A 54,539-nucleotide genomic window follows, 5' to 3' on the forward strand; every position below is an offset into this window, starting at 1 on the left:
TGACTTCGGAGAGAACCAAGACCCCGGCGGACAACAAATCCAACGCCCTTGACAATACCGCGATCAGAGAACCGCTTTCGGCGTTCAATAAAACTACCAAGGTATGTTCGCTTGTGTTGGCGGTAAAACACACTTTACGTACGTGGGCCTGTCTCCAACCATGGCTCGAAAGGGTATATCTTAAAACCGCCATCCCGCATCCGTTAAGGCTGAAATCACCTCTTCTGATAAATCTGGACTGGAATAAAACACAGCTAGTACAAGATCTGGCCTGAACTCTGGCCAGGACTGTTTAAGTTGTTTTAGTGTTGCCTTTGCTTCTTCGAATTCACCCAAACTCTGATGGGCAGCCGCCAAATAAACCAAAGAGAGCGCGCTGACCGGGTCCCCATTGTCACTCGCAAATTTCAAAGACGCGATTGCTTCCCTAAACTCACCGATGTGAAAACTGGCAACCGCGTGAATGTTCCTGTGGGCAAACCGATGACTTCCTATCTCTCTGGGGTGGCTTGGGTCGCTGACGTCATACGCTTCTTCAAAGCGACCCATAACCAGTAGTATCACGCCGCGAAAGTCCAGAACGTTTCCGTCATTGGGTCGAAGCGACTGGGCGAGTGCTGAATACTCCAATGCTCTGTCATAGTCGCGAGAAACGTAAGATACCCATGCCATTGCCGATTGGCTCCAGCCGTTTGAGGGCGCAATGTCCACAGCTTTCTGTGCCATTTGTCCTGAATTCAGTATCAGCGCGTCACGCTCTTCCTCGCTTCGCGTTAGTAGAGCCTGGGTTCCCAGACTATGGGCCAATCCGGCATATCCACAGTAAAAATCGGGAGCCTCATTTATTGCCATTCTAAATATGTCGCTGGCCAGGATCTGGTTATCGATAGTTGCGATTGGAAAGAGCAGGCCCCGAGCTTGATCGCAGTAGTTTGACGCCTGTACTGCAGCGGGTGATTTAGCGGATAGAGCCTGTCGCTCAAGTGAGCGCGCGGATGTCTTTGGGTTTAGATCAACAATCTGTTCCATGCGCCCGCCCAAGATGTAAGCAAGAGCAATGATACCTATGGTGACAGCAGGGATGCCAATCAGCCAGGGTAATCCTGACCCGAATGGCGTGTGATCGACATTGCTCTGAATTGTACCAGAGCGGTCCTCGAACCAAGGCGCGTAGCCGCCGCTATCAATGTGAATGCGCAGATCGTCTCCAGCACCTGCCGTTTCATAGTACTGCTGAAGTTTCCGCCGTAACCGCCCCGCATCCACACGAACAACGTTGATGTGGCCGTCATCACTGGCAAAACTCTTGAAGTAAACATCCTGAGCGATTGTTTTGCCAAGAATAGCCTCGGATCTACCCGCAATGGCCTCTTCGACAACGTAGCTCAGAAAATTCCGAAGGCGTTCCGCCTTGCCAAATATGTCACTCGCCAATACCTGGTCCAGCGCGTACTTCACACGGGTCGCGTGACGTTCCGGATCAATGGTCAATTCTCTGTCGGGCATCTGAAACTTCAAGTTTCTCTGTATTTTCAACTCCATACTGTCAAATGAATATTTGAATGTCACCCTAATTTCACGGTGTAACCCTTCCGCGTTGCGCGATGTGCCCTCAGCCTGGTGCCTAGAGATGGACTAGGCGCCAGGGCAATGACGGACATCAACTTACTAGAGCTCGCTTTTCCGGACCAAATCAGCCGCATCCGCGTCATGCGAAAGAACCATCGTGGATTCGAGGCACTTTGCGATGACTTCGAGTTGCTCTCAACCGAGTTGGAGAGGGTCCGGAAGGTCAATGAGCAGACGTCACCATGTCTGATCGATCCTGTCACCGAAAGCCTAGACGGGCTGGCCGAGGAAATCGCCGAGCATCTCTCTCGATTCACCAATTCAGAGATTGTCCCGAAAGCCATTTCAGAAGTGGTTCCCATATTCACCCAGGCTCGAACAAAGGACTGAAAATATGCTGCAAGACAGACAGAGGAAGTCAATTAAGTCACTCAGCGCACTCGCCGTCGCAGCGACATTGTTCGCCACAAATGCGTTCGGTCAGGCTCCTCCGGTACAGGAGCCCTCATCCCAAGAAGATATTGAGGCCGCACTGACTGGCGGCGTCCCAATGGGACGTTGGAAAGAGGGTCTGACCTTTGAGGGCATCTCTCCTCAACCGTGGTTGAAAAGTGCGGCGAACTGGTTCCCACGCACAGAAGATGTACAGCCCAACGAGATGAGAATTATCTTCATGGGATCTGCCCCGTTCATTCGCCCTGGGCAAATGAACACAGCAATTCTTGTTGAGCTGGGTAACGGTAAGATTTTCATGTTTGACATTGGTGAAGGCTCACCAGCGAACATCATTGCCAGTGGATATGCACTGAATGAAATTACCGATGTTTTCATCACGCACCTGCACGTGGACCACTTTGGTGGGCTGCCGTACCTGTGGATGTTCGGAACCTGGGCAGGTGGATGGCACGAGCAGTTGACGGTCCACGGCCCATCCGGCCGCACCAAGGAGTACGGCACCGCAACGATGGTAGAAGGCATGAAAATGATGACCGGCTGGCACCGGGATGCGTTCAGCGTCTTTCCCGTTGGCAAAGGTTGGGACATCGAAGTCAACGAATTTGATTTCCGTGACAATGGTGGCGTGATCTATGATGAAGACGGGGTCAAAGTCACACACTGGCAAAGAAGCCATGCCAAGGACGGTGCGTCCGGATACCGGATGGATTGGAATGGCATGTGCTTCATCTGGACGGGTGACGGTCGACCCAACATGATCGATGTTCCTTTTGCCAAAGGCTGTGATGTCTTCGTCACGGAACAGCAGCAGGAAATCATCGAAATCTCATCCGGAGTTCAAGGCGTGCCGCCATTCCTCGGGCGGTATACCGTCGATACCCATCACACGCCCAGCTATGCGGCCGGCTACATTGCCAACCTGGTGCAACCCAGGCTTTTGATGAACACTCACATGAGCTATGACCCCTATCAGATCGAGGAAACCGTAGCGGAAATCCGAGAGCATTGGAAAGGCCCCTATCACTTTGGAGCGCCTGACGGGATCGTTGTGAACGTCACCAAAGATCAGATATGGGTTCGCGAAGGCATATTGCCCGAGTTTCCAAACTCACGTGCGCCGCAGTTTGACTTTAGCAATGGTCAATTGATCGTGCCGAAGCCACCCCATCGGCGCGAAGACATTCAAGAACCCTACGTGCGCGATATGGAGATCGATCCTAAGCTGTACTATCCCGAGGGATATCATCCTGAGCTGCTGACAGAGTGGCCAGTTGATGACGACCTTGTTGTTCCTCTGGAAGCGCTTCCCGAAAATCTGAAAGAGAGTATGGGCGCGGCGTGGCGCCATCGTGAAGCCAACCGCAAAGTGTTGGAAGAGCAAGGTGACAACTAAGTCATCATGACAAACAGGGCGATCACTCGTAAGTTTGGGTGGTCGTTCGAATTTTCCGGAAACATCACGAAGGAATGAAGTCTTGTTAATCGTACTCGGCCTCTACTTTGGAATAGTCTGGCTGGTCTTTTCCAAGTTTCACCTTCTCCCCTGGAATGGATTCTGGAAAACTCTGGTTTACGGTGTAGCCGCTGTTATCGCTCTGGTGGTCATCGGTGCGCTGAACCACTCAACTCCGACTGGCCCGGTATCCATTCAGGGTGTTTCAACGAATATTGCTCCGAACGTGGCGGGCACGGTTACAGAAGTCGTTGTGGAGCCAAACCAGGAAGTCGCAAAGGACGAGACCCTATTCCGGATAGATAATGAGGTTTTCAAAGCCGAGGTTTCCCGGCTCGAAGCTGTCTTGGAAACTGCAAAGTCATCTGCCGATCAACTGGTATCAGATTTATCAGCTGCCGAGGCCGAGATTGAATCCCTGACTGCTCAGCTGACTTTCGGAATTCAGCGTCGTGATGACATCATCCGTTTGGAAGAACGCGGGGCATCAACCACGTTCCAACTGCAAGAAGCTGTCTCAACCATCGACCAGTTGACCGCGAATATCCGCGCAGCAGAAGCCCGGAAGACAAGCCTTGAGCGACGTATCGCCGCGAAGATCGACGGGCGTGACGCAGGTGTTGTGGAGGCCGAGCAGACACTTGCGCAAGCTCTTTGGGATTTAGAGCAAACAGTTGTAAAAGCGCCGGGAAACGGCGTTGTCACGGCTGTATCACTCCGACCAGGCAACCGCGCCACTCCGCTACAAGGGGCAATAACTTTTGTCAAACCTGGGGACTATGCAGTAATTGCAACTCTGCCCCAATCCAGTCGCGCTAATGTTTCGGTCGGTGATGAAATCCGGCTGGCATTTAGAACGGAACCCGGTGGAGAAATTACCGGCCGTATTTCCGATTTTCCGGTCGGAACTGTCGAAGGTACTGTTGATCTTAGATCAGGCCTTCCCTCATTGCGCGAACTAGCCGGGATATCCAGCTACATCGTATTGGTTGAACTACCTGCAGATGCAGACAGTAATTCCTTGCAATTTGGAACGTCAGGAACAGCTTTGGTCAAGACAGACAAAGCCGGAGCCATTGGTGTTTTGGCAGAGATCCTTTTCTGGATCACTAAAAAGCTCAATTATCTTTGAAAAACTAAGCCAAAGCATCTGTGTCATCAATGAAAACTGTTGAACTCAAATCCTTGGTGTTTCGGTGGCCCGGTCAACCTGACCCGGTTCTCTCAGTCGATAGCTTCGATCTTGAGGTCGGGGAAAGCGTGTTTATGAGAGGCCCCAGTGGCAGCGGAAAGACCACGTTGCTCTCGGCAATTGCTGGCGTGATCGATGTACCGCAAAGCGCGGTTCGCGTTGCAGGCACGGATGTCGGCGCTTTGGCCGGAGGTGATCGTGACCGTTTTCGCGTGGATCATTTGGGGATTGTTTTCCAGGTCTTTAATCTCTTGCCTTGGCTCAGTGCGCTTGAAAACACGTTGCTGCCCTGCCGGTTTTCAGCGCAACGGCGCAATCGGTCGGGGCCAGACCCCAAAGCTACCGCAACACGGTTGCTAAGTGATCTGGGTCTTGAGGATGCTGCGCTGATCAATCGACCTGCCAGCGCACTGAGTGTTGGGCAGCAACAACGCGTTGCGGCGGCGCGTGCTCTGATAGGGGCGCCTGAAGTAGTTTTGGCGGATGAACCCACCTCGGCTTTGGATGAGGACGCAAAAGGCTCGTTTGTCCAGTTGTTGTTGAAGGAATGCAAAGCATCAGGGGCGAGTTTGTTATTTGTCAGCCACGATCGCAGCCTGGAAAAACACTTCGATCGGAGCGTTGACTTGCCGATGCTGAACGCGGGCAAAACGTGATGTTCAATCTTTGTTATAAAAGCCTTCTCAATCGCCGCTTTATCGCTGCGTTAACTGTTCTTAGCATTGCCTTGAGCGTGGCTTTGATTGTTGGGGTTGAACGACTGCGAACGGAGGCACGAGCGGGTTTTGCCAATTCTGCATCAGGGATCGACCTGATCATTGCGGCACGCGGAAACGATGTGCAGATCCTGATGGCAACGGTTTTTGGTGTCGGCACAACTGGCGCTGGTATCAGCTGGGACAGCTACGAGATGATCGAAGATCTGCCCCAGATAAGCTGGACAGTGCCAATCATGATGGGTGACAACCATCGTGGATATCCCGTGATCGGAACGTCCGAGCAATATTTTGACCACTTTCGTCATAGTGGCGGCCGGCAACTGATATTTGCTGAAGGTGTTCCGTTTAAATCTCCAGATGGCGCAGTGATTGGAGCAAAAGTTGCTCAGGCTTTCGGGTACACGTCAGGTACTGAAATCGTGAATGCCCATGGCTCAGGGGAAGTCGCCTTTGATGTGCACGACGAAGCGCCATTCACAGTGACCGGCGTGCTGGGGCATACCGAGACGGCCGTCGACAGAATGGTTTTTGTCTCACTCGAGGGTTTTGACGCCTTGCACGAAGAACCTGCATCAGAGGTTGCGGACCCATTCGTTTTGATCGAAGCACCTGAGGTCGTCGGAGAACACGAAGACCATAACACCGCGCATTCCCAGAGCGAAGATCACGCAGACAGCGAATTTGCTGACGGGCATGTGAATCATGGCGAAAGCCATGGACAAGACGATCACCATGCGGAGCACAGCGACCCTGACGAGCACGAAGAAGGGCATCGGGATCATGACGACCGTCATGCTCACGGAAGCGGCCATGAAGACGAGGGGCAAACTGTCACGACCTCTGACGGGCACGATCACGATGGCCATGATCATGAACCGGGGACCATCAACGCGATTTTTGCCGGGCTGAAGGAGAAAACGGCGGTGCTTTCAGTTCAACGGCAACTGGCAGACCATCGCGACGAGGCACTGACCGCTGTTCTTCCTAATGTTGCGCTGCTGCAGCTTTGGTCGATTACCAGTACGGCCGAGACTGCGCTGCGTCTGATGGCAGGCGCTGTGGCAGTGGCTGGAATGATTGGCATGGTGGTCATGTTGTCTGCTTCACTCGACAACCGGCGGCGTGAATTTGCGATCCTTCGATCCGTGGGCGCAACACCAGCCGGCGTCTTTTCCCTGATCTTGCTTGAAGCCGTTTTATTGTTGTCGGCCGGTATCGTGCTTGGAGTAATCGCGCTCAGCGCTCTCACGCTCGTGATAGATCCGCTTCTTGCCGCAAATTTTGGGCTTCGCATCGGTGTTGGCGTGCCGAGTTTTCGCGAGGTTCTTCTCATAGCCCTCGTTTTCTGCTCTGGTCTTCTTGCCAGTATTATACCTGCGTTAAGGGTGTACCGTATGACGCTATCAGACGGACTGTCGGTGCGGCTTTGAATAAAAGGATCCGCTGAAATGAAGACCATTGCGCATTTTCTGAATATCTTATTCGCCCTTGCGATTGCGGGGCCTCTTCTAGCAGCGGATCCGCGCAACATAAGTTGGCAGGATCTCCTTCCTGAAGAGCGGCCCTACTACGATCCTTTTACCACCCTAGAATATTCTCAGGTCAATGCGTTGGCCATGCTTTATCGGATTGAGGTTCTGCATGCGGACACTGCGGATGACGAGAAGCGCGCCGAAGCGTTTCAGATACGCGAAGACCTCGTATCTCAAGGCCTTGACCCAGATTGGTTGTTTGAACAACGCGAAATTGTGATGAACCAACGGTTGATTGCCGCGCGCGAACCGAACCTTGACCTTTTGGGAGAGAACGTGCGCCTTCCCGGCTATCTCCTTCCCCTGGATATTGTCGACCAGAAGGCGGTCGAATTCCTTCTGGTTCCGACAGTTGGAGCCTGCATTCACACACCACCACCTCCAGCCAATCAGATGGTTTATGTGCGATACGAACAAGGCTTCGAAATCGATGAGTTATATAAGCCAGTCTGGATAAGCGGAGAAATGCGGGCACTCCGTCGATCCCAATCGCTCAACTATGTAGATGGCCAAGCCAATATCGAAACTTCATATGCGATGGATGCGCTGGCAGTAGAAATCTATGACTGATCAGCCAGACTAGGGGCCCGTTCTTCGGCTTCGCCGGAATACATATTTGCCCCCTTGTAGCAGAATCGTTGGTTCGTGCAGATATGACGCTGCAAATCTCATCTGAAGCTCCTTAATGATCAAAACGGCGACTTTTTGACATGATCGGCCAATTTGTGATCACACCATTCTGCGCGTACGGGTTTCACAAGCACACCCGGCAACGCACGCTGGTTAATCAGCTTATCATAAGTAGCGAGAACTCCTTTTCATTGCTCTTGATCGATCATGTTGTCTTTTTGACTTATTGATCAGAGTTCTTAATTGACTCGCATACCGCGCTTGTAAGCCGCCATTCGTGCGTGTCGCAGCATCCGTTAGTTTGGGCTCAGCGCAGACATTCGCTGCAGTTAGCCCTAACGGCAGCTTCGCGCTTCATCGCAGACGTTCGAGGTCGAAGATTTGATATACAACCCCAGGTCGCTGGAAAGCGCCCTCGCGTGGTGTCAGAACCGCATGCGATCTTCCCTTCTTGGTCGTTCGGGTCGATAGTTGCCTTGGCGCCGGCCAGTGTAAGGATCTGTATCGAGATATGTCCCTTGGCTACGACGCATGTATTCGGCGAACTGGGTCAGCGCATCCACCTGATCATCTTTAAGTGCATCCGGAAACCCCAGCAGTTCCCTACGGAACTCATCAAACCAGGGCTTGTCCGTAGGGATGACTAACTTGCCAGATTTAATCCAGTCGGTCTGTGGGATGAAGCGGTCCAGTTTGCTCGTGACCACGTTGACGGGCATGTAAACACCTGCTGCGGTGCGTTTCGATTCATCCAGAAGGTGGATGCCCATGGCCGAGGACTCGATTAGGACCCGATCCGCGCGCCACTGTTTGCGCAATCGAAGAACAGCGTTCCGCACCTCAGTATAATTCGTTCGAGCACGAAAGACGTCGAGCAAATACCATCTCTCTTCATACGCATGCCAACCAAACGTCAGCCCCACCGTAAAGTCAGAACGCGGACCTTCCTTCGCCGCCGTATCCCAACTCTGAACGCGTCGTACAAACACGCTTTCATCCGGCAAGGTATCCACCAGATGCAAGTCGGACATTGAGAGAAATTCGTTTTCACCGTCTGTGGGGTTCTGTTGATACTGTGCTTGGAAGGCAAAATTGCCTATGTCGGCCTTGATCCGATCAAGAACCTCCTACGGTTCCCGCTCTGGGTTCAACAAGTCTCCTGGCCGACGCTTCAACACGCGATTGTTATAGAGCGAGATCTCTTCCGGGATCTCCGCGATCGACGGCAAACACAGATCGTCAAACGTGTCCTTTTCCAAAAGGTAGGCGGAGAAGTCATCCGGGTGCAATCGCTGCTGGATCGAGACAATACGGTCCGTGCGCTTGTCGTTCAGCCGTGAGAATAGGGTCTGGTCGAAGAAGTCACGCAACTCCTGCCGGTACGTATCGTGGCGCATTTCGGAGGGTTTACCCAGATCATCGATGATAATGAGGTTTGCACCGAAGCCAGTTATGCCGCCGCCAAGAGAGACCGATTTGCGCCCGCCTCCTTTAGTGGTTTTCATATGTTCGAACCGGTTGTGTTTGGGATCGACCTTCATCTTTGGAAAGCGGCGCTGATAAAACGGGCTGGTCACCAGCCGTCGAAACTGTTCGGCATGTTCGCGCGCCAGATCTTTGCCGTAACTGACAACAACCACTTTCTTTGTCGGATCGCGTCCAAGCTCAAAGGCTGGCAACAAAACAGATCCACAGATCGATTTCAGATGGCGAGGGGCTATCGAGATCATCAACCGTTGGCACTCACTGGAGGCCACACGCTGAAGGGCGTAACACATAGCCTCCAGGTAAGGCGCCCGGGCAAGCTTTTCGCCCGGACACAAGATACCAAAACTACCCGCAAGGAACGCGTAGAGGTTTTCGCGCATCGCAGCCTCTGCCAACCTTTTGCGATCATCAGAATTCAGGGCATTCATCGTCGATGCCTCCCTGGATGCTGGCAAAAAGCTGATCCGGATCGCTTCCAAACATATCCGCCAGCACTTCCAGGGCGGCCAGGTCTGAACCGGGGTCGGCCGCTGATGCACCTTCGCCACCCGCCAACTCTGCGGCGCGCGCCTCCTGAACCGCGGGCAACAGCTTCAGAACCCGGTCAATTGAACGCATCTCGCCTTTAACCGCCCCATTCACCAGCTGGCGCAGGATTGCCTCCAGCATCGTGACCTCGCGGCGTGATCCATTCTCGGTGATTGAGATTTTCCGAAAGAAGACCTCCTCAAGCATCGACCCGACATTTTTCGACGCTTTCGGCCGCCCTTTCGGATTGCCGGATTGGCCTTTCTTGAACTGGTTTGCTTTGGGCGGTTTGCCGTAGCCGACCTCATACTCTTTCGTATCGTCAGACATGACCCACCTCCTGTTCTGAAGTGGTGTCGTTGGCGGCAGAACGCGCATCGAACGTCTCGCCTGGCACCGCGTGCACGGCGCTCTCACCGGTCATCTTCTGCCAACGGCAGATAGCGACATCGACGTAAACAGAGTCGAGCTCAATGAGCCGCGCCCGGCGTCCGGTTTCTCAGCTGCCAGCAAGGTCGCGCCAGAACCGCCAAAAGTATCCAGCACAACTTCGCCGCGATGGCTCACATCCATGATGGCATCTGCCACCAGTGCAGTTGGCTTTACTGTGGGATGATCCGCGAGATCATCCTCGCGCCCTGCCCCAAAGCTGTTCACACCGGCGTAATCCCAGACGTTGGTCCGGTTACGCCCGTGTTTTCCCAGCTCCACATTGTTGATATGCGCCGCACCTGGTTTCTTGAAGATGCAAACCAGCTCGTGCTTGGAGCGATAAAGGCTGCCCATGCCTCCGTTCGTCTTATTCCAGACGCAAAGATTGATGAGATCGAAACCGCCTGCCTTGCCCGTTGCAATCAGTTCTTCAATGTGACGCCAATCCATAAAGATCATCGCAATGCCCCCGTTTCGCAGACGGCCAAACAACTGGGTGATCATGCCTGAAAGAAAGCCGCGGAACTCGCTATCCGACATTTCTCTCGACGCCATGGCAAACTCGCGGTGATCGCCACCGGTGCCACAGCGGACATGCCCATTGACCGGTACGTTGTAAGGCGGATCAGTGAAGATCATCTGTGGTGTCTCGCCATCCAGCAAGGTGTCGTAGCTCTGGGCTTGCAAGGCATCCCCGCAGAAGATGCGGTGATCTCCGAGAAGCCAGAGGTCGCCCGGCTGCGTGATGACAGGTGCCGCAGCGTCCGGGTTGTCTACAGTTTCAGCTTCGGTCTCCGCAGCCTCGCTCGCAGCGTCGATGATGAAGTCGATCTCCGGCGTTTCGAACCCGGTGATATCCAGATCAAAATCGAGCTCGCCATCAAGGCTGAGATCCATCAGCTTGGCAAACTCGATCTGCAGCGCCGCCTCGTTCCAGTCCGACAATTCCGCCAGCTTGTTATCCGCAATGCGCAGAGCACGCACTTCTGCGTCTGACAAGTGATCCGCGACAACAGTCGGCACGGACGTCAACCCCAGGGCCTTGGCGGCCTCATAGCGGCCATGCCCCGCGATGATTGTGCCCGAACCATCCAACAAGATCGGTGTGACAAAGCCAAACTGGGCCACCGACGCTTTCAGCTTGTCGATATTCTTGGCCGCGTGCACGCGGTTGTTGTTGGCGTAGGGCTTGATCTGGCTGATCTGAGATTGGATGACTTTGTCCGCCATCCAGATCGGCGAGTTGGACGCCTGAACGTCACTTTGTGTTTTCTTGGCAGGCATAACCGCCTCCTTTCGTTTGACGCTCTTTAGCGTCGACAAGAAGGGATCGTGTTGGGAATTTGGAGAGAGCACGAGTAGCAACTCTCCGGACCAATCGATCCGGTTCGTTGCCCCTTCGAATGCTCTCTGCGGAAACCTGTGTTTCCAATGAGTGCTGCCTGCGGGAGCAGTTTCCCGCCCTGATAGTCCGGGCGATTGAGCCAAATGTAGGTGTCATCAATACGAGACGCAACCCCCAAACCAAAAGTAACCAAATCGTAACCAATTAAGATTGTTGACGAATAATCGGGGGTACAGCAGCAGCGCCCTGCAAAACACACCCCTTCTGAGGCTGCTCAAGAAAGGGCTGGACTGTTGCTATAAACCACGCATCACTGGTTCTACGCCCGAGCCATTCGGGCGCTCCTCGGTACCGGGGTTCGGCATCTCGCTGACCCAAGATCAGAGGAGACAATACATGTCCAAATCCAAACAAACCAAAATTGACAAGGTACAAGCCTTGTTGCGCCGCCCGAGTAGCGCCAGCCTTGAGGCGTTCTGCAAAACAACAGGGTGGCAATCTCATTCGGTCCGAGCGGCTCTAAGCAGTCTGCGGAAGAAAGGCGTCACAATTGAACGGCGGACATCCGACAAACCACATGGGCCTTCCACATATCACCTGACGGTGGGAACAGGAGAAGAGTCATGACCACGACTAGCGATGTCGCCGATCTCGCCGCCATGGGTCGATCGGATCTGGTCACGATTTGGCAACAACTGTTTGATCAACCCACCCCGGCCATGCTCAGCCAACCCTTCCTGCGCCGTTTTATCGCCTTTGAGATGCAGTTCCGCCGTCATGGCGGGCTACCCCGGCAGGTCAAAGCCACGCTGGACAAGGGCGCTGAGAAGAAGCCCCGGCCTGCCTGTCCTACCCTAAAACCCGGTGGGCGCTTGCTGCGCGAGTGGAATGGCGTGACCCATATGGTCGATGTGACAGGGAACGGCTTCACTTGGAACGGTCGGTCCTATCGCTCGCTCTCCGCCATCGCCCGAGAGATTACCGGCGCGCATTGGTCAGGGCCGCGTTTCTTTAGGCTCAGCAGCAAGGGGGCCAAATGAGCCCGCGCCGCAAAATCCGATGCGCCATATACACGCGCAAGTCCTCAGAAGATGGTCTGGATCAGGACTTTAATTCCCTGGACGCGCAATATGAGGCCTGCGCAGCCTATATCGCCAGCCAGCGACATGAAGGCTGGACCTTATTGCCAGTCCGCTACGATGACGGTGGCCTGTCGGGCGGCACCCTAGAGCGCCCTGCCCTTCAGCGTCTTCTTGAAGAGATCGATGCCGGGCGTATCGACATGGTTGTGGTTTACACGATCGACCGGCTGACCCGATCGCTCGCCGATTTCTCCAAGCTGGTCGAACGGTTGGAGAAGGCGAACTGTTCTTTTGTCTCGGTTACACAGGCCTTCAACACCTCATCGTCCATGGGCCGGCTGACCCTCAATGTGTTGTTGTCCTTTGCCCAGTTCGAACGGGAAGTCACTGCGGAACGTATTCGTGACAAGATTGCCGCCTCCAAGAAAAAAGGGCTCTGGATGGGTGGTAACCTGCCCCTTGGTTATGACCGCCACCCCGATCCGAAGGCAAGAACGCTGGTGGTAGATGAAGAGGAGGCCAGAACGGTCCGGCTTCTCTTTGGTCTTTATGAGGAACTGGGTTGTCTGCGCAAAGTAGAAGAACGGGCAACAGCAGAAGGCCTCCGGTCAAAACGGGTCATTCGGACAGATGGCAGTGTGAAGGGGGATTTTCCGTTGTCACGCGGCCAGATTTATTACCTGCTGCGCAACCCGGTTTATCTCGGAAAAGTCCGCCACAAGGATAAGATCTGGAACGGACAACACCCGGCGATCATCGACCAGGGCGTTTGGGACCAGGTGCAGGAGAAAATGCGGCAGGCCTCCAATCGTTCCCGAGCACGCGACGGCTCCCATGCGTGTCAACACTCCACTGACCCCGGGGCCTGGCTCACCGGTCTGCTGCAGGACGAAACTGGTGATCGGTTGACGCCAACCCACACCACGCGCACAGGCCGACGGTTGCGCTACTACATCTCCAATCGACTGATCTCGGGCGGCAAGGATACCTCCGGCTGGCGACTGCCCGGCCCGGCGCTGGAGCACGCAGTCATTGATGTCATCGTTAGACATCTGCAAGACGCCGCCGCCGCGCATCAGGTACTGGCGCAGCCGGAGGCCGGGTCAGCGGAGGCGGTACAGACTTCAGTTGCGGATTTAGTAACCCGGCTTCAACGCCAAGCCGGTCAGGTCGGCGCTGCTCTTCTGGCCAAAGGCAAAATTGCACCAGGTCAGATCGACCTCGAATTGAACCCCAAAACTCTGGCAAGCGCAGTTGGCATTGCTGCGGACCATCTGCACCCGGATCTCACCCACGTCACCGCATCTTTCGGTCTGCGCCGCCGCGGCGTCGAGGCCAAGGTCATCGCCGGAGATATGGCACCCCAACCTGATGCCCACCTCCGGTCCATGCTGGTCCGCGCCCATGGCTGGGCGCGCGATCTAAAAGCCGGAGTTCAACTGATGGAGATCGCACGCCGCGAAAGCGTCCCCGGCGCCTTTATCCGTACCCGCGCTCAGCTCGCCTTTCTCTCACCGAAGATTCAGGCCGCGATTCTCGACGGCACCCAGCCGCCCGAACTCACACTCAAGCGTCTGGTCAGCAAGACCCACCCACTTGATTGGACCGAACAGGAGCGACAGCTCGGTTTCTGACACCTCCAGATCCGGCGTCCCTGATACAAGGTTCGCCCTCCCTGATCCGTCAGCACAATTCTCTGTTCCCACGAGAAAATTCCCTGTTCCACCTTTTAGGGAATTTGCAACATAAACCTCTGAAAAACATGCAGTTCCGATATGAGAAATGACGGAACTCAGACCTGTTCAACGAATATTCCGTGTAAATCGCCGCTTATCAGGGAAATCCCGCCCAAAGCGACCCCGCCGAAATGCGCCACTGAGACTGCCGCCGGAAGTGCGCTCTGAGTGTACGGTCTGCTCTGTCTCTGATTGAAAGCGCATGCTCCAACTCGCGGGAATTGCGGCACAATTCCGGGTCAGAAAACACAACTAAACTGAGACGGGTATGAGTGGCGGGGAGACAGGGATTCGAACCCTGGGAACGCTCTCACGTTCAACGGTTTTCAAGACCGCCGCATTCGACCACTCTGCCACCTCCCCGCGTGGGGCCGGGTCTAAGGCCATAGCGAACCGGTGGCAAGACCAAATAGGGAATTCTTGCCGAAGCGCCTGCTGCGGTCTTTCCATGACACTTTGGCCGCGTTATGATCCGCAGGAAAGACCGAAGCAGGCTGGCAATACAGAACCAGCAATCGGCAGCGGGTCTCGGGAAACGAGGCCCAATCAGGCAAGGGATGACAAGATGAAGCGAGCGACAGAGACACGCGCACATCCGCGAGCGTTAGCGGCTTTGGCCGTTATGTCCGTGGTTTTGGCTGGTTGCGATGAGGTGCTTTCCCCCGACAATGTCTCAGCAGATAGCCAAAGTTCTGATACCCAAGCAGACGGCCGGACCGACCTTTTCCCCATTCCTGACGGTAGCCCGAAAGATGATGTCGAAGCCCCTGAGGTGTTTCAGCTGTCTGAGCCAGGCTTATGGGACGGCCGCCCGTCATTGGGGGGCATTTGGGTTGCCCACCCGGATGTGACACAGCCCGAACGTGTGCGCGTCAAAAATCCCAAGAACAACAAAACGGTCACTGCCGCGCTGTTCCGCCGCGAGCGAAACCTGCCGGGACCCGAACTGCAGCTTTCCTCTGCTGCGGCCGAAAAGCTGGGTATTCTGGCTGGTGCACCTACAAATGTTGATGTCGTCGCCCTGCGTCGCAAGGCGCCCGAACCGAAGCCTGAGCCGGTCGAAGAAAAGCCCGCAGCCGAAGAGACCCCTGTCGAAGAAACCCAAACCGCAGCAGCGGATGAGTCCAAGACCGTCATCGCCGAAAATGAGGCCGCGGAAGCTGAACAGCCAGCCAAGCTCAAGTGGTGGCAACGCAAAAAACCTGCTGCAGCGGCCGGTGCCGCGACTGCGGCTGTTGTAGCCACAGATGCCGAGACCGACACGGCAACCGACACAGCGGCGGAAACAGCCACCGAGGCGGTCGAATCCGCTACAGAGACTGAAAAACCGGCCAAGCCCAAATGGTGGCAGCGCAAAAAACCTGCCGCGGCGGCCGGTACCGCGACTGCAGCGGCCGTGGCCGCTGATGCCGCAACCGATACGGCGACCGACACAGCGACTGAGGTGGTCGAAACGACGGCAGAAGCAGCATCGGCTTCACTGGTGGACCCTGAGGTTACCCCCCCGACTGAACAACCAGCCAAACGTAAATGGTGGCAAAAGAAGAAGCCCGATGAAATCACCGAAACGCCGCTGGACCCGATCGCGGGCGCGGCTGCGGCGATTGACGCAGCCGAACCCACACCGGTCAACACCCCCTCTGCCACAACCGCCGACGCATCGGTAGCCTCCGCGGCCACGGTGTCGTCTTTGTCAAAGCCGTTTGTTCAGGTCGGCACTTTCGGGGTTGAAACCAACGCCAAAAGCGCTGCCAACAAGATCCGCCGCAACGGAATGCCTGCCGAAGTGCGAGAACTGACCTCGGACGGCAAAACGGTCTGGAGGGTCCTGGTCGGCCCAGCAACGTCGCGTTCGGAACGCAATGCCATGCAACGCGATGTCAAAGACTTGGGCTTTAACGACGCGTTCACCGTCAAAAACTGAAACAAAGGAGGCCCCCATGCTGTCCTCACTGCGATCATCTGTTTTGACCCTCGGGCTGGCGCTGATTGCCCTGCCCGCACACGCTTTCGACACAACCGCCCGCGCGGCCTATGTGATCGATCAGACGACCGGAACGGTTCTGCTGTCAAAAGAAGCCGACCAGCCCCTGCCGCCTGCGTCGATGTCCAAACTGATGACGCTCTACGTCGCGTTTGAGGCGCTGCGCGATGGCCGCCTGACCCTGGGTGAAACTTTGCCCGTGTCGGAGCACGCCATGAGCTATGGTGGCTCGACCATGTTCCTGAACACGCAGGATCGTGTCAGCGTCGAGGATCTGCTGCGTGGCATCATCGTATTGTCTGGTAACGACGCATGCGTGGTGATTGCCGAGGCGCTAAGCCCTGATGGGACCGAGGCCGGGTTTGCCCGCTACATGACACAGCGCGCCAAGCAGATGGGCATGGACAACTCGAACTTCGCCAACTCGAACGGATGGCCGGCGGCAGGCCACATGATGTCGGTCCATGACCTTGCCGTATTGGCCAACCGGCTGATCAGCGACTTCCCCGAATACTACCCTCTGTTCGCTGAAGAAGAGTTTGAATTTGATGGCCGTGCGCCGTCGAACAAACGCAACCGCAACCCTCTGCTGAAACTGGGGATCGGGGCCGACGGCCTGAAAACCGGACACACGCAAGAGGCAGGCTATGGCCTTGTCGGTTCGGCCAAGCAGGGCGACCGTCGTGTGGTCTTTGTTCTGACTGGTCTCGACAGCACCGCCCGCCGCGCAGAGGAGGCTGAGGCCGTGGTTAACTGGTCGTTTCGCAATTTTGTCGAGAGGACCATTGCCGACGCCGAAACGCCAATAGCCGAAGCCCAGATTTGGATGGGCGCCGAAAAAACTGTTGGGCTGGTGCCCGAAGGGGATCTGACCCTGTTGTTCCCTGTTCTCAATGACAAGAATGTTGAGGCCGAAGTCGTCTATGAAGGTCCGATCAACGCGCCTGTGGAAGAAGGGCAAAAACTGGCTGAGCTGGTGATCACACCAGAAGGCTTGCCGGAAATCCGCCGCCCACTGTTCGCGGCCAAAGACGTGCCTGTTGGCGGGTTTGTCGTGCGCATGAAAACCGTAGGCGGTATTGTTCTGGAAGACGTGATCGGCAATCCGCTGGAGGCAATGTGACGAAGGTTGGGTTGTTTCTGACCTTCGAAGGCATTGACGGGTCTGGGAAATCATCACAAGCGCGCATGCTTGCAGATCATTTGCGCGGCCTCGGTCACGATGTGGTTCTGACCCGCGAACCCGGAGGGTCCGCAGGCGCTGAAGAAATCCGAAGCCTCGTTCTGGAAGGCGACCCGGATCGCTGGTCAGCGGAAACGGAAATTTTGCTGTTCACTGCTGCGCGCCGTGATCATCTGGAACGCACGATCAGGCCCGCGCTGGCCGAAGGCAAAGTTGTGATCTGTGACCGTTTCGCTGACAGTACCCGCATGTATCAGGGCCTGTCGCGCGGCGATCTACGCGGTTTGGTCGATCAGCTGCACGACCTGATGATCGGACGCGAACCCGATCTAACCGTCTTGATCGACATGGACCCCGAAACCGGCCTGTCCCGCGCAAAGGGGCGTCAGGGAACAGAAGAACGGTTCGAAGATTTTGGTCTGGATCTGCAGCAGCAGATGCGTGCGGGGTTTCTGGCCCTCGCGGATGAATTTTCCGACCGTTTCCGCGTGGTTGATGGCAACCGGGACATGGACAGGGTTGCACAGGATGTGACAGATATCGTTCTGCAAGCTTTGCGATAGACGATAGATGAGCGACGACACCCCAACCCCGGATCAGGCACCCGGTGCCCCACACCCGCGCGAGACACTGCGCCTGTTTGGTCAGGACGCGGCGGAACAGGCTTTTCTGAGCGCCTACACCTCGGAACGTCTGCACCACGGCTGGTTGATTACCGGTCCACGTGGCGTTGGCAAGGCGACGCTGGCCTGGCGGATCGCACGGTTTCTACTGGCAACGCCTCCGACCGAGGAGGATGGGCTGTTTGGCGCACCGCCACCGCCCGATAGCCTTGAGATCGATCCGGAACACCCCGTCGCGCACCGTATTCAGGCTGGGGCCGAGCCCGGCTTGGCGGCAATTACCCGATCTCTGAATGATCAGGGGCGGTTGCGTAGTGAGATTGTGGTTGATGATATCCGCAAGCTTGGCAAGTTTTTCGGCCTTTCCTCGACTGACGGTGGACGCCGCGTTGTGATCGTGGATGCCGCAGATGAGATGAATGTCAGCGCCGCCAACGCGCTGTTGAAAATGCTCGAGGAGCCCCCGGCCCGCACCACCCTGCTGCTGATCTCGCACCAGCCGTCGCGTCTGTTGCCGACAATCCGGTCGCGGTGCCGGACACTGCGCCTGTCTCCGCTGGGATCTGAGAATATGGAAGCCGCGCTGATGCAGACCGGCACAGAAATGCCGGGACAAGCGGATCATTTGGCTGCACTGGCTGCCGGGTCCGTGGGTGATGCGGTGCGCCTGATAAACCTGGGCGGGCTTGAGATTTACGCCGAGCTGATCGCCATTCTGGGCACCCTGCCCCGAATGGACCGTCAGCGCGCGCTTGCCTTGGCCGAGGCTGCTGCCCAACGTGGCGCGGCCGAGCGGTTTGAACTGTTACTGACGTTGATCGACGTCGCCCTGTCCCGGCTTGCGCTGACCGGTGCAACCGGCGCGGCCCCGATGCCCGAGGCCGCTCCGAACGAGGCAGAAACCCTTGCCCGCCTGTCTGCCTCACCGCAGCAGGCCCGCAAATGGGCAGAGGTCGCTGCAGTGATCACCGCACGTGCGCGTCATGGGCAGGCGGTGAACCTTGACCCTGCCGCTCTGGTCCTAGATACGGTGTTCAAGATACAGGAAACCGCCGGTCAGAGCAGATGAGCAATACGCCCGAAATCACCGACAGCCATTGCCATCTGGACTTCCCCGATTTCGAAGGTCAGCTGGATCAGATCGTGGCCAATGCTGCCGAGGCTGGCGTGACCCGCATGGTAACAATTTGCACCCGCTTGCGGAACGAACCAACCGTCCGCGCCATCGCCGAAACCCACGCGCCGGTCTTCTACGCGGCTGGAACGCACCCGATGAGTGCCGCTGATGAGCCGATGGCATCGGTCGATGAACTCGTCGCCTTGTCCCGGCACCCCAAATTTGTAGGTATCGGCGAAACCGGGCTGGATTATCACTATACCGCCGACAGCGCAGCGGTGCAGAAGCAATCCTTGCGGGTGCATATTGAGGCTGCCCAACGCACTGGCCTGCCTTTGATCATTCACGCCCGTGCCGCCGATGACGACATGGCCCGCATTCTGGCCCAGGAACACCGCAACGCGCCCTATTCCTGCGTGATGCACTGCTTTTCATCTTCTGCCGAACTGGCCAAAGCCGCCCTTGAACTGGGGTTCTACTTGTCGATGTCCGGCATCGCGGCCTTTCCCAAAAGCCAAGAGCTTCGCGATATCTTTGCCAGCGCCCCGGTCGACCGCATCCTTGTTGAAACCGACGCGCCATACCTGGCCCCCCCCCCGTATCGCGGCAAACGGAACGAGCCCGCCTATACCGCCCACACTGCGCGCAAAGGGGCCGAGGTGTTTGGGATGGACTACGCCGATTTTGCTGCCCATACGCAGGCAAATTTTGACCGGTTGTTCACCAAAGCAGCGACCTACAAGGCGGCTGCATGACCGAATTGCGATGCACCATCCTTGGCTGCGGATCATCCGGCGGCGTCCCCCGGCTGGGCGGGCATTGGGGCGATTGCGACCCCAAGAACCCCAAAAACATCCGTCGCCGCTGTTCAATGCTGGTGGAACGGGACGGCCCGGACGGTACAACCTCGGTGCTGATCGACACCTCCCCCGACATGCGCAGCCAATTGCTCGACAGCGGGACCGGGCGGCTGGATGGAGTGATCTACACCCATTCGCACGCGGATCATGTTCACGGCATCGATGACCTGCGTATGATCGTGTTCAACATGCGCGAGCGAGTGCCCGTGTGGGCAGATGGCGACACGCAGAACGCCTTGCTGGGACGGTTCGGTTACGCCTTTGTCCAGCCCGAAGGCTCGCCCTATCCGCCAATCCTTGACCTGAAGTCCATCGACGGCCCGTTCGAGGTAGACGGCCCCGGCGGCCCGATTCCGTTCCATCCATTCAAGGTCAACCACGGCTCGATCGACTCGCTTGGTTTCCGGATGGGTAACTTGGCGTACCTGCCGGATGTGGCGGAAATCTACGAAGAGGCCTGGCCGATGATGGAAGGGTTGGATTGCCTGGTCATCGACGCGCTGCGTCGGAAACCTCACCCGACCCATGCGCATTTGGAAAGGACGCTGGGCTGGATCGAACAACTGAACCCCAAGCACGCGGTCCTGACCAACATGCATATCGATCTGGACTATGCCACGGTTGACGCGGAAACCGCCGACAACATCACCCCTGCCTATGACGGAATGGTGATCCATCAGGCGCTCTAAGACCCCACGCAACCGACCTGAGACGCAGCAATTCTGCGTCGGCCCAGCCTGCAAAGCGGTGCTATGCTTCAAAGTCTGATCGACGTCATTCTACCGGTTTTCCTTGTGATCGGAGCAGGTTATGCCTCGACCCGGTTGGGGTATTTCAAGGAAATTCACATCGATGGATTGATGAAGTTCACCCAGGGCTTTGCAATCCCATGCCTGCTGTTCCTTGCAATCTCGCATCTGGATCTGAGTGCCAGTTTTGATCCTCGGCTTCTGGTCAGCTTCTACTCAGCAGCTGGATTATGCTTCACGGCCGGTCTGTTCGGTGCACGGTTTATCTTTGGCCGGGATTGGGAAGATTGCGTCGCCATAGGGTTTTGCTGTCTGTTCTCAAACTCTGTCCTATTGGGACTGCCGATTACCGAACGCGCCTATGGCCCCGAAAACCTGACCGGCAACTATGCGATCATCGCCTTCCATTCGCCCTTTTGCTACGGCGTTGGCATCACGGTGATGGAGGTTATTCGAAATCGCGGCCAGGGCGGTCCCCGCATGGTCAAATCCATCTTGTCGGCCATGTTCCGCAATGCACTAATCCTTGGCATCGCGCTGGGTTTTGCAGTGAACCTGTCTGGTATTGGCATACCTGCGGTCGTGGACGAAGCCCTGGGCCTTGTGACCCGCGCCGCCCTGCCCGGGGCGCTGTTCGCGCTTGGCGGAGTGCTGGTGAAATACAAGCCCGAAGGCGACCTGCGCGCCATCGCCTTTGTTTGCGCGATATCACTGATGCTGCATCCCAGTCTTGTCTGGTTATTCGGCTCAACAGTTGGTCTGCCGCAGGACCTGTTCCGCTCGGGCGTGCTGACAGCAGCGATGGCGCCCGGTTTCAATGCTTACATCTTTGCCAATATGTACGGACGCGCAAAACGAGTCGCGGCCTCGTCCGTTCTGGTCGGAACCGGCGTCTCGATCCTGACAGTCTGGCTTTGGCTGACATTATTAGGATAGCGTGACGTCCCATGGATTGACTTTGCACCAGCCGGACACACCTAACTGAAAAGCCACAGGATACTCCTAAATGCCGCACGCCCTGATCGTCGCCCACGGCCAACCCTCGGACCCGGCCCCTGCTGAAGCGGCGCTAGCTTCCTATGCGGCAGAGGTCGATGCGTATTGCGATGGCGTCAGCGTTCAATCAGCTACACTTGCTGCGCCTGGAATGCTGGAGGCTCGTTTGGATGAACTGCCCGACGACACTGTCATCTATCCCCTTTTCATGGCCAAGGGGTGGTTCGTGACACGTGCGCTGCCCAAGCGTCTGGGTGATGGAAATATCCGAATTCTGGACCCGCTGGGCGTTGACTCTAAACTCCCCGCTTTGGCTGCGGGCGCGTTGCAGGATACGCTGTTGAGCAAGGGGTGGGACGCGGACAAAACCGATCTGGTTCTGGCTGCACACGGATCGGGTCGCAGCCGCAACCCATCAGCTGTCGCCATTGAATTTTCTAAGGAATTGGCCGGGTGCGTGACCTTCAAATCCATCCGCGTCGGGTTTGTGGAAGAGGCCCCGTCCATTGCTGAAGCCGCGACCGGGGCTGGCGATCAATCTCTGTGCCTGCCCTTCTTTGCTTGCACGGGCGGGCATGTTTTGGAGGACGTGCCACAGGAGCTAGAGCGAGCGCGGTTCAATGGGCACGTGATGCCGGTTGTCGGAGAGCTTCCCCCAATCAAACGCCATATTGCGAGAACTCTGACGCGTGCTTTTACGCAGGATTAGCCTAAATAACTGACCGCGTGGGATCAGATGTTATTGCGAACTGGCCGATTTCAACCCATAGGCCGCAAGCTCCGAGAACAGACAATGCCGCGACCGTCCCTGCCGCTTTGCCTCGTACAGCGCCTGATCGGCTGCATTCAGCAGCTCTGCCGCTTCCGGATTGCCGAACTGCGTGGACAAGGCCGTTCCGATGCTTGCCGAAATCCTACACGGGGCACCCTGAAACATCATGGGTTGGCATAGCCGACTGATCAGGCGTCCTGCTATGTCAGAGAGGACATTTTCGTCGACCAGACCTTTAAAAATTATTACAAACTCATCACCACCGACCCGAGCGACCGTGTCCTCATTTCGGGTCTCTTCCTCCATTATGCACGCAGCCTGTTGCAACACAAAGTCCCCCGCCGCATGGCCAAGGCGGTCGTTGACACTTTTGAAGAAGTCCAAGTCCAAATGCATAAGCGCAAAGGCGCAATTGCCCGAGATCAGGTGGCCAAGGACCACGTCCATCGCGCGGCGGTTTTTCAACCCGGTCAACATGTCTGTCACCGCCTGCTCTTCAGCGGCCAACATGGCCCCCTGCAGCCGCAGGTTCAGTGAGCGCGACGCCTCCATCGCGGCTGTTTTCGCCTCAACCAGATACAGCAGTTCAATCGACAGATCCGTGCCAGAGAAATCCGCGCTGGTCAGAGCATAGTCACGAACAGCGTCCAGGATAGAAATCCCGAAGGACAGGTTGATGATTGCCCCGCTCTCCTTTGGCAAAGGAGCGACCAGCCCCGTCAGCGCGGTCCGGGGTTCGTCGTGAAACTTCAGATGCACCTTGCCACCGGGCAGAGACAGCAGCGCGGAAATCGTTGTCACTGCTCGTGGTCTTACCAGTTCAAAAACGTCCAGAAAACCGCGACCCCGCATCGGATGGTCCGGGCGAAGCTTTTGCAGCGTTGGTCCCGCGTTTACGATCCTGCCTTTGTTGTCCACCATCACGAACATGGGGCACAACGTGTCCAAAAGAGCCGAGAGTTCAGAGGCTTGCATCATGACTTGCGCGCCCCAAGATCGAAATGACGCCCTTCGGCAAAGGCACTTTCCACGAGGACGATTGTGATGACTTCAGCCTCGCCCTGCGCCCCTTCATGCGACAGCATGGCCAATGCACCATAGTCATCCGCTATGGCCCGCAATACGCCCACCATCACGCTGGAATAGCCCGGCAGGCCAGAATAGCAGTGCAGACGATACTCTGCTGGTGACACCTCTTGCAGCTCCAGCATCGGCAGGCGCAGATCCGAAACCGCTAGTCGGGCACGGTCTGACAGGTCATCCAGTGAGTGCAAAAACTCGACATATGTCACACCGCCGAATCGAAGCAGTCGGCGCAAACCTTCCATATTCGGGTGCGACACCAAATAGGTTCCAAGATCTTCCAGTATCTCGGCCCGTGGGCGATTCAAGTCAGCACTTAGCGCGTCCAAAACCTGCGCGGTCATGGCGTCGTCATAAAGCAGCATTGCCTCAAACTCGGAAAAACCCAGGCCCGCGGCCTCGGTCACCCGCTGCCAGCAGGGTTGTCCATAGGTCGCGCAAACAAATGACTGTATTGCCCGATTGATCAGACCATGCATGAGATGCCCCAAATTGGTTACACCCCAATCTGCTCAGATAATCCTTAACAAATACCCAAAAAACACGATGCGTGGATGACTATCCGACAGAGTCTCAATCTGGAAGTTATTGTTGTTACATTAGAAATCCGTCGGCGCGCCACCCTCGTCCTTTCGGCGGGCAACAAAATCCTCCAGCTCTTCACGAATCCCGTCATCTATCGGCGGGGGCTCAAAGCTGGTTACGATTTCCTTGAACATGTGGTGGGCGCGCTCGGCCGTCCAGATACCACCTGCAACGTCCCAGCCTTCGTAATTTTTCCAATCGCTTAGGAACGGCTGATAGAACGCGGTCGTGTAGCGGTCCTGGGTGTGCTGAATACCAAAGAAATGGCCATCGTTCCCAACGGCCTTGATTGCATCCAGCGCGATTTCGTCCGGGCCTGTCGCTGTGATCTCGGGCTGCATGTATCGCTGGATTTGCTGCAGAATTTCGCAATCCATGATGAATTTTTCGGGGCTAGCAATCAGCCCGCCCTCAAGCCACCCGGCCGCGTGATACACCATGTTACTACCCGACTGCACCGCAGCCCAAAGCGAGTTCGATGTCTCCCACACCGATTGCCCATCCGGCACGTTTGCCGCACACACACCTGACGACCGCATGGGCAAGCCATAGTAGCGCGCCATTTGGCCGGTCATCTGGGTTGAGCGCATATATTCGGGCGTTCCAAACGCAGGTGCGCCAGATTTCATGTCAACGTTGGACGTGAACGTCCCGATAACACAGGGAATTCCGGGCCGGACATATTGGAACAGCGCAATTGCGCACAATGCCTCGGCCAGGGATTGCGCAACCGCGCCCGCCATCGTGACTGGCGCCATCGCACCAGCAAGTGTGAACGGCGTTACGACAATCGCCTGCCCGCGCCGCGCAAGACGCAGGCAGCCGTCAATCATCGGGTGGTCGTGTTTCAACGGTGAGGTCGAGTTGATGTTGGTATACATCCGCGGGGTCGCTTCGAACTCTTCATGGCTGTGACCCCCAGCGATCCGCACCATTTCCATCACGTCCTCGACCCGTTCTTTGCCCAGCGAATAGGCATGCATTGCCTTGTCGGTCAGCGTCAGCTTGTCATAGAGAACGTCCAGATGCCGAACGCTGGCGTGGATATCGACCGGCTCGACCGGGTAGCCCCCGGCAAAGTGGATACAGTTGAAATACTGTGTCAGCTTCAGCAGATTCCGGCACATCTCACGGTTACCGGCCACCTTGGTCCCGATCTCAAGATCCCAGTAGTTCGGCGGAGAGGAGACGTTCCCGAAAAGCAGGGTTTTGCCACCAACCTCAATCGTCTTGTCAGGATTCCGCGGAGTGATCGTGAACTTTGATGGCGCTTTGGCCACCATTTCCATCACAAAGTCACGACCCATACGAACGTTGTCGCCATTGATCGTACAGCCCGCCTCTTTCAGGATACCAAGCGCTTCTTCGTTGTAGAACTCGATCCCGATCTCTTCGAGGATGCGCATGGCCCCCTCGTGGATCGCTTCGATGCCAGCTTGATCCAACGGTTCGGTGGGTTTGTCGATGTTGATCGGCGGATTCCACGGCATTTGGTCGATCACCGCGCTGCCCCTGCGTGCCGCCGCACCTGCCCGTCCCCCTCCGCGCCGTTTGCGAGTCTCTGTGTCAGCCATTGGAACCCTCCGGAACTTGCTTTCATCAAGCAAGCCCAGAAGTCGGCCCAGTGGCCGCTCTATCTGCGACAAGGTTTGTCGGTTTTATTACTTGGGCAGTCGAATTCAGCCGAAGCTGGATCAGTTTTCAGCCAACCAGGCGGGAATGTGACCGATATCCGGCAGCACGACATCCGCCATCGGCGCAAGTGCCTCGGCCGGGGCCAGCCCGGTTAGTACCCCAATTGTGGTCATTCCCGCTGCACGCCCGGCCTGCAGATCATGCAGGCTGTCCCCCACCATCGCCACGCGTGACGGGTCGACACCAACATGGGTCGCAAAGGCAATCAATTGCCCGGGTCCGGGTTTGAACCCATGGCCGCTGTCGTAGCCAGCAACAAAATCGAAGTGGTCGCGAATCCCGACTGAGGCGAGATGTTGCAGCGCAGGCATCTCTCCGTCGTTCGTGGCTACACCCAGTTTTAGACCCGCCTGCCGCAAAGCATCGAGGAAGGGAACCAGAGGAACAGCCGGCGCCTGTGTCGCCGTCGCCGATTCCGTGTTCAGAATGTCGATCAGCTCATCGCTGGGCATATCCGGGAAATAGGGTGCAAGAGCTTCGGCGATCTCTTCGACGGTCCCCGCAATCACGATGCTGTCGTCAGCATATTCTTCCGAAACCGGATCAAATCCGATGGCCTGGCCCAGTTCAGCAGCCCGCTTTTGGTCGCCGTCTGACAGCTTTTCCAACACGCTGCGCCCGAAACCACCCCATGTGTTCGCAAAGTCAAACAGTGTTCCGTCCTTGTCGAACAAGATCGCATCGATGGGCATTACATGCTCCTGTCAGTGATTTGAATCAGGTCCAGTGAACGTCGCCACCGGACAAAACAGCCCGCGCCTGACCCGGCAGGTCATAGGGCACGGAATTGGCGTCACAAAAGGCGATCACCCACGAATCGTCAAGCATCAAGAATTCCAGAACCGAATTCAGGAACTCCGGCTCTGATGCGCGAACCCGCAGGTCCTCGGTGGATGCGCCCGTCGAGCCCAAAAAGATCGGTAGCAATTCGTCATTCCCGACCAGCCAGCCAAGGACGTTCAGGGCAAGCGTTTCGGCGGATTGGACGGTGATCGGCATAAAGAGGCCTCGGGTATGCACTTGGAAAGGGTTTGTTAACCAGACTCATAAACACTTTGGCAACGCATGCAATCAACGGTGATAGATATGTCCGTGCAGGGAACCATTCTTGTCCTCGACGGGACTTCGACCAATCGCATTATGCTAAAAGTTCAGCTGACGGCGGCGTGGTATCACGTGGTTCAGGCTGAAAAGCTGTTTGGGCTGGCCGGGTTGCTAAGTCGTACGCGCCCCGATCTGGTGCTGGTGGCACAAACGCTGCCCGATGGCTCGGCTGCGGACGTCAAAAGACTGGTGATGGCCCATCCGGAACTGGCCGATGTACCGGTCGTTGCAATCGCACCGCAGAACGACAAGGCGGCAAGGTTGCAGGCATTGGCGGATGGGTTGGACGACGTGTTGGCGGCCCCGTTCAAGGACACCCTGCTTCTGGCGCGAATTCGCAGCCTGCTGCGCGCGCGCGCTGACACGCAAGAGCTTCAGCTGGGCGACGGATCACATCCAGTCGGATTTGCAGAACCCGCGACCGTGCTGATTACGCCGTCGAAATCGGCCCATGTGGCCATACTGACTCAGAACAGCCGGATCGGGACATTGTGGAAAACCGCATTGTCCGAGAGATCACATCACAGCCTAAGCACACATGCAGCTTCGAACATGCGCGCCTTGTTGTCGGGTCCAGTACCGGATGCGATTCTGGTCGAAATAGGAACGACCGCCACGGGGCTGAATGCGTTGGCGGATCTGAAGTCACGGGGGGCAACTCGGCATACCGTATTGATCGCCGTCTTGGCCGATGAAAACGCGACAATGGCGAGCGAGGCGCTGGATCGTGGCGCTGACGCCGTTTGCATGGGGGGGTTCTACGTCGAAGAGGTTCAACTGCATCTGGACAACCAGATCGCGCGAAAGGCCCGAATGGACCAAATACGCGCCTCATTAAGGCGTGGGCTGGCCGAGTCGTGGGTCGATCCGCTGACCGGGTTGCACAACCGTCGCTATGCAATGAAAGCCATGGATCAGATGGCGCGACAGCCATCGCGATCTGGTCACGGTTTTGTTGTCATGCTGGCAGACCTGGATCATTTCAAAACCATCAACGACCGTTTTGGGCATGTCAGTGGCGACCAGGTTTTGACCGAGGCCGCAAAACGCATGAAGCGCACGGTTGGCGCGGCCGGTTTTGTCGCGCGCATCGGAGGGGAGGAGTTTATTATCGGCCTGCCCGACAGCTCTCAGGCGGGGGCGATGGATCTAGCAAAGACACTGCGTGACTGTATCAGCAAGGCACCGTTTTCGCTTCCCGATACCTCGGCCGCCGTGCCTGTCACCATCAGCATCGGCCTGACTGCACCGAACCCGCCCCTGCCCCTTGGTGACCCGGTGGAGCGGTTGCTGAAATCCGCCGATACTGCACTTTATGCAGCCAAGAAGGCAGGTCGCAATCAAGTAAGGATCAGGCAGAGCGCTGCCTGAGACCCTCAGTCCTTTTTCTTGTGGCCACGCGGGCCTCGTTTAACGACCTCTTCCAGCCGGTCGGCATAGACCAGACGCTCTTCATCACTCATGGCTTCAACCCGGGCCAACCACTCTTGCTGCAGCGCGTTCTGCAGGTCCGCCATGGACTGCGCTTGTTGGTCCAGCAGGACTTGAACCGCCGCAGCGTCAAAGGGGTTTGCCCGCAAAGCAGTGCTGAGTTGGGCAAAATCCTGGGATCGGTTGTGTGCACCCTTTTTGTGACGGTCGAAAAGCTCACCGCGCATCGCTTTGCGTTCTTCTTTTGGCAGCGCACGATACAGCGCCGAACCAAAACCTGGCGGAGATTTTGCATGATCCCCACCTTTGACCCGCAGTGCGGTTCCCAGGGCAACGCCGACGATCAGCAGGTTCAAGGCCAGCGAGATGACCAGTAGAACCGACATCCAGCGGTTTTTGGGTTTGGGGCTATCGCTCATTCGGCGTCCTCCAGAAAACTCGTATCCAGACTTAGGTCAGCGACCACGAAACTAACATCCTGCGCGTAGATGTAATTGGCGGGATCAGGCAGAAACGCCGGTGCTGAAAAGCCGATCCAAACGCCCGCCATACTGGCTGCAACCAAACCGCCCATTCCCTGCCAGCCGCCAAACCCGGCCAGCAGACGCGCCCACAGAGAGTTTGTCTTTGGCTCATCTGGCTTCAGGCGACCCAGCCGAACAGATTCCGCGTCGGTGAGAATGCGCACGGCCAGATCATCCGGCAACTCTTGCCGATCCTGCCGGGCTTGGGCGAACAACAGATCCAGATTGTCTTTGTCGTCAGTCATCGTCGTACCCCAATTCATCACGTCGCCCGGCCAGAATCGCCGCTAACGACCGTTTTCCTCGTGCCGTAAGGCTTTCCACCGCTTCCACCGAAATGCCCATGATCCCAGCGATTTCGGGGTTGGGCAATTCTTCAATATGCCGCAAAACAACAGCTTGTCGCTGACGTTCGGGCAGTTGTGACAGTGCAATTTGCAGCGCGTCGTTTCGGGCTGCGTCCTGTAGACGGTCGGCTGCACTGGCCATTTCATCTGCTGGCTCTGGCACATCCGCCAGCCGGTCCGGCGTTTTTTTTTTTCGGCGCAGATCAACACACAGATTTAGCGTCACGCGATAAAGCCATGTCGATACTTTGGCCTGACCGGGTACCCAATCGGGTGCCATCTGCCACAGGCGCATCATCGCATCTTGTGTCACATCTTCAGCCTCGGCGCGATTGCCCAGAAACCGAAGGGCCACTGATAGGCTGCGCGGCGCAAGCCGATCGGTGAGAACGCGCGCCGCCGCGGCATCGCCATCGGCAAACTGCCTGAGCAACACATCGTCGCCCAATTCGTCCGCGGCGTAATCCACGCCGCGAACGTATTGCGGAGCAGAGGTCAGGTCCTCCATCCTGCATCAGCTGTCGTCAGAGTCCGCTTTCCCATGTTTCTTGTGGCGCTTTCCCATTCTGTCTTTTGCATCGGCAAATTCCTCTTCCGAGATAGCGCCGTCCTCGTTCGCGTCGATCCGATCAAACATCTTGTCAGCACGGCGCGGCTTGGGCAACTCGTCCTCGCTCAGAAAACCGTCCTTGTTGGCATCGTTGCGTTCAAACATCTTCGTAACACGGTCGTTGGCCTTCTTTTGACCTGCTGCCTGCATCTCTTCGACGCTCAGTTGGCCGTCGCCATCGGTGTCGGCAATGGTGAAACGCTGATTCCGATGAGCCTGCATTTCTTCCTTGGTCACTTGCCCGTCACCGTTCGCATCGAGCTGTTGAAAGGTCACAGGTTCGCGATCTTTACCGCCTGCGGCGAAAACAGATGTGCCGGTGATTGCCACTGCGGACACAATGATTGCCGGAATGAATTTGGCGCTTTTCATAACGTTTTTCCCTTGTTTTCGCGGCGCCATTGCCGCTGCTTACATAGGTTCAAACGGGACAGGCATCCCATTCCGTCGCAGGAAGTGAAACTTTTTTGGAAACGACTTGGCGATGCAAAGCGACGCACCCCCTTTCCCGAAGCCACAAACAAGCGTTATATCCTCATCATTGGAACGCGCGAGTATCAACATGACAGATCAGACGATCGAAACCCACGATGTAGAAGACCGCCCGACAAAGCCGGCACTGGTCAAAGGGTTCCGTTGCCGTTGCCCAAATTGCGGCGAAGGCAAACTGCTGCACAGCTACCTCAAGGTTAACAACGAATGTTCGAATTGCGGACAAGAGCTGTTTCACCATCGCGCCGATGACGGGCCGGCCTATCTGACCATTCTTCTGGTAGGTCACCTGCTGGCACCGGCGCTTCACTTGTCTTATGTCCACTGGCGCCCTGAGCCCCTGACGATGTTCCTGGTTTTGGCAATTGGCTGTACTGCCCTGTCACTATTCCTGCTGCCACGATTGAAAGGGGCCGTTGTCGCCTATCAATGGGCTCGTCGCATGCACGGCTTTGGCCAGTCCGCGTGATCTTGGACCACAAGTTGAGCAACGGATGACGGTGGACAAAACAGCCATACGCGACGCGGCGACAGTCATTGTCCTACGGGATCGTCTGACCAATCCATCCATCCTGATGGGGCAACGCGGCGCAAAAGCCGCGTTCATGCCCAACAAGTTTGTCTTCCCAGGCGGCGCTGTCGATACATCTGATGCGGATGTTTCACTGTCAACTGATCTGCCTGCCGTGTGCTGTGATCGCCTTGCGGAACGGTCACAAGCCGGGCTGCAGAATGCCTTGGCGGCGGCTGCGATCCGAGAGCTTTGGGAAGAAACCGGACTGATTTTGGGCCAACCGGGCGATTGGACCGGTCCGCTGACCGAAGATTGGGCGACATTTGCGCAGATGGGATACCGCCCATCGGCACAAGCACTTCAGTTCGTCTTTCGTGCCGTCACCCCCCCTGGGCGACCCCGCCGGTTCGATGCACGCTTTTTCCTGGTAGACGCCACTGCAATCCAGGGCGATCTGGATGATTTCAGCCACGCCTCGGACGAGCTGTCACATCTGCAATGGGTGCCGCTGGACCGGGCGCGCGAATTCGACCTGCCGTTCATTACAGAAGTCGTGCTGGCCGAAATCGCTGCTCGGGTGACAGACCCAACGCCCCCTGAAACTGTTCCGTTCTTTCTGAACAGTCAGGAGGAAAGCCTTTTCCTCAAGCTTCGCGGTTATCCCATGCCAGAAGCAGACTGAGGGCCGGTGGCCCTCAGACACGTTATTTCATGCGGCTGATTACCGTGGTGACTTCGGGCTTTTTACCAATCTCGGTCTTTGCTGTTTGGCGAACGATCCGGCGTATTGCCTCTTCCAGTTTGTCATCGTCGCGCAGGGTTTTGGCATCGGCCCGCATCAGAAACTGATTCAGGTCTTCTTCCAGAACTTCAACCAATGCAGCCCGGGACGATCCAATCTCGGACAGACCCATCGTATCGCACCACGGCTCGCCCAGTGGTTCGTCCTCTTCGTCCAGAATGACCGTGACAGTGACGTGCCCGTTCAGCGCCATGCGAATCCGGTCACGCACCACCCCATCCAGGGCGCCAACTTTGACCGTGCCGTCCAGATAGGTCCGTCCGGTTTCGACATAGTCGACAACCCGCGGCGCATTCCCTGTCAGATCCAGCATGGTGCCGTTTACGGCCAGAATACCGGTACGCCCACCAGCTTCGGCCAGTTTGGCATGCTCGCGCAGGTGGCGATGTTCACCGTGCATCGGAATGATCATCTGCGGATCGATCAGCCCATGTACTTTCTCAAGATCCGGACGGTTGGCGTGGCCGGACACGTGATACAGGCCCGCACTGTCATCGACCACATCTACGCCCTTTTCACTGAGCTGGTTCATGATGAAAATCACGCCGCGCTCGTTGCCGGGGATGGTTTTGGAGGAGAAGAGAAACAGGTCGCCCTCTTTCAGTTCCAAACCGCGGTATTTGCCCCGCGCAAGTTGCGCGCTGGCCGCGCGGCGTTCACCCTGGCTGCCGGTGACGATCAGCATCAGGTTCTGGCGTGGCATGTCCACAGCCTCTTCGGCGCTGACGACGCGTGGAAAGCTGGTCAGAATGCCCGTTTCGGTCGCGGCTTCAATCATCCGGCGCATCGCGCGACCCAGCAGAACGACCGAGCGCCCCGCCCGTTCACCCGCCTCGGCCAGTGTTTTCACACGTGCGACATTCGACGCAAATGTGGTGGCAACAACCATGCCGCTGGCTTCCTCAACCAGCCTGGTGATCTCGGGGCCGACCTCGGATTCCGAACGACCCGCATGGGGGGAAAACACGTTCGTACTGTCACACACCAGCGCTTTAACGCCAGACTTGGCAACCTCAGCCCAGAGATTAGGGTCAAAAGGTTCACCCACGATCGGATTTTCATCCAGCTTGAAGTCGCCGGTATGTACGATCCGCCCCTCTGGCGTGTCGATCACCAGGGCAGCGCTTTCGGGGATCGAATGCGAGACCGGCAGGAAACCCACCTTGAACGGACCAACGGAAATCTGTTCGGGCCAGGCCGATGCAGTATGCACGGCATCCTCGGGGTGTCCGTGCTCTTCCATCTTGCGGCGCGCGATGTTGGCAGTGAAGGCGCGTGCGTAGACAGGCGCACCCAGCGCCTCATAGCAATGCGCTACAGCGCCCACGTGGTCCTCGTGTGCGTGGGTGACGAACACGGCTTCTAGCCGGTCGGCACGTTCGCGCAGCCAAGAAATGTCGGCATGGATCAGGTCAACGCCCGGGGTGGTGTCCATGTCCGGAAATGTCACGCCCAGATCCACAAGGATCAGCCGTTCCTGACCGGGTTTGCCATAGCCGTAGACATAGGCGTTCATGCCAATTTCGCCGGCACCGCCCAGCGGCAGGTAGATCAATCTTTCGCTGCTCATGTCGAGCCATTGTCCTTGTTATAGCGATGTATCACGGTAAGTCCGTGCATCGTCAGATCATCTTCGATTGCGTCAAACCCCACGTCCGCCTGATCGAACAGCGGCGCGAGCCCACCAGTTCCAACGACTTTCATCGGCATTCCATATTCCGCCTTGATCCGGGAAATCAGCCCCTCGATCAATCCGGAATAGCCCCAATACACGCCGGATTGGATACAGCCAACCGTATTCGTGCCAATCACATTTTCAGGGCGGGTGATATCGATATGCGGCAGGGCAGCCGCGCCCTGGTGCAACGCCTCGAGGCTGAGGTTTACGCCCGGCGCAATGATCCCGCCGACATAGGCCCCATCCGCCGCAACCACATCAAAGTTCGTCGCCGTGCCAAAATCTACAACAACCACGTTGCCGCCATGCCGGTCAAACGCAGCCACCGCGTTGGCCAGACGATCCGGGCCGGGCACTGTCCCCTCGTCAACACGCGGATTCATCGGCAACAGGCAATCGGGTTTGCCCACGACAAGCGGCCGACACCCAAAGAACCGATCAGCAAAGACCCGCAGGTTGAACACAACGCGCGGCACGGTCGAGGCGATGATCACATCAGTGATTTCAGCCTCGATCCCATAATGTTTCACCAGCGTCGAATACCACGTGAAGTAAGCATCGGCCGTGCGCGCGTGGTGGGTCGATGTGCGCAGGGTGCACAGAAACCTTTCACCGTCCCAGATTGAGAACACAGTGTTCGTGTTGCCGCAATCAATTGCCAGAAGCATCTGAGCCTCCTTCAGAAAAACACATCCGCCGCCGGAATACTGACGCGGCCTTTGGCGGTGTTTAGGACAAGGTTGCCCCCTGCGTCCACCGTTTCAAAGGTTCCAACCGTTTCCGACGCTGCGGTACGGGCGGTGATGACCTCACCCAACTTGGCAGCCCGGGCCAACCACGCGGTCCGGATCGGTTCAAACCCGTAAGTCACGAATTGACTCTCGTATCCGGCATAGGCGACAGCAAGTTCTGTCAGGAAATCCTCGGGCGTTACGTTGCCTCCAGCTTCGGACAATAGGGAAACCGGTCGGACGGCGCCGGGTTCTACTTGATCTGCTCCGGGTGCCTCTGACAGGTTCACGCCGATGCCTATGGACAAGTGCGAGACGCCGCGCCCCTGCCCTGTACTTTCCAACAGGATACCCGCCAGTTTGCCGCCGTTCAGCAATACATCGTTGGGCCATTTGAGCGACAAGCCCGTCGCCCGTCCGGTCACTGCAACGCAGGCGTCAAACAGCGCCAGCGCAGCCACAAAGCTGCGCAATGCGGCCTGTTCCGGATTTCCCTGTGGCCGCATCAAAAGGGTCGCGGCCAGATTCCCCTTGGGATTGGCCCACGCCCGACCCCGCCGCCCACGCGCCGCCGTCTGGTGATGCGCCATGATCCAAACCGGACCGGTCGTGGTCGGGGCCATGCGGGTGGCCTCGTTCAATGTGCTGTCGACCTCTTGCAGCACGTGCAGGCCGTATCCCTGTGGCCAGTCTGTCATGTCAAAAAGGCCCGATCCGCTGACCGAGCCCCCAAGTTTGATTTGTTACGATGATCAATTGACAAGAGTGGCCGCCGCAGCTGCCGCCGCGCCTTCAATACCGAACTGATAGAACACACCCACCAGCATCAAAGCGGCAGAGCCCATTAGAGCAACCCACAGAACCGGCGCAGAATGCGTTTCGATCGGGTCGTCGTTTTCAGCTCCGAAATACATGTAGAACACGATCCGCAGATAATAAAACGCGCCGATGACCGAGGCGATGGCTGAGGCGATCACCAGCCCGGTCAGGCCCGCGCTTACGCCAGCCTGCCAGACACCGAATTTGGCGAAAAAGCCCAGCATTGGTGGGACGCCCGCCAGGCTGAACATCAGGATCAGCACCGCCAGCGCCTTGCCCGGTTCGCGTTTGGAATATTGGCGCAGGGCGTCGATGTCCGTGACCGGTTTGCCGTCCCGCTCCATCATCAGAATGAAAGCGAATGTGCCGATATTCATCGTCACATAGATGGCCAGATACATCAGCATAGCCTTGATGCCCAACTCGGTCCCCGCAGCCAGTCCGATCAGCGCATAGCCCATATGGGCAATCGACGAGAACGCCATCAGCCGCTTGATGTCACGCTGGCCAATCGCTGCAACCGCACCCAGCAGCATCGACAGAACAGAAAGCAAGACAATCACCTGTTGCCAGTCCTTGATCACGCCTCCAAAAGCGTCGTGCATCACGCGTGCGAACAGAGCCATGGCAGCCACTTTCGGCGCTGTGGCAAAGAATGCGGTGATTGGCGTGGGCGAGCCTTCGTACACATCCGGCGTCCACATGTGGAATGGCACGGCGGACACTTTGAACGCCAGTCCTGAGATCAGGAACACCAGACCAAACAGCAGGCCAACCGAAATCTCACCATCCTGAACCGTTTGGATGATACCCGAGAACAGCGTGGTGCCTGTAAACCCATAAACCAGCGAGGCACCGTACAGCAGCAAACCCGAACTCAGCGCACCAAGCACGAAGTACTTCAAACCGGCCTCGGTCGATTTGGCACTGTCCCGGCGCAGCGCGGCCACGACGTACAGCGACAGTGACTGCAGCTCCAGCCCCATGTACAGCGACATCAGATCGCCAGCACTGACCATCATCATCATGCCGACAGCGGCCAGCGCAACCAACAGAGGGAATTCGAACCGCAGCAGATCCCGACGCGCCATATATTCCTGACTCATCACCAGAATGGCAGCTGCTGATAGCAGGATCGCCACTTTTGAGAACCTTGCAAACCCGTCATCGACAAACATGCCGTTGAACGCGACATTGGTGCCATCGCCGTTGGTCGCGATCCAAATCGCCAGCAGCGCCATCAACCCAGCGGTTGTCCAGACCAGCAAAGGTGCCAGCCCGTCTTTCGTCGTGTAGACAGCCGCCAACAGCGCCGCCATCGCATATACGGCCAGAACAATCTCTGGCAGGATTATCGTCAGATCAGCCTGGATCATGTCTCCAAAGCCCCCTTAATGCGATGCGGCTGACTGGGTCGCGGCCTCAGCCGCGGCCAGAGCCATGTCATAGTTCGAAATCAGCGCGGCGGTCGAGTTGCCGATCACATCGGTCACCAGCGACGGGTAGACGCCCAGCAGGATGGTCATCACGATCAGCGGCGCAAAGATCAGCCGCTCGCGCGAGCTCATATCCGTCATCGCCTTGAGGCTTTCCTTGATCAAATCGCCAAAGACCACTCGGCGATACAGCCATAGCGCATAAGCTGCCGAGAAGATCACGCCAGAAGCCGCCACAGCCGTCACCCATGTGTTGACCTGGAAGGTGCCCATCAGTGTCAGGAATTCTCCGATGAATCCACTGGTGCCCGGCAGACCTACATTGGCCATGGTGAACAACATGAAGACCAGCGCATAGGCCGGCATGCGAATGACCAAACCACCGTAAGCCTCGATGTCGCGAGTATGCATACGGTCATAGATCACTCCAACACACAGGAAGAGCGCAGCCGAGATGAATCCGTGGCTGAGCATCTGGAAGATCGCACCGTCAATGCCCTGCTGGTTCGCAGCAAAGATGCCCATGGTCACAAAGCCCATATGCGCGACCGAAGAATACGCGATCAGCTTTTTCATGTCTTCCTGCACCAGCGCCACCAGCGAGGTGTAGACAACGGCAATCGCTGACATCCACAACACCAGATCAGTCATCACTGCCGAACCCACCGGGAACATCGGCAGGCTGAACCGCAAGAAGCCATAGCCGCCCATCTTCAACAGGATCGCCGCAAGAACGACCGACCCGGCGGTCGGCGCCTGAACGTGCGCATCCGGCAGCCAGGTGTGTACCGGCCACATTGGCATCTTCACCGCGAAGGATGCAAAGAACGCCAGGAACATCAGTGTCTGCATTCCGCCGACAACATAGATGCCCAGCACGCTGAACCCTTCGGACGAGAAGTGATGGCTCATCAGTGCTTCGATATCGGTAGTGCCCGCGTCCGCATACATCGCGACCATCGCCACCAGCATCAGCACCGATCCAAGGAAGGTATAGAGGAAGAACTTGAAGCTGGCGTAGATGCGTTCTTTGCCGCCCCAGATGCCGATGATCAGGAACATCGGGATCAGACCTGCCTCAAAAAACAGATAGAACAGGACCAGATCCAGCGCCATGAAGACGCCCAGCATCAGCGTCTCCAGAAGCAGGAAGGCGATCATGTATTCCTTGACGCGGTCCGTGACGTGCCAGCTGGCCAGAATGGTCAGGGGCATGATGAAGGTGGTCAACAAGACAAACAGAACGCTGATTCCGTCCACGCCCATCTTGTATTTCAGACCCAGCAGCCATTCGCCTTCTTCCACCATCTGGAAGCCGGTGTTGGACGGATCAAACCCCGTATAGATGCCGATCGAGACCAGGAACGTCACCGTGGTTGCCACCAGTGCGACCCATTTGGCATTGCGCTGTGCGGCCGCGTCCTCGCCATGCAGGAACAGGGCCAGAATGCCTGCTGCCACGGCGGGGATGAAGGTAACGATGGAGAGGATATTATCCATTAGTGTGCGCCTCCGCCGATCGAAATCCAAGTGACAAGGGCAGCGATACCCAGAACCATCCAGAAGGCGTAAGTAAAGATGTAGCCCGTCTGCGCCTTGCCAGCGAGGCGGGTAAAGAAGGGTACAACACCCATGGCCACGCCGTTGAGGAAACCGTCAATGGTGTTGCCATCACCCCGTTTCCACAGGAACCGGCCGAGCGCGATGGTGGGTTTGACGAAGACCGCATCGTAGATTTCGTCAAAGTACCACTTGTTCAGAAGGAACAGGTACAGAGGACGCTGGTTTGCGGCTAGACGTGCTGGAAGGTTGCCACGGTGAAGGCGAACTTCGAACCCACCGAAGTAAACTTTTCCATCGCTTATGTAGAAAAGCCAGGCGACCACAAAACCGAGCAGCATCGCAACAAAAGGCGAAACCTTCACCCATTTCGGAGCCGCATGCGCATCGTCCAGAACATGGTTGTCAGGCGCAATATACAGAGCGCCCTCGCCCGGCTCACCCGCGAAGACATAATGGTGGTCGTCGCCGTGAGCCGCTTTTTCTTCGTGTCCGGCGTCATCACCATGGCTTTCATCCGCGTGCGCCTCATCCGTATGCGTATCGTCACCATGGGTTGTATCGGTTGTACCGTGATCACTGGCCTCGGCATGCTCGGACGCCTCTGCCACCGGTATACCGTAGAACTTGCCGACTTTGTCTGTGTGACCAAAGAAGTTGCCATACCAGATCATCCCGGCAAACACCGCACCTAAGGACAGAACACCCAGCGGAACCAGCATGGTCATCGGGCTTTCATGCGCGTGCTCATGCGTATGCTTGTCGCCACGTTCTTCGCCATAAAAGGTCAGGAAAATCAGCCGCCAGCTGTAGAATGACGTGAACGCCGCCGCGATCACCAGCATCCAGAAGGCATATCCGGTGCCGCCGGCAAAAGCGCTTTCGATGATGGCATCCTTGGACAGGAACCCGGCGAACCCAATTTGGGTCAGCGGGATGCCCACGCCTGTAATCGCAAGGGTGCCGATCATCATCGCCCAGAATGTATAGGGGATCTTCTTCCGCAGGCCGCCGTATTCGGTCATTTCCTGCTCGTGATGCATCGCGTGGATCACCGAACCTGCGCCAAGGAACAACAGCGCCTTGAAGAATGCGTGCGTCAGCAAGTGGAACATCGCTGCCGAGTACATACCAACACCCGCGGCCACGAACATGTAGCCCAACTGAGAACAGGTCGAATAGGCAATGACGCGCTTGATGTCGGTCTGAACCAGGCCAACGGTCGCGGCGAAAAACGCGGTCGAGGCCCCAAGGAAGGTGATGAACCCGGTGGCACCCGGCGCAAATTCCATTAATGGCGACATCCGGCAGATCAGGAACACACCCGCCGTCACCATGGTTGCAGCGTGGATCAGCGCCGAAACAGGCGTCGGGCCTTCCATCGCGTCTGGCAACCAGGTGTGCAGGATCAGCTGCGCCGATTTCCCCATCGCGCCGATGAACAGCAGGACGCAGATCACCTCGATTGCGGTCCACTCACCCCACAGGAAGTGCAACTTCTCTTCGGCCAGCGCAGGGGCCGAGGCAAAAATGTCCGAAAAATTGATGCTGTCCGTCAGGAAGAACAACGCGAAGATGCCCAGAGCAAAGCCAAAGTCGCCAACCCGGTTTACGATGAATGCTTTCATCGCCGCCGCATTGGCCGTGGGCTTGCGATAATAGAACCCGATCAGCAGGTACGAGGCTACACCCACACCTTCCCAACCAAAGAACATCTGAACCAGATTGTCGGCTGTCACCAGCATCAGCATGGCGAAGGTGAAGAACGACAGATAGGCAAAGAAGCGCGGCTTATAGCTCTCGCCCTCGCGCCACTGTGGATCGTGATCCATGTAGCCGAAGGAATAGAGGTGCACGAGCGCCGAAACCGTCGTCACCACGATCAGCATGATCGCGGTCAGACGATCCAGTCGAACGGCCCAGCTTGTCGACAGCGAACCGCTTTCGATCCAGCGCATGATCTCGATCTGCTGGGTCACACCGTCAAACGAGAAGAACACGATCCACGACAGCAGACAAGCCAGAAACAGCAGGCCAGTGGCGGTCCACATGGCGGCTTTCTCGCCAATGAACTTCCAGCCGAACCCGCAGAGCAGCGCGCCCACCAGCGGGGCAAAGAGGATGGTGGTTTCCATATTCTCTTACCCCTTCATCATATTGACGTCTTCAACCGCGATGGTGCCACGGTTGCGGAAGAAGCAGACCAGAATGGCCAGCCCGATCGCCGCCTCGGCCGCCGCCACGGTCAGCACGAACAGCGTAAACACTTGCCCGACCAGATCGCCGAGGAAGCTGGAAAACGCCACAAGGTTGATATTCACCGCCAGCAGCATCAGTTCGATGCTCATCAACAGGATGATGACGTTCTTGCGGTTCAGGAAGAGACCGAAGATGCCGATGACGAACAGCGTCGCCGCGACCGTGAGATAGTGTTCAAGTCCGATCATCGTCTTAAAGCCCCTGCCCCGGTTTCACGTCCTTCAACTCCATCGCCTTGGCCGGGTCGCGCATCATCTGGCCGACGATGTCCTGACGCTTGATGTCCTGACGGTGGCGCAGAGTCAGAACGATGGCGCCGATCATGGCCACCAGCAGGATCAGGCCCGCCAGTTGGAACAGAAGGAAGTATTGATCATAAAGGATAACACCTAAGGCCTCGGTGTTGTGCCGGTCCACCGGGATCGGCTGTGCCAGATTGGCCGCTGCACCCTGCGCGCTGTCCCATGCCCCAAAGGCCATGACGAACTGCATCAGGATGACCAGACCGATCAGCAGGGCCAGCGGCATGTAACGCGCCATCTCAGCCTTGAGCTCGGCAAAGTCCACGTCCAGCATCATCACCACGAACAGGAACAGCACCGCGACCGCGCCGACATAGACGATGATCAGCAGCATCGCTACGAACTCGGCACCCAGCAACACAAACAGCCCCGCCGAAGACAGGAAGGACAGGATCAGCCACAGCACCGAATGCACCGGCTGACGGCTGATCACCGTAAACAGCCCGCCGGTGATGGCGCTGATGGCAAACAGGTAGAAGGCAAAGACGGTCATTGATCCTCATCCTCGTTGTCGCCCAGGACCTCTTGCGCCAATTCCAGCGCGCGGGTCATGGCCGGGATGCCGGCAAAGACCGACATCTGACCGATCGTTTCCACGATCTCTTGTTTCTTGGCACCGGCCTCCAGCGCATGGCGCACGGTCTGACGCACCGCCGCATCCGCCTGCGCGCCCTGACAAGTCAGTCCGGCCAGCGTCAGCAGCAGGCGGGTCTTGGCATCCAGTCCGTCCTTGTTGACGGTGTTGCCGAACATCATTTCCATGACCTCTTTGGGCATGGTCGGCCACAGCGCCTCGAACCCCTTGGGCGAGAAATTCTCCATCGCCGGGTTCATCGCCTTGGCCATGTCCTGCGCCTGCTTCATCATCAGGTCGAACGGATTTTGGGGCGTGTCACTCATCTGTACGGCGCGTCCATTTCCAGATTGCGGGCAATCTCGGCTTCCCAGCGTTCGCCGTTATCGAGCAGTTTTTCCTTGTCGTAGAACAGCTCTTCGCGGGTTTCTGTCGCGAATTCAAAGTTCGGACCTTCGACAATGGCATCGACCGGACAGGCCTCTTGGCAGAAACCGCAATAGATGCACTTGGTCATGTCGATGTCATAGCGCGTGGTGCGGCGGCTGCCGTCTTCGCGCGGTTCGGCGTCGATGGTGATGGCTTGTGCCGGGCAAATCGCTTCACACAGCTTGCAGGCGATGCAGCGTTCCTCGCCGTTCGGGTAACGTCTCAGGGCATGCTCACCACGAAAGCGTGGGGAGAGAGGGCCTTTTTCGTGCGGGTAATTGATGGTGGCCTTTGGGGCGAAGAAGTACTTCAACCCCAGTTTCATGCCGACCCAGAAGTCTTGCAGAAGGAAGTATTTGGCGGCACGAGTGTAATCGATTTGGGTCATGGCTTAGGAATCCTTCTCGCAGCGTCCAATTGTGTCTTCTGCAATCGCCGACATCTGATCCACGATATCTGGCGTATCAGGATCGAGCGCTAATGTGCGACGGTCAAACTCTCTCATACGCGCGCATTCCGACATATTTGTCGCGCTCAACAACTGATCCACCTTCATATCGCTCGGAAAATCACCGTTTTCGATTCCCCAATTGACGAACTCTTCCAAGTGAGCACGGTCTTCCTGTGTGATCCAAAGGCAATCAACCAGATCCAACAAAGCGATAGATTTGTTGCGCATCCCCTCTGAAATCGGATCACCATTGGCTAGGTGGCTCCGATAAACCGCCATGTCGCCAACCTGGATCGCGTTAACAAGGGCACCTATGGCAAACTTATCGAAGGCAGAATGCTGGTCCACATCAACCCTCGGGTCCAACCCACCTGTGTTATTTGCGAGAATGCCTAGAACCTTATCGTCGATAGCAGATACAGCGTCAATTTCGGATCCGCAGAACCCGCGTGCCAAATCAAGCATGTTCCGCTGCTCCAATGGCTCCGCTTTATCAGCCGAGACAGGACTGCTTCCAGCAGCCACCGTGCAAGCCACCAACAGATTTAGAAGACTTATCCTCATCCCCCTACGCTCCAACGGGCAAACGCGCCCCAGAACCAGTCGAACCTCGCCGCGAAGGCCACAAAGACCACCCAGGCCAGCGAGAAGGGCAGGAAGACTTTCCAGCCCAACCGCATCAGCTGGTCATAGCGGTAGCGGGGCGTGATAGCCTTGACCATCGCGAAGAGGAAGAAGAAGAACGCCATCTTGGCGACCATCCACAGCACTCCGTCGGGCAGGCCCGGGATCGGTGACAGCCAGCCGCCGAAGAACAGTAGCGTGGTCAGGGCGCACATCAGGAAGATTGCAATATACTCACCGGCCATGAACAGCAGGAAGGGCGTGGCCGAGTATTCGACCTGATAACCGGCGACCAATTCCGATTCCGCCTCGGGCAGGTCGAACGGAGGCCGGTTGGTTTCCGCTAGCGCCGAGATGAAGAACAGGAAGACCATCGGGAAATGCGGTAACCAGTACCAGCTGAAGAAACCGAACCGGCCGTCCTGCGCTTCGACAATGTGGCCGAAGTTCATGGAACCGGTTGAGATGATAACACCGATGATAATCAGGCCAATGGAAACTTCATAGGAAATCATCTGAGCCGCAGAGCGCAATGATCCAAGGAACGGGTACTTTGAGTTCGACGCCCAACCGCCCATAATCACGCCATAAACTTCCAGTGAGGACACGGCAAAGACATACAGGATTGCGACATTGATATCCGACAGCACCCAGCCATCATTGAACGGGATCACGGCCCAGGCGATCATCGCCAATACGAATGAGGTCAGCGGTGCGAGGATGAACACAGTGCGGTCGGCCCCGGCGGGTATGACCACCTCTTTTACCACGTACTTCAGGGCGTCAGCCACCGATTGCAGCAGTCCATAGACGCCAACCACGTTGGGGCCGCGGCGCATTTGGACGGCGGCCCAGATCTTGCGGTCGCCGTAAACAAGGAACAACAGCGAAATCATCACGAAGGCAACAACTGCAAGCACTTGCGCCAGAATGATGATGGCTATTCCGCCTGGGGTGTTAAAGAAATCAGCCATTGGTCCTCACACCGTGGGTATTCAATTTTTCGCGGGTGATGATCAGGCCAAGTGCCTGCGCATCTTGCGGTTGGGTCGGCGCATAGGTGTAAACAGCATCCGCAGCCATCGCGCTACCTTTTTCATTGCGTTTCATGCGCAGTTCCCTGGTGCCCACACCGCAAGCGATGTTGGCTTCTGAAAGCGATATGAAACGGGTCTGGTTCATTCTGCCGCAATCTTCCCGGTATTCCGAGACTGCGCCTGAGCAGAAAGCTCGGCCATCAACTGCGACGCCCGTGCAATCGGGTTGGTCAGATAAAAATCCCTGATCACATTGCGGAACGTTGCCTGACCCAGAGGGCCAGCATCCAACGGCTGGACCTCATTCTCGATCACGTGGTCGATTTGGGCCAGATGCGGCACGGCTTCGATCAACGCTGTGCGCAGTTGCGCCAGCGAGTCGAAAGGCAACGTAGCGCCCAGTTCTGCCGACAAAGCCCGCAAAATGGCCCAATTCTCTTTCGCCTCACCCGGGGCGAACCCGGCACGCATCGCCAGCTGCGGGCGGCCTTCAGTGTTCACGAACAGGCCGTTTTCCTCGGTATACGCGGCACCAGGAAGGATCACATCGGCACGGTGCGCGCCACGATCACCATGGCTGCCCTGATAGATCACAAAGGCACCTTCGCCGATTTCAACTTCATCCGCGCCGAGGTTGTAGATCACGTCAGCCGCACTAACCGCATCCATGCCGCCTTCGTTGGTGGCATCCACATCCATCGCCCCCACGCGAGACGCAGCGCTGTGCAGGATCAGCAATCCACTTTCGGTATTGGCTGCAATCGTTTGCGCGGCGGCCAGCACAGCTGCGCCGTCAGCCTCAAGCAGCGCACCCTGCCCGACGATGACCAGCGAGGCTTTGTCCTTGATCTCATCATCGCCGCCCATCTCGACGACCTTTTGCAACGCCGCGCGGTCGTCGCCTATATGGTGGTACGCGTAGGTCAGATCGACCGCAGGCCCAACCAAGGCCACCTCGGTCCCATGTACCCAAGCCTTGCGGATACGCGCGTTCAGAACCGGAGCTTCGTCACGCGGGTTCGTTCCGATCAGCAGAATTCGCTCGGCTGTGTCAATATCCTCGATCGCGGCCGTCCCGGCATAGGCACCGCGATTTCCCGCAGGCAGCTTGGCCCCATCGGTTCGGCATTCAACAACACCGCCCTGCCCTTCGATCAATTGCTTCAGCGCGAACGCGGCCTCGACCGGAGCGAGATCACCAACGATACCTGCAGGTTTTTCCGCCCCTTTCAGCGCTTCGGCAGCTTTGGTCAGCGCCTCGGGCCACGAGGCCGGGCGTAGCTTGCCGTTTTCGCGCACGTAGGGTTTGTCCAGACGCTGACGACGCAGGCCATCCCAGACGAATCGAGTCTTGTCGCTGATCCATTCTTCGTTCACGCCGTCATGGTTGCGCGGCAGAAAGCGCATGACTTCGCGCCCTTTGGTATCGACACGAACGTTCGAGCCCAGGGCATCCATGACGTCGATGCTCTCGGTCTTGGTCAGTTCCCACGGGCGCGCTGTGAAGGCATACGGCTTCGAGGTCAGAGCTCCAACTGGGCACAGGTCGATGATATTGCCCTGCAAGTTCGAATTCAGCGTCTCGTTCAGATAGGACGTGATCTCGGCATCTTCGCCACGCCCGGTCTGACCCATCTGTGTGATCCCGGCGACCTCGGACGTAAAGCGCACGCAACGGGTGCAGCTGATGCAGCGGGTCATCGCGGTTCCGACCAGCGGCCCCAGATCCAGATCGTCCACGGCGCGCTTGGCTTCCTTGAAGCGTGAGCCCGAAACACCATACGCCATCGCCTGATCCTGCAGGTCACACTCCCCACCCTGATCACAGATCGGGCAGTCCAGCGGGTGGTTGATAAGCAGGAACTCCATCACCCCTTCGCGCGCTTTCTTGACCATGGGCGAGTTCGTCTTGACCTCTGGCGGCTGACCTTCTGGTCCCGGGCGCAGATCGCGCACCTGCATTGCACACGACGCCGCAGGTTTGGGCGGGCCGCCGACAACTTCGACCAGACACATCCGGCAATTCCCGGCGATCGACAGACGCTCGTGATAGCAAAAGCGCGGCACCTCGACCCCGGCCTGCTCACAGGCCTGGATCAGCGTCATCGCACCATCGACTTCGATTTCCTGCCCGTCGATATTCACTTTGCGGAGGTCAGACATGGTCTAGTTCGCCCTCAAATACACGCCAATGGCGCTGTTTCTTTCAATCTCTGACTGCCCCAGCGTGCAGAAAGACTTGGGATTGTCATAAGACACACCGTTCGCGGCCAGATACGTCTCGCCTTTGGCACGCATCCGGTCCTTTTCGGCATCCGATTCCACGTAGGCGCGGATTTCGCCGTCCGAATACCCCAGACTGTTCGCTTTGGACTTGAGCCCCCACATGACGCCAATCGCCTTCAGCCTGCGCCCGCTGATCGACGGGCAGTAATCCGAAATCTCGTTTGCGATAGCGATGTAATAGAGTTCGTCGTCAATCTCTTTGACTTCGCGCAAGGGCGGCTTTGCCGCGACCGCAGCCGGAATAGCCAGAACAGACAACACAATAAGCAGTTTCACACCAGACATGACAAATCCTTTCGTCTTGGACAGGCCAAAACGATCCAGGACTGGCGCGCTATTCAATAACACGCCCTGCGTCACGCTCTGATATGCGAAAAACCGGTTCATGGTCGCTGGCAGGTTCCTGCAAAGGTCAATTTATTGTCGGTGATGCGCAAATTCTGCGGTTCGGTGTCGGGTCCGACTTTCCAGTTAATTTTAGAAGTCCCAAAGGCGTCGATACAGAATTTGGTTCCTTCGTGCCGTCCCGCTTCGCGCGCGCCATCCAAAGACGCGGACACGCCGTTCACCACAACCGTAAAATCCGTCGGAGCGTTCTTTTTGTCGACGGCTTTCGCTTTGGCCCGGAAGGCCTTGCCATCAAAGAGGATTCGGTCACTGGACGACGTGCCGCAGGCCGAGACAAAAACTGCAGCACCCAAGGCGGCGGTCAGTACCACACGTCCCATCCTGAAGCCTGTTCCAGTCAACGAATAAGTACCTTTCTTTTCCATTAGAACGCCGCCACCAATGCCATGAAGCCCATCACAACCATGCAGGCCCATCCGACAACGTAGGATACTGACCGAACGCCGCTGTGCGGTTGTCCAATGCCACGCATGTGAATAACCAACATGACGATGCGCGCAATCAGAGCAACCGATGCCAATAGGTTCACCCAGAACGGGCTAACCCCAAGCAACATGGCCGCGACCGTGACAGCGACATAGGCCGGCAGCGTCTCAGTCCCGTTCAGATAAGCCCGGTTCAGGCGATACGCCTTGTCGGAATAGTCCTGTTCAGGCGTCGCCCCGGGGGCCAAGCCCTTGCCCTGTTTGGCCAGCGCTGAAAAAGGCGCAAGCGCCAGAATTATCAACGTAAAGACCACGAGGGATGCGATTGCATGTGAATACTCAGCAAAAGTTTCCATTAGTTCAACTCCCTGATCTCAACGTGGTTTGGGTTTGATCCAAAATCCCGCAACCTAATCACTCCGCCGCCATCGCGCCCATACGGCCCGATTTCTGGGCCTTGATGCGATCCTCGATTTCCTCACGGAAGTTGCGGATCAGGCCCTGGATCGGCCAGGCCGCCGCATCGCCCAAAGCACAGATCGTGTGGCCCTCGACCTGCTTAGTCACGTCAAACAACATGTCGATCTCTTCCAGTTCGGCCTCACCCCGCACCAGACGGTCCATCACACGCATCATCCAGCCGGTGCCTTCGCGGCAAGGGGTACACTGACCACAGCTTTCATGTTTGTAGAACTTCGACAAACGCCAGATCGCTTTGATGATGTCCGTGGATTTGTCCATCACGATCACAGCCGCCGTCCCAAGACCGGACCCCAGATCATTGCGCAGGTGGTCGAAATCCATGATGGCGTCGCGCATGTCTTCACCGCGCACACAAGGCACCGATGAACCACCGGGGATCACCGCCAGCAGGTTGTCCCAACCGCCACGAATGCCGCCGCAATGGGTTTCGATCAGTTGCTCAAACGGGATCGACATCGCCTCTTCTACTACGCAGGGATTGTTTACGTGGCCCGATATTGCAAACAGTTTGGTGCCCGCGTTGTTTTGGCGGCCAAAACCGGCAAACCAATCCGCACCACGGCGCAGAATGGTCGGCACAACGGCGATGGATTCCACGTTGTTCACCGTGGTCGGGCAGCCATAAAGCCCCGCCCCCGCCGGGAACGGAGGTTTCATACGCGGCATGCCCTTCTTGCCCTCAAGGCTTTCGATCAGGGCTGTTTCCTCACCGCAGATATAGGCGCCGGCCCCGTGATGCAGGAACAGGTCGAAATCCCAACCCGACCCGGCAGCGTTCTTGCCCAGCAATCCGGCATCATATGCCTCATCAATTGCAGCCTGCAGCGCCTCCCGCTCGCGGATGTATTCACCGCGAAGATAGATGTAGCAGGTATGCGCATTCATCGCGAAAGACGCGATCAAACAACCTTCGATCAATGTATGCGGATCGTGGCGCATGATCTCACGGTCCTTGCAGGTACCGGGCTCGGATTCGTCCGCGTTCACAACCAGATAGGCCGGACGTCCGTCGCTTTCCTTCGGCATGAACGACCATTTCAGACCAGTCGGGAATCCGGCGCCGCCGCGACCGCGAAGTCCTGAGTCCTTCATCGTCTGGATGATCCAGTCACGCCCGTTTCCGATCAGGCCAGCTGTGCCGTCCCAATGCCCGCGGGTCTGCGCGCCTTTCAAAGTGCGCTCATGCATCCCGTAGATGTTGGTAAAGATCCTGTCCTGATCCTTCAGCATCGTGTCTTACCTTCAGCTGTCCTGACGCATGCGCCAGAGTTGAAAAATGTTCACGCCCGCATAGATAAATCCCGCCAGAGCAGCGAAATCAAACAGCAGCGCATAGCGCCCCGGTAATCCCAGCGCCGGGCCGATGAACAACGTTATGGCAAGCCACAACAGCATGGTCACCGCGATGACCACCCCGATATGTCGGCCCTTGCGGGCCATGGCCTTTTCTTTTTCTTTGTCCATCTCACCTTGATGCCCCAAATGGGCACCGTCCTATTCAGTCTTCGTAGGTGCCGTCTTCTTTGGCACGTTTTGCAAACTCGGTTTCTTCGCCTGTCGCCAGTTGCGACGCTTGTTCGATCCAACCGTCCCGCTCGATCCGGCCCTTGAATTTCAGCCGTGCGTCTACCCAGGCCACCTGTTCCGGCGTCCATGCAGCGATCTGGTCAAAGTGGAAAAAACCAAGTTCGTTCAGCGTCTGTTCAAGCTTGGGGCCCACACCCTTCAGCATCTTGAGGTCATCCGCTTTATCACCCCGCGCAACGGTCAGAGTTTCGGGCTGATCCTCTCTGATCTGGTTCTTCTTTGCCTCTTCCGCCTGCTTCGCGGCGGGTTTGGCCGCTGCCGGGGCCTTTGGAGGCTTTGGCGCGGCCTTGGACGCCGCAGCCTTGCCGTCTTTGCCCAGCCATGGCGTCAGGATCGGAACCTCGGTCCCGTCGATGCGTTTGACCGTATCACCAAGATCTTCGGCCAGTTCAACACTGGCATTGTACTGCGGTTTCCCGGCATCGTAGTCTGTGAGGCTGGTCAGACCGCTCAGCGGTTCTGCCGCGTATCTGCCATTCTGCGGGCCCGGCGTCGGTACTTTACCGGCGGCCAGATCGTCGATGATCTTGCCAAAGCTCTCGGCGGTCAGATCTTCGTAATAGTCCTTACCGATCTGCGCCATCGGCGCATTGGTGCAGGAACCAAGGCATTCAACCTCTTCCCAACTCAGCTTACCATCGGCGGACAACTCATGCGATTTGGCGGCGATCTTTTCCTTGCAGACCGCGATCAGGTCTTCGGACCCGCAGATCATGCAGGAGGTCGTTCCGCAGACCTGAATATGCGCGACAGATCCAACCGGTTGCAACTGGAACATGAAGTAGAACGACGCAACCTCGAGCACCCGGATGTAGGCCATGCCCAGCATGTCGGCAACGGATTCAATCGCCGGACGGCTCAGCCAGCCCTCTTGTTCCTGCGCGCGCCACAAAAGCGGAATGACCGCGCTGGCCTGACGGCCATCGGGGTATTTAGTGATCTGTGCTGTGGCCCACTGCTGGTTGGGTGCGGTGAAGGCAAAGCTTTCAGGTTGTTCGGGGTGCAGACGGCGCAGCATTAGCAGGCATCTCCGATCACGATAATATAGGGGTCTTCCTGATGCGCGCGACCTTGATCGACAAGGCGGGCAATCAGGTCAGACGTTTCGGCCTGTGTGAAACCAGCGGGGCGCAATTTGATCTGGGCCTCTTCTTCTACCATGCGGCACCCGTTCAGACGTCCAAAATCATAAAGCGCATCGGCACGGCCCGCCGCATCCTCGGGAGCCAGCCCGTGCGCACCGCAAATCGCAGGCGCGACCTCGAATACAGAACCATCCAGCCCGGCCAACCCCTTTTCAGCCCAGGAGTTTATCACAGCGCTGACATCTTCTGGTCGCAAGTCATGGGTAGAAAAGGCTTCCTCGGCGCGCGATACATCCAACCGACAGCCGTTTTCGCGCATCACCTCAAGCACTTTTGCCGTCGGATGGGTCGAGGCGGCCTGCAACGGTGTGGCGGCTGCAAGGGCCAGGATCAAAACAAGGCGTCTCACCGGTCAATCTCTCCGAACACGACATCCATGGTGCCGATGATCGCGGCGACGTCGGCCAGTTGGTGCCCCCCGGCAATATGGTCCATGGCTTGCAGGTGCAAGAAGCCTGGCGCGCGCAGCTTGGCGCGGTAGGGTTTGTTGGTGCCGTCTGCAACCAGATAGACTCCGAACTCACCCTTTGGGGCTTCGACGGCGGCATAAACCTCACCTGCAGGGACGTGGAAACCTTCGGTGTAAAGCTTGAAGTGGTGGATCAGGCTTTCCATCGAGGTTTTCATGTCCGAACGTTTCGGCGGAGTGATCTTGCCGCGTGCCAGGACGTCACCGGGGCAGTCACGGATTTTGACAATGGCCTGCTGGATGATCGACAGCGATTGACGCATCTCTTCCATTCGGACCAGGTAACGGTCATAGCAGTCACCGTTTTTGCCGACGGGGATCTGAAACTCGAACTCGTCATAGCATTCATAGGGCTGCGCGCGTCGCAGGTCCCATGCCAGACCCGATCCACGCACCATCACGCCCGAGAAGCCGTATTTCTGGATATCTTCCTCGGTCACGACACCGATATCGGCATTACGCTGTTTGAAGATGCGGTTTTCGGTCAGCAGACCGTCGATGTCATCGAGAACGGCAGGGAACTCACGGCTCCATGCCTCGATATCGTCCAGCAGCTCCGGCGGAAGGTCCTGATGCACACCACCGGGACGGAAATAAGCCGCGTGCAGGCGGGCACCACAGGCACGCTCATAGAACACCATCAGCTTTTCGCGTTCTTCAAAGCCCCAAAGCGGCGGAGTCAACGCGCCAACGTCCATCGCCTGTGTGGTCACGTTCAGCAGGTGGTTCAGAATGCGGCCGATTTCGGAATAGAGAACACGGATAAGCGAGCCGCGTCGGGGAACCTCGACGCCAGTCAGCTTTTCAATGGCCAGGCACCAAGCATGTTCCTGATTCATCGGTGCCACGTAATCCAGACGGTCGAAATAGGGCAGGTTCTGCAGATACGTCCGGCTTTCCATCAGCTTTTCGGTACCACGGTGCAGCAGGCCGATATGCGGGTCGCAGCGTTCGACGATCTCGCCGTCCAGCTCGAGCACAAGACGCAGAACCCCATGCGCCGCAGGGTGTTGCGGGCCGAAGTTGATGTTGAAGTTGCGGATCTTCTGTTCTCCGCTCAGCGCGTCCGTGCTGCCGTCATCGTATCTTGAGCCGTCCATCAACGCCCCCGTTTCTTTTTAGCATCAGCCCGAACCCGGACCTTTTCCGCCTCGGCAGCCTTGGCTGCGGCCCCTGCCAGCAGGACCCCCAGCGCACCCAAAGCGATCAGTTCCCCCAGCAGCATCAGCATCTTATCGGCGCTCCAGCTCTTGCAGTTTCAGCCCGACCCACCACAGCAGCACGATCGTGCCAAAGGGAACCAGACAGAGAAGGCACCAGAATTTATTGATCCCGAAAAACGGCAATATCTTCACCATCGGAATGATGGTCAGCGCAGACAGGATCAGCCACCAGATGCCACCCATTATTCAGCCTCCTGCTTTTCATCACCCGGTAGTATGTAGTTCGCGCCCTCCCACGGGGACATGAAATCGAACTGACGGTATTCCTGAACCAGCGACACCGGCTCATACACAACGCGCTTTTGGGCCTCGTCATAGCGAACTTCGGTGTATCCTGTGGTCGGGAAGTCCTTTCGCAGCGGGTAGCCACGGAATCCATAGTCGGTCAGGATGCGCCGCAGATCCGGGTGGCCTGAGAACAAGATGCCGAACATGTCGAACACTTCGCGCTCAAACCAATTGGCCGAGGGATGCACATCCACGATCGAAGGCACCATGTCCTCTTCGCGGATCGAGACCCGCAGGCGGATGCGCTGGTTCTGATACATCGACAGGAAGTGATAAACCACGTCAAAACGCTTGGCCCGTTCCGGGTAGTCGACGCCGGTGATATCGACGAGCGTGGAGAACTGGCAGCCGCGGTCGGACTTCAGGAATTCAATGAATTCCACAACGTTCGACAGCGCCACATCTACGTTCAACTCACCATGGGTTACGTCCCAGGACAGAACACAATCAGTTCGCTTCAACTCCAGCTGGGTGCCGAGTTCTTTGAGTGCTTCGCTCATCAACTCTCTCCTCAGCGCACGATGGTGCCGGTACGGCGGATTTTGCGTTGCAACTGCATCAGACCGTACAGCAGCGCCTCAGCGGTCGGGGGGCAGCCGGGGACATAGATGTCCACTGGAACAATACGGTCGCAGCCACGCACAACGGAGTATGAGTAGTGGTAGTAGCCGCCACCATTGGCGCAGGAGCCCATTGAGATCACATAGCGCGGCTCGGGCATCTGGTCATAAACCTTACGCAGAGCGGGGGCCATCTTGTTGGTCAGGGTGCCAGCCACGATCATCACGTCCGACTGACGGGGGGAAGCACGGGGCGCGATGCCAAACCGTTCCGCGTCGTAACGCGGCATCGAGGTGTGCATCATCTCAACCGCGCAGCAGGCCAGACCAAAAGTCATCCAGTGCAGCGAGCCGGTGCGAGCCCAGTTGATGATGTCCTCGGTCGAGGTCAGCAGAAACCCTTTGTCCTGCAGCTCGGCATTCAGGGCCTGGGTGGCGACTTCTTTGTCGACGCCGGCGGAGTTTGCACCCGTCATCACTCCCATTCCAGGGCCCCCTTCTTCCATTCATAGGCAAAGCCGATGGTCAGAACGCCCAGGAACACGATCATGGACCAGAAGCCAACATCGCTGATGTCCTTGAAGCCGACAGCCCAAGGGAACAGAAACGCGATTTCCAGGTCGAATATGATGAAGAGAATCGCGACCAGATAGAACCGGACGTCAAACTTCATCCGCGCATCATCGAACGCGTTGAAACCACATTCATATGCGCTGACTTTCTCGGGGTCGGGATTGCGGACCGCCAGAATGACTGCCGCCAGAATCAAAACGATTCCAAGGCCCACAGCTACGGCCAGAAACACCAGAATCGGGAGATACTCCCGCAATAGGTCTTCCACGTACAGCTCCTTTCCTGCGCATACCCTGAAAGGGAGCGCCGTCAATTGGCGTGTTGACTGGACATTCTCTATCCCTGCGGGGTCAGAGGGTCAACCGAACACAAACGCACAGGGGGTTAATATTCGACTTATCGAAGCTCTGTCACAGAAGGTCACCCACACAATCGTGGCCACATCACAAGTGGCGCCTAAACCTTACTAATCCATGCAGGTTTCCTTTTTTCAAAGAATGCGCCGATTCCCTCCTTGGCCTCTTCGGTTTCCCACCTATCGACCAATTCGCGGATCGTGTGGTCGATCACGGCATCGTCAATGCGCGGTCCCAGCTGGCGTACCAATTGCTTGGCCGATGCCACCGCGCCGGGTGCACAGGCAAGATAGGGCAGGACTTCGGACTCAACCGCATCATTCAGGTCGGCAGCGGGCACAATTCTGGCCAGCAGGCCCAGTTCCATTGCTTCCGCCGCTTCGAAGACCCGGGCCGACATGAACACGCGCCGCGCGCGGGCTTCGCCCATGCGGGCGATGACATAGGGGCCAATCGTGGCCGGGATCAGCCCCAGCTTGGTCTCTGTCAGCCCCATTTTGACCGTTTCCACTCCGATCGCTACGTCACAAACCGACGCCAATCCCACACCGCCGCCAAAGGCATTGCCGTGGATCGCGCCGATTAGCGGTTTGGGCAACGTGTTCAGCGCCTGCAACATTTCGGCCAGCTTACGCGCCTCGACAAACCGGGTCTCGGATTCTGCCGCCATCTGAGATTGCATCCACCCAAGATCACCGCCAGCACAAAAGCTTTTGCCCGCTCCGGTCAGTACAACAACACGCACGGCGTCGTCGGTTCCAAGCTGGTGCGCGGCTTGCGTAAGATCGGTGATCATCTGGGCCGACATGGCGTTGTGCTTGTCGGCACGGTTCAGAGTCAGAGTGGCCAAACCACGCGCGTCCGTGGTCACCGCAATCGTTTCAAACATGTCCGCTCCTTACTGGGATCGCATGGCGCGTGCCATCTGCGCGGCCTCTTCAATGACCGCAAGATCGAGGCCGGTCTGATATCCAAGCCGCTCCAGATGAGCCACAACAGCTTCGGTGGCGACGTTTCCGGCAGCGCCCGGCGCGTAAGGACACCCACCCAAACCTCCAACGGCGCTGTCGAACACCCGAACACCCAGCGCCAGCGCAGCGTCGATATTGTCGATGGCCCGCCCGTTGGTGTCGTGGAAATGCCCCGCGAGCCGCGTCATCGGAACGCGTTCGCGCACGGCCAGCAGCATATGGGCAATGGTGT

63 protein-coding genes and 1 tRNA gene (1 of these 64 running past the window's edge) are annotated in these 54,539 nt (G+C 57.2%); 20 read left to right on the forward strand and 44 right to left on the reverse strand.

The features are described 5' to 3' along the window. Positions 1 to 180: 180 nt before the first annotated feature. The gene (locus tag AC2FGC_RS03930; protein WP_496781466.1) at positions 181 to 1,569 is read right to left on the reverse strand and encodes a tetratricopeptide repeat protein; all 1,389 of its coding nucleotides are present in this window, start codon (positions 1,567 to 1,569) and stop codon (positions 181 to 183) included. A gap of 81 nt (positions 1,570 to 1,650) precedes the next feature. Between AC2FGC_RS03930 and AC2FGC_RS03935 the strand changes: the two genes are divergently transcribed. From AC2FGC_RS03935 to AC2FGC_RS03960, 6 genes are read left to right on the forward strand one after another with little or no spacing between them, the layout of a single operon-like run. Beyond that, positions 1,651 to 1,959, forward strand: a complete 309-nt coding sequence (locus AC2FGC_RS03935; protein ID WP_496724568.1) for a hypothetical protein — start codon at positions 1,651 to 1,653, stop codon at positions 1,957 to 1,959. Between the two features lie 4 nt (positions 1,960 to 1,963). Continuing rightward, positions 1,964 to 3,418, forward strand: coding sequence for a guanitoxin biosynthesis MBL fold metallo-hydrolase GntH (gene gntH / locus AC2FGC_RS03940; RefSeq protein WP_496724566.1), 1,455 nt, complete (start codon positions 1,964 to 1,966; stop codon positions 3,416 to 3,418). Positions 3,419 to 3,452: 34 nt separating this feature from the next. Further along, positions 3,453 to 4,610, forward strand: coding sequence for an HlyD family secretion protein (locus AC2FGC_RS03945; protein WP_496781468.1), 1,158 nt, complete (start codon positions 3,453 to 3,455; stop codon positions 4,608 to 4,610). A gap of 29 nt (positions 4,611 to 4,639) precedes the next feature. Next, positions 4,640 to 5,326 (forward strand): ABC transporter ATP-binding protein, encoded by a 687-nt coding sequence (locus AC2FGC_RS03950; protein WP_496781470.1) that lies wholly within the window; start codon positions 4,640 to 4,642, stop codon positions 5,324 to 5,326. Continuing rightward, entirely contained in the window at positions 5,326 to 6,819 is a 1,494-nt protein-coding gene (locus tag AC2FGC_RS03955; protein WP_496781472.1) for an ABC transporter permease, read from the forward strand. Before AC2FGC_RS03950 ends, AC2FGC_RS03955 begins: the two co-directional genes overlap by 1 nt. 18 nt (positions 6,820 to 6,837) lie before the next feature. Beyond that, the gene (locus tag AC2FGC_RS03960; protein WP_496781475.1) at positions 6,838 to 7,491 is read left to right on the forward strand and encodes a DUF3299 domain-containing protein; all 654 of its coding nucleotides are present in this window, start codon (positions 6,838 to 6,840) and stop codon (positions 7,489 to 7,491) included. A 485-nt stretch (positions 7,492 to 7,976) separates the two neighbouring features. Here AC2FGC_RS03960 and terL read toward each other — a convergent pair whose 3' ends face one another. The 4 genes from terL to AC2FGC_RS03980 all read right to left on the reverse strand — a co-directional run bounded on the left by terL (position 7,977) and on the right by AC2FGC_RS03980 (position 11,283). Continuing rightward, on the reverse strand, positions 7,977 to 8,582 hold the full coding sequence (gene terL / locus AC2FGC_RS03965) for a phage terminase large subunit (RefSeq protein WP_496781478.1): 606 nt from the start codon (positions 8,580 to 8,582) through the stop codon (positions 7,977 to 7,979). Between the two features lie 96 nt (positions 8,583 to 8,678). Next, on the reverse strand, positions 8,679 to 9,467 hold the full coding sequence (locus tag AC2FGC_RS03970; RefSeq protein WP_496724554.1) for a hypothetical protein: 789 nt from the start codon (positions 9,465 to 9,467) through the stop codon (positions 8,679 to 8,681). Then, entirely contained in the window at positions 9,448 to 9,897 is a 450-nt protein-coding gene (locus AC2FGC_RS03975; RefSeq protein WP_496724552.1) for a DUF5681 domain-containing protein, read from the reverse strand. The genes AC2FGC_RS03970 and AC2FGC_RS03975 overlap by 20 nt, the downstream gene beginning before the upstream one ends. 90 nt (positions 9,898 to 9,987) lie before the next feature. Then, a complete protein-coding gene (locus tag AC2FGC_RS03980) occupies positions 9,988 to 11,283 on the reverse strand; it encodes a site-specific DNA-methyltransferase (RefSeq protein ID WP_496781480.1) in 1,296 nt (431 codons plus the stop codon). A gap of 457 nt (positions 11,284 to 11,740) precedes the next feature. Here AC2FGC_RS03980 and AC2FGC_RS03985 point away from each other — a divergent pair, with 457 nt between their 5' ends. The 3 genes from AC2FGC_RS03985 to AC2FGC_RS03995 are packed head-to-tail and all read left to right on the forward strand — an operon-like array spanning position 11,741 to position 14,060. Continuing rightward, positions 11,741 to 11,971 carry a DUF3489 domain-containing protein gene (locus tag AC2FGC_RS03985; protein ID WP_496724548.1) on the forward strand — a complete coding sequence of 77 codons (231 nt, stop codon included), beginning with the start codon at positions 11,741 to 11,743 and terminating at the stop codon, positions 11,969 to 11,971. Then, the gene (locus AC2FGC_RS03990; protein ID WP_496724546.1) at positions 11,968 to 12,384 is read left to right on the forward strand and encodes a DUF2924 domain-containing protein; all 417 of its coding nucleotides are present in this window, start codon (positions 11,968 to 11,970) and stop codon (positions 12,382 to 12,384) included. Before AC2FGC_RS03985 ends, AC2FGC_RS03990 begins: the two co-directional genes overlap by 4 nt. Then, entirely contained in the window at positions 12,381 to 14,060 is a 1,680-nt protein-coding gene (locus AC2FGC_RS03995; protein ID WP_496724544.1) for a recombinase family protein, read from the forward strand. Before AC2FGC_RS03990 ends, AC2FGC_RS03995 begins: the two co-directional genes overlap by 4 nt. Positions 14,061 to 14,435: 375 nt before the next feature. Here the strand turns inward: AC2FGC_RS03995 and AC2FGC_RS04000 are convergent. Next, positions 14,436 to 14,525 (reverse strand) — tRNA-Ser (locus AC2FGC_RS04000). Between the two features lie 202 nt (positions 14,526 to 14,727). Between AC2FGC_RS04000 and AC2FGC_RS04005 the strand changes: the two genes are divergently transcribed. The 8 genes from AC2FGC_RS04005 to AC2FGC_RS04040 all read left to right on the forward strand — a co-directional run bounded on the left by AC2FGC_RS04005 (position 14,728) and on the right by AC2FGC_RS04040 (position 22,383). Next, positions 14,728 to 16,086 (forward strand): SPOR domain-containing protein, encoded by a 1,359-nt coding sequence (locus AC2FGC_RS04005; protein ID WP_496724542.1) that lies wholly within the window; start codon positions 14,728 to 14,730, stop codon positions 16,084 to 16,086. Positions 16,087 to 16,102: 16 nt separating this feature from the next. After that, the gene (locus AC2FGC_RS04010) at positions 16,103 to 17,269 is read left to right on the forward strand and encodes a D-alanyl-D-alanine carboxypeptidase family protein (protein WP_496781482.1); all 1,167 of its coding nucleotides are present in this window, start codon (positions 16,103 to 16,105) and stop codon (positions 17,267 to 17,269) included. Beyond that, complete coding sequence (gene tmk / locus AC2FGC_RS04015; RefSeq protein ID WP_496724538.1) at positions 17,266 to 17,892, forward strand: dTMP kinase; 627 nt, start codon at positions 17,266 to 17,268, stop codon at positions 17,890 to 17,892. Before AC2FGC_RS04010 ends, tmk begins: the two co-directional genes overlap by 4 nt. Before the next feature lie 7 nt (positions 17,893 to 17,899). Further along, positions 17,900 to 19,021 (forward strand): DNA polymerase III subunit delta', encoded by a 1,122-nt coding sequence (locus AC2FGC_RS04020; RefSeq protein ID WP_496724536.1) that lies wholly within the window; start codon positions 17,900 to 17,902, stop codon positions 19,019 to 19,021. Continuing rightward, positions 19,018 to 19,824, forward strand: coding sequence for a TatD family hydrolase (locus AC2FGC_RS04025; RefSeq protein ID WP_472723325.1), 807 nt, complete (start codon positions 19,018 to 19,020; stop codon positions 19,822 to 19,824). The genes AC2FGC_RS04020 and AC2FGC_RS04025 overlap by 4 nt, the downstream gene beginning before the upstream one ends. Further along, complete coding sequence (locus AC2FGC_RS04030; RefSeq protein WP_496724534.1) at positions 19,821 to 20,618, forward strand: MBL fold metallo-hydrolase; 798 nt, start codon at positions 19,821 to 19,823, stop codon at positions 20,616 to 20,618. The genes AC2FGC_RS04025 and AC2FGC_RS04030 overlap by 4 nt, the downstream gene beginning before the upstream one ends. Positions 20,619 to 20,681: 63 nt before the next feature. Next, complete coding sequence (locus tag AC2FGC_RS04035) at positions 20,682 to 21,614, forward strand: AEC family transporter (RefSeq protein WP_496737971.1); 933 nt, start codon at positions 20,682 to 20,684, stop codon at positions 21,612 to 21,614. A 70-nt stretch (positions 21,615 to 21,684) separates the two neighbouring features. Continuing rightward, positions 21,685 to 22,383, forward strand: coding sequence for a CbiX/SirB N-terminal domain-containing protein (locus AC2FGC_RS04040; RefSeq protein WP_496781484.1), 699 nt, complete (start codon positions 21,685 to 21,687; stop codon positions 22,381 to 22,383). 30 nt (positions 22,384 to 22,413) lie between these two features. Here the strand turns inward: AC2FGC_RS04040 and AC2FGC_RS04045 are convergent, their stop codons facing one another. From AC2FGC_RS04045 to AC2FGC_RS04065, 5 genes are all read right to left on the reverse strand, one after another. Further along, positions 22,414 to 23,424, reverse strand: coding sequence for a diguanylate cyclase domain-containing protein (locus AC2FGC_RS04045; protein WP_496724528.1), 1,011 nt, complete (start codon positions 23,422 to 23,424; stop codon positions 22,414 to 22,416). Beyond that, entirely contained in the window at positions 23,421 to 24,008 is a 588-nt protein-coding gene (locus AC2FGC_RS04050) for a heme NO-binding domain-containing protein (RefSeq protein ID WP_496724526.1), read from the reverse strand. Before AC2FGC_RS04050 ends, AC2FGC_RS04045 begins: the two co-directional genes overlap by 4 nt. Before the next feature lie 120 nt (positions 24,009 to 24,128). After that, on the reverse strand, positions 24,129 to 25,688 hold the full coding sequence (locus tag AC2FGC_RS04055) for a trimethylamine methyltransferase family protein (protein ID WP_496724524.1): 1,560 nt from the start codon (positions 25,686 to 25,688) through the stop codon (positions 24,129 to 24,131). Between the two features lie 120 nt (positions 25,689 to 25,808). After that, complete coding sequence (locus tag AC2FGC_RS04060; RefSeq protein WP_496724522.1) at positions 25,809 to 26,501, reverse strand: HAD family hydrolase; 693 nt, start codon at positions 26,499 to 26,501, stop codon at positions 25,809 to 25,811. 25 nt (positions 26,502 to 26,526) lie between these two features. Continuing rightward, the gene (locus AC2FGC_RS04065; RefSeq protein WP_496724520.1) at positions 26,527 to 26,808 is read right to left on the reverse strand and encodes a DUF3572 domain-containing protein; all 282 of its coding nucleotides are present in this window, start codon (positions 26,806 to 26,808) and stop codon (positions 26,527 to 26,529) included. Between the two features lie 87 nt (positions 26,809 to 26,895). Here AC2FGC_RS04065 and AC2FGC_RS04070 point away from each other — a divergent pair, with 87 nt between their 5' ends. Continuing rightward, positions 26,896 to 28,284 (forward strand): diguanylate cyclase, encoded by a 1,389-nt coding sequence (locus AC2FGC_RS04070; RefSeq protein ID WP_496781486.1) that lies wholly within the window; start codon positions 26,896 to 26,898, stop codon positions 28,282 to 28,284. 5 nt (positions 28,285 to 28,289) lie between these two features. On the opposite strand, the gene AC2FGC_RS04075 is transcribed toward AC2FGC_RS04070, so the two are convergent. From AC2FGC_RS04075 to AC2FGC_RS04090, 4 genes are read right to left on the reverse strand one after another with little or no spacing between them, the layout of a single operon-like run. Next, the gene (locus tag AC2FGC_RS04075) at positions 28,290 to 28,763 is read right to left on the reverse strand and encodes a periplasmic heavy metal sensor (RefSeq protein ID WP_496724516.1); all 474 of its coding nucleotides are present in this window, start codon (positions 28,761 to 28,763) and stop codon (positions 28,290 to 28,292) included. Next, positions 28,760 to 29,113, reverse strand: coding sequence for a hypothetical protein (locus tag AC2FGC_RS04080; protein WP_496724514.1), 354 nt, complete (start codon positions 29,111 to 29,113; stop codon positions 28,760 to 28,762). Before AC2FGC_RS04080 ends, AC2FGC_RS04075 begins: the two co-directional genes overlap by 4 nt. Continuing rightward, a complete protein-coding gene (locus tag AC2FGC_RS04085) occupies positions 29,106 to 29,723 on the reverse strand; it encodes an RNA polymerase sigma factor (RefSeq protein WP_496781488.1) in 618 nt (205 codons plus the stop codon). Before AC2FGC_RS04085 ends, AC2FGC_RS04080 begins: the two co-directional genes overlap by 8 nt. Before the next feature lie 6 nt (positions 29,724 to 29,729). Then, complete coding sequence (locus AC2FGC_RS04090) at positions 29,730 to 30,197, reverse strand: EF-hand domain-containing protein (RefSeq protein ID WP_496724511.1); 468 nt, start codon at positions 30,195 to 30,197, stop codon at positions 29,730 to 29,732. 190 nt (positions 30,198 to 30,387) lie between these two features. On the opposite strand from AC2FGC_RS04090, the gene AC2FGC_RS04095 reads away from it, so the two are divergent. Then, positions 30,388 to 30,786, forward strand: a complete 399-nt coding sequence (locus AC2FGC_RS04095) for a DUF983 domain-containing protein (RefSeq protein WP_058279642.1) — start codon at positions 30,388 to 30,390, stop codon at positions 30,784 to 30,786. A 25-nt stretch (positions 30,787 to 30,811) separates the two neighbouring features. Beyond that, a complete protein-coding gene (locus AC2FGC_RS04100) occupies positions 30,812 to 31,513 on the forward strand; it encodes an NUDIX hydrolase (RefSeq protein WP_496724509.1) in 702 nt (233 codons plus the stop codon). A gap of 22 nt (positions 31,514 to 31,535) precedes the next feature. Here the strand turns inward: AC2FGC_RS04100 and AC2FGC_RS04105 are convergent, their stop codons facing one another. The 29 genes from AC2FGC_RS04105 to AC2FGC_RS04245 form a co-directional block, all read right to left on the reverse strand. After that, complete coding sequence (locus tag AC2FGC_RS04105) at positions 31,536 to 33,203, reverse strand: ribonuclease J (protein WP_496724507.1); 1,668 nt, start codon at positions 33,201 to 33,203, stop codon at positions 31,536 to 31,538. Next, a complete protein-coding gene (locus AC2FGC_RS04110; protein ID WP_058274409.1) occupies positions 33,200 to 33,979 on the reverse strand; it encodes a type III pantothenate kinase in 780 nt (259 codons plus the stop codon). The genes AC2FGC_RS04105 and AC2FGC_RS04110 overlap by 4 nt, the downstream gene beginning before the upstream one ends. Positions 33,980 to 33,990: 11 nt before the next feature. Further along, a complete protein-coding gene (locus tag AC2FGC_RS04115) occupies positions 33,991 to 34,740 on the reverse strand; it encodes a biotin--[acetyl-CoA-carboxylase] ligase (protein WP_496724505.1) in 750 nt (249 codons plus the stop codon). 54 nt (positions 34,741 to 34,794) lie between these two features. Then, positions 34,795 to 36,237, reverse strand: a complete 1,443-nt coding sequence (gene nuoN, locus AC2FGC_RS04120; RefSeq protein ID WP_496724503.1) for an NADH-quinone oxidoreductase subunit NuoN — start codon at positions 36,235 to 36,237, stop codon at positions 34,795 to 34,797. A gap of 15 nt (positions 36,238 to 36,252) precedes the next feature. Continuing rightward, positions 36,253 to 37,797 (reverse strand): NADH-quinone oxidoreductase subunit M, encoded by a 1,545-nt coding sequence (locus AC2FGC_RS04125; RefSeq protein ID WP_496781490.1) that lies wholly within the window; start codon positions 37,795 to 37,797, stop codon positions 36,253 to 36,255. Continuing rightward, positions 37,797 to 39,992, reverse strand: coding sequence for an NADH-quinone oxidoreductase subunit L (gene nuoL / locus AC2FGC_RS04130; protein WP_496781492.1), 2,196 nt, complete (start codon positions 39,990 to 39,992; stop codon positions 37,797 to 37,799). Before nuoL ends, AC2FGC_RS04125 begins: the two co-directional genes overlap by 1 nt. 6 nt (positions 39,993 to 39,998) lie before the next feature. Next, positions 39,999 to 40,304, reverse strand: coding sequence for an NADH-quinone oxidoreductase subunit NuoK (nuoK, locus tag AC2FGC_RS04135; RefSeq protein ID WP_005984024.1), 306 nt, complete (start codon positions 40,302 to 40,304; stop codon positions 39,999 to 40,001). 4 nt (positions 40,305 to 40,308) lie between these two features. Further along, positions 40,309 to 40,911: an NADH-quinone oxidoreductase subunit J gene (locus tag AC2FGC_RS04140; protein ID WP_496724499.1), complete on the reverse strand. Its 603-nt coding sequence runs from the start codon at positions 40,909 to 40,911 to the stop codon at positions 40,309 to 40,311. Then, positions 40,908 to 41,318, reverse strand: a complete 411-nt coding sequence (locus AC2FGC_RS04145) for a carboxymuconolactone decarboxylase family protein (protein ID WP_281994869.1) — start codon at positions 41,316 to 41,318, stop codon at positions 40,908 to 40,910. The genes AC2FGC_RS04140 and AC2FGC_RS04145 overlap by 4 nt, the downstream gene beginning before the upstream one ends. Further along, entirely contained in the window at positions 41,315 to 41,809 is a 495-nt protein-coding gene (gene nuoI, locus AC2FGC_RS04150; RefSeq protein ID WP_050602762.1) for an NADH-quinone oxidoreductase subunit NuoI, read from the reverse strand. The genes AC2FGC_RS04145 and nuoI overlap by 4 nt, the downstream gene beginning before the upstream one ends. Before the next feature lie 3 nt (positions 41,810 to 41,812). After that, positions 41,813 to 42,337 carry a hypothetical protein gene (locus AC2FGC_RS04155; protein ID WP_496724497.1) on the reverse strand — a complete coding sequence of 175 codons (525 nt, stop codon included), beginning with the start codon at positions 42,335 to 42,337 and terminating at the stop codon, positions 41,813 to 41,815. Positions 42,338 to 42,432: 95 nt separating this feature from the next. Beyond that, a complete protein-coding gene (gene nuoH, locus AC2FGC_RS04160; RefSeq protein ID WP_496724495.1) occupies positions 42,433 to 43,470 on the reverse strand; it encodes an NADH-quinone oxidoreductase subunit NuoH in 1,038 nt (345 codons plus the stop codon). Beyond that, entirely contained in the window at positions 43,463 to 43,678 is a 216-nt protein-coding gene (locus tag AC2FGC_RS04165; protein WP_496781494.1) for a hypothetical protein, read from the reverse strand. The genes nuoH and AC2FGC_RS04165 overlap by 8 nt, the downstream gene beginning before the upstream one ends. Beyond that, a complete protein-coding gene (nuoG, locus tag AC2FGC_RS04170; RefSeq protein WP_496724491.1) occupies positions 43,675 to 45,696 on the reverse strand; it encodes an NADH-quinone oxidoreductase subunit NuoG in 2,022 nt (673 codons plus the stop codon). The genes AC2FGC_RS04165 and nuoG overlap by 4 nt, the downstream gene beginning before the upstream one ends. 3 nt (positions 45,697 to 45,699) lie before the next feature. Next, a complete protein-coding gene (locus tag AC2FGC_RS04175) occupies positions 45,700 to 46,206 on the reverse strand; it encodes a DUF5333 domain-containing protein (RefSeq protein WP_496724489.1) in 507 nt (168 codons plus the stop codon). Further along, the gene (locus tag AC2FGC_RS04180) at positions 46,203 to 46,592 is read right to left on the reverse strand and encodes a hypothetical protein (RefSeq protein WP_496781496.1); all 390 of its coding nucleotides are present in this window, start codon (positions 46,590 to 46,592) and stop codon (positions 46,203 to 46,205) included. Before AC2FGC_RS04180 ends, AC2FGC_RS04175 begins: the two co-directional genes overlap by 4 nt. Beyond that, complete coding sequence (locus tag AC2FGC_RS04185; protein ID WP_496719580.1) at positions 46,592 to 47,008, reverse strand: MAPEG family protein; 417 nt, start codon at positions 47,006 to 47,008, stop codon at positions 46,592 to 46,594. Before AC2FGC_RS04185 ends, AC2FGC_RS04180 begins: the two co-directional genes overlap by 1 nt. A 58-nt stretch (positions 47,009 to 47,066) precedes the next feature. Further along, complete coding sequence (gene nuoF / locus AC2FGC_RS04190; protein ID WP_058274474.1) at positions 47,067 to 48,365, reverse strand: NADH-quinone oxidoreductase subunit NuoF; 1,299 nt, start codon at positions 48,363 to 48,365, stop codon at positions 47,067 to 47,069. A gap of 12 nt (positions 48,366 to 48,377) precedes the next feature. Next, positions 48,378 to 48,599 (reverse strand): DUF5337 domain-containing protein, encoded by a 222-nt coding sequence (locus tag AC2FGC_RS04195; protein ID WP_496724486.1) that lies wholly within the window; start codon positions 48,597 to 48,599, stop codon positions 48,378 to 48,380. A gap of 34 nt (positions 48,600 to 48,633) precedes the next feature. Further along, on the reverse strand, positions 48,634 to 49,740 hold the full coding sequence (nuoE, locus tag AC2FGC_RS04200) for an NADH-quinone oxidoreductase subunit NuoE (RefSeq protein WP_496724484.1): 1,107 nt from the start codon (positions 49,738 to 49,740) through the stop codon (positions 48,634 to 48,636). Next, positions 49,740 to 50,216, reverse strand: a complete 477-nt coding sequence (locus AC2FGC_RS04205; protein ID WP_496781498.1) for a hypothetical protein — start codon at positions 50,214 to 50,216, stop codon at positions 49,740 to 49,742. Before AC2FGC_RS04205 ends, nuoE begins: the two co-directional genes overlap by 1 nt. After that, positions 50,213 to 51,436: an NADH-quinone oxidoreductase subunit D gene (locus AC2FGC_RS04210; RefSeq protein WP_496781502.1), complete on the reverse strand. Its 1,224-nt coding sequence runs from the start codon at positions 51,434 to 51,436 to the stop codon at positions 50,213 to 50,215. Before AC2FGC_RS04210 ends, AC2FGC_RS04205 begins: the two co-directional genes overlap by 4 nt. Beyond that, complete coding sequence (locus AC2FGC_RS04215) at positions 51,436 to 51,567, reverse strand: hypothetical protein (protein WP_267885496.1); 132 nt, start codon at positions 51,565 to 51,567, stop codon at positions 51,436 to 51,438. The genes AC2FGC_RS04210 and AC2FGC_RS04215 overlap by 1 nt, the downstream gene beginning before the upstream one ends. Before the next feature lies 1 nt (position 51,568). After that, a complete protein-coding gene (locus AC2FGC_RS04220; protein ID WP_496736409.1) occupies positions 51,569 to 51,742 on the reverse strand; it encodes a hypothetical protein in 174 nt (57 codons plus the stop codon). Beyond that, positions 51,742 to 52,347 (reverse strand): NADH-quinone oxidoreductase subunit C, encoded by a 606-nt coding sequence (locus tag AC2FGC_RS04225; RefSeq protein ID WP_058274390.1) that lies wholly within the window; start codon positions 52,345 to 52,347, stop codon positions 51,742 to 51,744. The genes AC2FGC_RS04220 and AC2FGC_RS04225 overlap by 1 nt, the downstream gene beginning before the upstream one ends. 11 nt (positions 52,348 to 52,358) lie before the next feature. Further along, a complete protein-coding gene (locus tag AC2FGC_RS04230; RefSeq protein ID WP_496724480.1) occupies positions 52,359 to 52,892 on the reverse strand; it encodes a NuoB/complex I 20 kDa subunit family protein in 534 nt (177 codons plus the stop codon). After that, positions 52,883 to 53,248: an NADH-quinone oxidoreductase subunit A gene (locus AC2FGC_RS04235; RefSeq protein WP_037307878.1), complete on the reverse strand. Its 366-nt coding sequence runs from the start codon at positions 53,246 to 53,248 to the stop codon at positions 52,883 to 52,885. Before AC2FGC_RS04235 ends, AC2FGC_RS04230 begins: the two co-directional genes overlap by 10 nt. 188 nt (positions 53,249 to 53,436) lie before the next feature. Continuing rightward, a complete protein-coding gene (locus AC2FGC_RS04240; protein ID WP_496724479.1) occupies positions 53,437 to 54,225 on the reverse strand; it encodes a crotonase/enoyl-CoA hydratase family protein in 789 nt (262 codons plus the stop codon). Between the two features lie 9 nt (positions 54,226 to 54,234). Next, positions 54,235 to 54,539: the 3' end of a hydroxymethylglutaryl-CoA lyase gene (locus AC2FGC_RS04245; protein ID WP_496781504.1), read on the reverse strand. It continues 550 nt past the right edge of the window; only the last 305 of its 855 coding nucleotides appear in the window; its start codon lies beyond the right edge, outside the window — the gene reads right to left on this strand; its stop codon occupies positions 54,235 to 54,237.

This window comes from Ruegeria sp. CDSC054, from assembly GCF_059610645.1.

What these genes read in the sequence shown, in the direction of transcription:
- AC2FGC_RS03935 (WP_496724568.1), top strand. Translation starts at nt 1,651, where the DNA reads ATGACGGACATCAACTTACTAGAGCTCGCTTTTCCGGACCAAATCAGC.
- gntH (WP_496724566.1), top strand. Translation starts at nt 1,964, where the DNA reads ATGCTGCAAGACAGACAGAGGAAGTCAATTAAGTCACTCAGCGCACTC.
- AC2FGC_RS03950 (WP_496781470.1), top strand. Translation starts at nt 4,640, where the DNA reads ATGAAAACTGTTGAACTCAAATCCTTGGTGTTTCGGTGGCCCGGTCAA.
- AC2FGC_RS03955 (WP_496781472.1), top strand. Translation starts at nt 5,326, where the DNA reads ATGTTCAATCTTTGTTATAAAAGCCTTCTCAATCGCCGCTTTATCGCT.
- AC2FGC_RS03960 (WP_496781475.1), top strand. Translation starts at nt 6,838, where the DNA reads ATGAAGACCATTGCGCATTTTCTGAATATCTTATTCGCCCTTGCGATT.
- terL (WP_496781478.1), bottom strand. Translation starts at nt 8,582, where the DNA reads ATGTCCGACTTGCATCTGGTGGATACCTTGCCGGATGAAAGCGTGTTT.
- AC2FGC_RS03970 (WP_496724554.1), bottom strand. Translation starts at nt 9,467, where the DNA reads ATGAATGCCCTGAATTCTGATGATCGCAAAAGGTTGGCAGAGGCTGCG.
- AC2FGC_RS03975 (WP_496724552.1), bottom strand. Translation starts at nt 9,897, where the DNA reads ATGTCTGACGATACGAAAGAGTATGAGGTCGGCTACGGCAAACCGCCC.
- AC2FGC_RS03980 (WP_496781480.1), bottom strand. Translation starts at nt 11,283, where the DNA reads ATGCCTGCCAAGAAAACACAAAGTGACGTTCAGGCGTCCAACTCGCCG.
- AC2FGC_RS03985 (WP_496724548.1), top strand. Translation starts at nt 11,741, where the DNA reads ATGTCCAAATCCAAACAAACCAAAATTGACAAGGTACAAGCCTTGTTG.
- AC2FGC_RS03990 (WP_496724546.1), top strand. Translation starts at nt 11,968, where the DNA reads ATGACCACGACTAGCGATGTCGCCGATCTCGCCGCCATGGGTCGATCG.
- AC2FGC_RS03995 (WP_496724544.1), top strand. Translation starts at nt 12,381, where the DNA reads ATGAGCCCGCGCCGCAAAATCCGATGCGCCATATACACGCGCAAGTCC.
- AC2FGC_RS04005 (WP_496724542.1), top strand. Translation starts at nt 14,728, where the DNA reads ATGAAGCGAGCGACAGAGACACGCGCACATCCGCGAGCGTTAGCGGCT.
- AC2FGC_RS04010 (WP_496781482.1), top strand. Translation starts at nt 16,103, where the DNA reads ATGCTGTCCTCACTGCGATCATCTGTTTTGACCCTCGGGCTGGCGCTG.
- AC2FGC_RS04020 (WP_496724536.1), top strand. Translation starts at nt 17,900, where the DNA reads ATGAGCGACGACACCCCAACCCCGGATCAGGCACCCGGTGCCCCACAC.
- AC2FGC_RS04025 (WP_472723325.1), top strand. Translation starts at nt 19,018, where the DNA reads ATGAGCAATACGCCCGAAATCACCGACAGCCATTGCCATCTGGACTTC.
- AC2FGC_RS04030 (WP_496724534.1), top strand. Translation starts at nt 19,821, where the DNA reads ATGACCGAATTGCGATGCACCATCCTTGGCTGCGGATCATCCGGCGGC.
- AC2FGC_RS04035 (WP_496737971.1), top strand. Translation starts at nt 20,682, where the DNA reads ATGCTTCAAAGTCTGATCGACGTCATTCTACCGGTTTTCCTTGTGATC.
- AC2FGC_RS04040 (WP_496781484.1), top strand. Translation starts at nt 21,685, where the DNA reads ATGCCGCACGCCCTGATCGTCGCCCACGGCCAACCCTCGGACCCGGCC.
- AC2FGC_RS04045 (WP_496724528.1), bottom strand. Translation starts at nt 23,424, where the DNA reads ATGATGCAAGCCTCTGAACTCTCGGCTCTTTTGGACACGTTGTGCCCC.
- AC2FGC_RS04050 (WP_496724526.1), bottom strand. Translation starts at nt 24,008, where the DNA reads ATGCATGGTCTGATCAATCGGGCAATACAGTCATTTGTTTGCGCGACC.
- AC2FGC_RS04055 (WP_496724524.1), bottom strand. Translation starts at nt 25,688, where the DNA reads ATGGCTGACACAGAGACTCGCAAACGGCGCGGAGGGGGACGGGCAGGT.
- AC2FGC_RS04060 (WP_496724522.1), bottom strand. Translation starts at nt 26,501, where the DNA reads ATGCCCATCGATGCGATCTTGTTCGACAAGGACGGAACACTGTTTGAC.
- AC2FGC_RS04065 (WP_496724520.1), bottom strand. Translation starts at nt 26,808, where the DNA reads ATGCCGATCACCGTCCAATCCGCCGAAACGCTTGCCCTGAACGTCCTT.
- AC2FGC_RS04070 (WP_496781486.1), top strand. Translation starts at nt 26,896, where the DNA reads ATGTCCGTGCAGGGAACCATTCTTGTCCTCGACGGGACTTCGACCAAT.
- AC2FGC_RS04075 (WP_496724516.1), bottom strand. Translation starts at nt 28,763, where the DNA reads ATGAGCGATAGCCCCAAACCCAAAAACCGCTGGATGTCGGTTCTACTG.
- AC2FGC_RS04080 (WP_496724514.1), bottom strand. Translation starts at nt 29,113, where the DNA reads ATGACTGACGACAAAGACAATCTGGATCTGTTGTTCGCCCAAGCCCGG.
- AC2FGC_RS04085 (WP_496781488.1), bottom strand. Translation starts at nt 29,723, where the DNA reads ATGGAGGACCTGACCTCTGCTCCGCAATACGTTCGCGGCGTGGATTAC.
- AC2FGC_RS04090 (WP_496724511.1), bottom strand. Translation starts at nt 30,197, where the DNA reads ATGAAAAGCGCCAAATTCATTCCGGCAATCATTGTGTCCGCAGTGGCA.
- AC2FGC_RS04095 (WP_058279642.1), top strand. Translation starts at nt 30,388, where the DNA reads ATGACAGATCAGACGATCGAAACCCACGATGTAGAAGACCGCCCGACA.
- AC2FGC_RS04100 (WP_496724509.1), top strand. Translation starts at nt 30,812, where the DNA reads ATGACGGTGGACAAAACAGCCATACGCGACGCGGCGACAGTCATTGTC.
- AC2FGC_RS04105 (WP_496724507.1), bottom strand. Translation starts at nt 33,203, where the DNA reads ATGAGCAGCGAAAGATTGATCTACCTGCCGCTGGGCGGTGCCGGCGAA.
- AC2FGC_RS04110 (WP_058274409.1), bottom strand. Translation starts at nt 33,979, where the DNA reads ATGCTTCTGGCAATTGATTGCGGCAACACGAACACTGTGTTCTCAATC.
- AC2FGC_RS04115 (WP_496724505.1), bottom strand. Translation starts at nt 34,740, where the DNA reads ATGACAGACTGGCCACAGGGATACGGCCTGCACGTGCTGCAAGAGGTC.
- nuoN (WP_496724503.1), bottom strand. Translation starts at nt 36,237, where the DNA reads ATGATCCAGGCTGATCTGACGATAATCCTGCCAGAGATTGTTCTGGCC.
- AC2FGC_RS04125 (WP_496781490.1), bottom strand. Translation starts at nt 37,797, where the DNA reads ATGGATAATATCCTCTCCATCGTTACCTTCATCCCCGCCGTGGCAGCA.
- nuoL (WP_496781492.1), bottom strand. Translation starts at nt 39,992, where the DNA reads ATGGAAACCACCATCCTCTTTGCCCCGCTGGTGGGCGCGCTGCTCTGC.
- nuoK (WP_005984024.1), bottom strand. Translation starts at nt 40,304, where the DNA reads ATGATCGGACTTGAACACTATCTCACGGTCGCGGCGACGCTGTTCGTC.
- AC2FGC_RS04140 (WP_496724499.1), bottom strand. Translation starts at nt 40,911, where the DNA reads ATGACCGTCTTTGCCTTCTACCTGTTTGCCATCAGCGCCATCACCGGC.
- AC2FGC_RS04145 (WP_281994869.1), bottom strand. Translation starts at nt 41,318, where the DNA reads ATGAGTGACACGCCCCAAAATCCGTTCGACCTGATGATGAAGCAGGCG.
- nuoI (WP_050602762.1), bottom strand. Translation starts at nt 41,809, where the DNA reads ATGACCCAAATCGATTACACTCGTGCCGCCAAATACTTCCTTCTGCAA.
- AC2FGC_RS04155 (WP_496724497.1), bottom strand. Translation starts at nt 42,337, where the DNA reads ATGCTTGATTTGGCACGCGGGTTCTGCGGATCCGAAATTGACGCTGTA.
- nuoH (WP_496724495.1), bottom strand. Translation starts at nt 43,470, where the DNA reads ATGGCTGATTTCTTTAACACCCCAGGCGGAATAGCCATCATCATTCTG.
- AC2FGC_RS04165 (WP_496781494.1), bottom strand. Translation starts at nt 43,678, where the DNA reads ATGAACCAGACCCGTTTCATATCGCTTTCAGAAGCCAACATCGCTTGC.
- nuoG (WP_496724491.1), bottom strand. Translation starts at nt 45,696, where the DNA reads ATGTCTGACCTCCGCAAAGTGAATATCGACGGGCAGGAAATCGAAGTC.
- AC2FGC_RS04175 (WP_496724489.1), bottom strand. Translation starts at nt 46,206, where the DNA reads ATGAACCGGTTTTTCGCATATCAGAGCGTGACGCAGGGCGTGTTATTG.
- AC2FGC_RS04180 (WP_496781496.1), bottom strand. Translation starts at nt 46,592, where the DNA reads ATGGAAAAGAAAGGTACTTATTCGTTGACTGGAACAGGCTTCAGGATG.
- AC2FGC_RS04185 (WP_496719580.1), bottom strand. Translation starts at nt 47,008, where the DNA reads ATGGAAACTTTTGCTGAGTATTCACATGCAATCGCATCCCTCGTGGTC.
- nuoF (WP_058274474.1), bottom strand. Translation starts at nt 48,365, where the DNA reads ATGCTGAAGGATCAGGACAGGATCTTTACCAACATCTACGGGATGCAT.
- AC2FGC_RS04195 (WP_496724486.1), bottom strand. Translation starts at nt 48,599, where the DNA reads ATGGACAAAGAAAAAGAAAAGGCCATGGCCCGCAAGGGCCGACATATC.
- nuoE (WP_496724484.1), bottom strand. Translation starts at nt 49,740, where the DNA reads ATGCTGCGCCGTCTGCACCCCGAACAACCTGAAAGCTTTGCCTTCACC.
- AC2FGC_RS04210 (WP_496781502.1), bottom strand. Translation starts at nt 51,436, where the DNA reads ATGGACGGCTCAAGATACGATGACGGCAGCACGGACGCGCTGAGCGGA.
- AC2FGC_RS04215 (WP_267885496.1), bottom strand. Translation starts at nt 51,567, where the DNA reads ATGCTGATGCTGCTGGGGGAACTGATCGCTTTGGGTGCGCTGGGGGTC.
- AC2FGC_RS04220 (WP_496736409.1), bottom strand. Translation starts at nt 51,742, where the DNA reads ATGGGTGGCATCTGGTGGCTGATCCTGTCTGCGCTGACCATCATTCCG.
- AC2FGC_RS04225 (WP_058274390.1), bottom strand. Translation starts at nt 52,347, where the DNA reads ATGAGCGAAGCACTCAAAGAACTCGGCACCCAGCTGGAGTTGAAGCGA.
- AC2FGC_RS04230 (WP_496724480.1), bottom strand. Translation starts at nt 52,892, where the DNA reads ATGGGAGTGATGACGGGTGCAAACTCCGCCGGCGTCGACAAAGAAGTC.
- AC2FGC_RS04240 (WP_496724479.1), bottom strand. Translation starts at nt 54,225, where the DNA reads ATGTTTGAAACGATTGCGGTGACCACGGACGCGCGTGGTTTGGCCACT.